At 40.3% G+C, this 57,671-nt stretch carries 57 protein-coding genes, 5 tRNA genes, 4 pseudogenes and 2 riboswitches (1 of these 68 running past the window's edge); of the genes and pseudogenes, 16 read left to right on the top strand and 50 right to left on the bottom strand.

Features of this window, described 5'->3' with window-relative positions; translation table 11 throughout:
* The 6 genes from NDM98_RS22650 to NDM98_RS22625 all read right to left on the bottom strand — a co-directional run.
* Positions 1-1,229, bottom strand: partial view of a hypothetical protein gene (locus NDM98_RS22650; protein WP_251611728.1) — the 5' portion only. Its footprint begins 28 nt before the window's first position; 1,229 of the gene's 1,257 nt are visible here — the first part of the coding sequence; its start codon is at positions 1,227-1,229; the stop codon falls past the left edge of the window.
* Between the two features lie 325 nt (positions 1,230-1,554).
* Positions 1,555-1,752: a DUF6440 family protein gene (locus tag NDM98_RS22645; RefSeq protein ID WP_251611727.1), complete on the bottom strand. Its 198-nt coding sequence runs from the start codon at positions 1,750-1,752 to the stop codon at positions 1,555-1,557.
* Positions 1,753-1,983: 231 nt separating this feature from the next.
* Complete coding sequence (locus NDM98_RS22640) at positions 1,984-2,931, bottom strand: hypothetical protein (protein WP_251611726.1); 948 nt, start codon at positions 2,929-2,931, stop codon at positions 1,984-1,986.
* A 173-nt stretch (positions 2,932-3,104) separates the two neighbouring features.
* The gene (locus NDM98_RS22635; RefSeq protein ID WP_251611725.1) at positions 3,105-3,809 is read right to left on the bottom strand and encodes a ferredoxin reductase domain-containing protein; all 705 of its coding nucleotides are present in this window, start codon (positions 3,807-3,809) and stop codon (positions 3,105-3,107) included.
* A gap of 133 nt (positions 3,810-3,942) precedes the next feature.
* On the bottom strand, positions 3,943-4,188 hold the full coding sequence (locus NDM98_RS23700; protein ID WP_285804125.1) for a sterol carrier protein domain-containing protein: 246 nt from the start codon (positions 4,186-4,188) through the stop codon (positions 3,943-3,945).
* On the bottom strand, positions 4,157-5,101 hold the full coding sequence (locus tag NDM98_RS22625; protein ID WP_251611723.1) for a GNAT family N-acetyltransferase: 945 nt from the start codon (positions 5,099-5,101) through the stop codon (positions 4,157-4,159). Before NDM98_RS22625 ends, NDM98_RS23700 begins: the two co-directional genes overlap by 32 nt.
* A 271-nt stretch (positions 5,102-5,372) precedes the next feature.
* Here NDM98_RS22625 and NDM98_RS22620 point away from each other — a divergent pair, with 271 nt between their 5' ends.
* The gene (locus NDM98_RS22620; protein WP_251611722.1) at positions 5,373-5,717 is read left to right on the top strand and encodes a DUF3139 domain-containing protein; all 345 of its coding nucleotides are present in this window, start codon (positions 5,373-5,375) and stop codon (positions 5,715-5,717) included.
* Positions 5,718-5,811: 94 nt separating this feature from the next.
* On the opposite strand, the gene NDM98_RS22615 is transcribed toward NDM98_RS22620, so the two are convergent.
* Both NDM98_RS22615 and NDM98_RS22610 read right to left on the bottom strand, forming a co-directional pair.
* On the bottom strand, positions 5,812-6,696 hold the full coding sequence (locus NDM98_RS22615; protein WP_251611721.1) for an oxidoreductase: 885 nt from the start codon (positions 6,694-6,696) through the stop codon (positions 5,812-5,814).
* 193 nt (positions 6,697-6,889) lie between these two features.
* Positions 6,890-7,975 carry a hypothetical protein gene (locus NDM98_RS22610; RefSeq protein ID WP_251611720.1) on the bottom strand — a complete coding sequence of 362 codons (1,086 nt, stop codon included), beginning with the start codon at positions 7,973-7,975 and terminating at the stop codon, positions 6,890-6,892.
* Positions 7,976-8,139: 164 nt separating this feature from the next.
* On the opposite strand from NDM98_RS22610, the gene NDM98_RS22605 reads away from it, so the two are divergent.
* The 5 genes and pseudogenes from NDM98_RS22605 (at position 8,140) to NDM98_RS22585 (ending at position 13,454) form a co-directional block, all read left to right on the top strand.
* Positions 8,140-8,838 (top strand): response regulator transcription factor, encoded by a 699-nt coding sequence (locus NDM98_RS22605; RefSeq protein WP_285804124.1) that lies wholly within the window; start codon positions 8,140-8,142, stop codon positions 8,836-8,838.
* Positions 8,835-9,770, top strand: a complete 936-nt coding sequence (locus tag NDM98_RS22600; protein WP_251611719.1) for a sensor histidine kinase — start codon at positions 8,835-8,837, stop codon at positions 9,768-9,770. Before NDM98_RS22605 ends, NDM98_RS22600 begins: the two co-directional genes overlap by 4 nt.
* A 93-nt stretch (positions 9,771-9,863) precedes the next feature.
* Positions 9,864-10,787, top strand: coding sequence for an ABC transporter ATP-binding protein (locus NDM98_RS22595; protein WP_251611718.1), 924 nt, complete (start codon positions 9,864-9,866; stop codon positions 10,785-10,787).
* Between the two features lie 13 nt (positions 10,788-10,800).
* A complete protein-coding gene (locus NDM98_RS22590; RefSeq protein ID WP_251611717.1) occupies positions 10,801-11,499 on the top strand; it encodes an ABC transporter permease in 699 nt (232 codons plus the stop codon).
* A 503-nt stretch (positions 11,500-12,002) separates the two neighbouring features.
* Positions 12,003-13,454 (top strand): annotated as a pseudogene (locus NDM98_RS22585) (IS1182 family transposase).
* A gap of 745 nt (positions 13,455-14,199) precedes the next feature.
* Here the strand turns inward: NDM98_RS22585 and NDM98_RS22580 are convergent.
* From NDM98_RS22580 to NDM98_RS22570, 3 genes are read right to left on the bottom strand one after another with little or no spacing between them, the layout of a single operon-like run.
* The gene (locus NDM98_RS22580; protein WP_251611716.1) at positions 14,200-15,048 is read right to left on the bottom strand and encodes a hypothetical protein; all 849 of its coding nucleotides are present in this window, start codon (positions 15,046-15,048) and stop codon (positions 14,200-14,202) included.
* Positions 15,020-15,310 carry a serine hydrolase domain-containing protein gene (locus tag NDM98_RS22575; RefSeq protein ID WP_251611715.1) on the bottom strand — a complete coding sequence of 97 codons (291 nt, stop codon included), beginning with the start codon at positions 15,308-15,310 and terminating at the stop codon, positions 15,020-15,022. Before NDM98_RS22575 ends, NDM98_RS22580 begins: the two co-directional genes overlap by 29 nt.
* Before the next feature lies 1 nt (position 15,311).
* Positions 15,312-16,133 (bottom strand): serine hydrolase domain-containing protein, encoded by an 822-nt coding sequence (locus NDM98_RS22570; RefSeq protein WP_251611714.1) that lies wholly within the window; start codon positions 16,131-16,133, stop codon positions 15,312-15,314.
* A 304-nt stretch (positions 16,134-16,437) separates the two neighbouring features.
* Here NDM98_RS22570 and NDM98_RS22565 point away from each other — a divergent pair, with 304 nt between their 5' ends.
* Positions 16,438-16,983: a GNAT family N-acetyltransferase gene (locus NDM98_RS22565; protein WP_251611713.1), complete on the top strand. Its 546-nt coding sequence runs from the start codon at positions 16,438-16,440 to the stop codon at positions 16,981-16,983.
* A gap of 253 nt (positions 16,984-17,236) precedes the next feature.
* Here the strand turns inward: NDM98_RS22565 and NDM98_RS22560 are convergent, their stop codons facing one another.
* The 4 genes and pseudogenes from NDM98_RS22560 to glmS all read right to left on the bottom strand — a co-directional run bounded on the left by NDM98_RS22560 (position 17,237) and on the right by glmS (position 22,523).
* Positions 17,237-18,253: a 2,3-butanediol dehydrogenase gene (locus tag NDM98_RS22560; protein WP_251611712.1), complete on the bottom strand. Its 1,017-nt coding sequence runs from the start codon at positions 18,251-18,253 to the stop codon at positions 17,237-17,239.
* A gap of 646 nt (positions 18,254-18,899) precedes the next feature.
* Positions 18,900-19,226, bottom strand: a complete 327-nt coding sequence (locus tag NDM98_RS22555; RefSeq protein WP_251611711.1) for a hypothetical protein — start codon at positions 19,224-19,226, stop codon at positions 18,900-18,902.
* A 278-nt stretch (positions 19,227-19,504) separates the two neighbouring features.
* On the bottom strand, positions 19,505-20,272 hold the full coding sequence (locus NDM98_RS22550) for a nucleotidyltransferase domain-containing protein (RefSeq protein ID WP_251611710.1): 768 nt from the start codon (positions 20,270-20,272) through the stop codon (positions 19,505-19,507).
* 447 nt (positions 20,273-20,719) lie between these two features.
* Positions 20,720-22,523, bottom strand: a pseudogene (gene glmS / locus NDM98_RS22545) (glutamine--fructose-6-phosphate transaminase (isomerizing)).
* Between the two features lie 529 nt (positions 22,524-23,052).
* On the opposite strand from glmS, the gene NDM98_RS22540 reads away from it, so the two are divergent.
* Positions 23,053-23,604, top strand: a complete 552-nt coding sequence (locus tag NDM98_RS22540) for a sugar O-acetyltransferase (RefSeq protein WP_251611709.1) — start codon at positions 23,053-23,055, stop codon at positions 23,602-23,604.
* Positions 23,605-23,664: 60 nt separating this feature from the next.
* Here NDM98_RS22540 and NDM98_RS22535 read toward each other — a convergent pair whose 3' ends face one another.
* Positions 23,665-24,705, bottom strand: a complete 1,041-nt coding sequence (locus NDM98_RS22535) for an NAD(P)-dependent alcohol dehydrogenase (RefSeq protein ID WP_251611708.1) — start codon at positions 24,703-24,705, stop codon at positions 23,665-23,667.
* 186 nt (positions 24,706-24,891) lie between these two features.
* Here NDM98_RS22535 and NDM98_RS22530 point away from each other — a divergent pair, with 186 nt between their 5' ends.
* Positions 24,892-25,281 (top strand): MerR family transcriptional regulator, encoded by a 390-nt coding sequence (locus NDM98_RS22530; protein WP_251611707.1) that lies wholly within the window; start codon positions 24,892-24,894, stop codon positions 25,279-25,281.
* Between the two features lie 142 nt (positions 25,282-25,423).
* On the opposite strand, the gene NDM98_RS22525 is transcribed toward NDM98_RS22530, so the two are convergent.
* From NDM98_RS22525 to sigW, 14 genes are all read right to left on the bottom strand, one after another.
* Complete coding sequence (locus tag NDM98_RS22525) at positions 25,424-26,107, bottom strand: response regulator transcription factor (protein WP_251611706.1); 684 nt, start codon at positions 26,105-26,107, stop codon at positions 25,424-25,426.
* Positions 26,100-27,245, bottom strand: a complete 1,146-nt coding sequence (alr, locus tag NDM98_RS22520) for an alanine racemase (RefSeq protein WP_251611705.1) — start codon at positions 27,243-27,245, stop codon at positions 26,100-26,102. The genes NDM98_RS22525 and alr overlap by 8 nt, the downstream gene beginning before the upstream one ends.
* Positions 27,242-28,309, bottom strand: coding sequence for a D-alanine--D-alanine ligase family protein (locus NDM98_RS22515; protein WP_251611704.1), 1,068 nt, complete (start codon positions 28,307-28,309; stop codon positions 27,242-27,244). The genes alr and NDM98_RS22515 overlap by 4 nt, the downstream gene beginning before the upstream one ends.
* A 128-nt stretch (positions 28,310-28,437) precedes the next feature.
* Positions 28,438-29,577, bottom strand: coding sequence for a sensor histidine kinase (locus NDM98_RS22510; RefSeq protein ID WP_251611703.1), 1,140 nt, complete (start codon positions 29,575-29,577; stop codon positions 28,438-28,440).
* Between the two features lie 228 nt (positions 29,578-29,805).
* Entirely contained in the window at positions 29,806-30,735 is a 930-nt protein-coding gene (locus NDM98_RS22505; RefSeq protein ID WP_251611702.1) for a D-alanyl-D-alanine carboxypeptidase family protein, read from the bottom strand.
* Positions 30,736-31,348: 613 nt separating this feature from the next.
* Positions 31,349-31,588, bottom strand: a complete 240-nt coding sequence (locus NDM98_RS22500) for a hypothetical protein (RefSeq protein ID WP_251611701.1) — start codon at positions 31,586-31,588, stop codon at positions 31,349-31,351.
* A gap of 25 nt (positions 31,589-31,613) precedes the next feature.
* The gene (locus NDM98_RS22495; RefSeq protein ID WP_251611700.1) at positions 31,614-32,114 is read right to left on the bottom strand and encodes a DinB family protein; all 501 of its coding nucleotides are present in this window, start codon (positions 32,112-32,114) and stop codon (positions 31,614-31,616) included.
* 13 nt (positions 32,115-32,127) lie between these two features.
* Entirely contained in the window at positions 32,128-32,577 is a 450-nt protein-coding gene (locus tag NDM98_RS22490; protein WP_251611699.1) for a hypothetical protein, read from the bottom strand.
* Positions 32,578-32,688: 111 nt separating this feature from the next.
* Positions 32,689-33,018, bottom strand: coding sequence for a DUF3139 domain-containing protein (locus tag NDM98_RS22485; RefSeq protein ID WP_251611698.1), 330 nt, complete (start codon positions 33,016-33,018; stop codon positions 32,689-32,691).
* A gap of 121 nt (positions 33,019-33,139) precedes the next feature.
* Complete coding sequence (gene glmM, locus NDM98_RS22480; protein ID WP_251611697.1) at positions 33,140-34,492, bottom strand: phosphoglucosamine mutase; 1,353 nt, start codon at positions 34,490-34,492, stop codon at positions 33,140-33,142.
* A 22-nt stretch (positions 34,493-34,514) separates the two neighbouring features.
* Positions 34,515-35,753 carry a CdaR family protein gene (locus tag NDM98_RS22475; RefSeq protein WP_251611696.1) on the bottom strand — a complete coding sequence of 413 codons (1,239 nt, stop codon included), beginning with the start codon at positions 35,751-35,753 and terminating at the stop codon, positions 34,515-34,517.
* Positions 35,746-36,591: a diadenylate cyclase CdaA gene (gene cdaA / locus NDM98_RS22470; protein WP_373370441.1), complete on the bottom strand. Its 846-nt coding sequence runs from the start codon at positions 36,589-36,591 to the stop codon at positions 35,746-35,748. Before cdaA ends, NDM98_RS22475 begins: the two co-directional genes overlap by 8 nt.
* A 226-nt stretch (positions 36,592-36,817) precedes the next feature.
* Complete coding sequence (locus NDM98_RS22465; RefSeq protein ID WP_251611695.1) at positions 36,818-37,447, bottom strand: anti-sigma factor family protein; 630 nt, start codon at positions 37,445-37,447, stop codon at positions 36,818-36,820.
* Positions 37,448-37,465: 18 nt separating this feature from the next.
* The gene (gene sigW / locus NDM98_RS22460) at positions 37,466-38,029 is read right to left on the bottom strand and encodes an RNA polymerase sigma factor SigW (RefSeq protein ID WP_251611694.1); all 564 of its coding nucleotides are present in this window, start codon (positions 38,027-38,029) and stop codon (positions 37,466-37,468) included.
* Between the two features lie 180 nt (positions 38,030-38,209).
* Here sigW and NDM98_RS22455 point away from each other — a divergent pair, with 180 nt between their 5' ends.
* Complete coding sequence (locus tag NDM98_RS22455; RefSeq protein ID WP_251611693.1) at positions 38,210-38,371, top strand: aspartyl-phosphate phosphatase Spo0E family protein; 162 nt, start codon at positions 38,210-38,212, stop codon at positions 38,369-38,371.
* Positions 38,372-38,489: 118 nt separating this feature from the next.
* On the opposite strand, the gene NDM98_RS22450 is transcribed toward NDM98_RS22455, so the two are convergent.
* The 6 genes from NDM98_RS22450 to NDM98_RS22425 form a co-directional block, all read right to left on the bottom strand.
* Positions 38,490-38,562: transfer RNA gene (locus NDM98_RS22450), tRNA-Lys, on the bottom strand.
* 21 nt (positions 38,563-38,583) lie between these two features.
* Positions 38,584-38,658, bottom strand: a tRNA-Gln gene (locus NDM98_RS22445).
* Positions 38,659-38,673: 15 nt separating this feature from the next.
* Positions 38,674-38,758, bottom strand: a tRNA-Tyr gene (locus tag NDM98_RS22440).
* A gap of 25 nt (positions 38,759-38,783) precedes the next feature.
* Positions 38,784-38,859 (bottom strand) — tRNA-Val (locus NDM98_RS22435).
* 56 nt (positions 38,860-38,915) lie between these two features.
* On the bottom strand, positions 38,916-39,074 hold the full coding sequence (locus NDM98_RS22430) for a hypothetical protein (protein WP_251611692.1): 159 nt from the start codon (positions 39,072-39,074) through the stop codon (positions 38,916-38,918).
* A 165-nt stretch (positions 39,075-39,239) separates the two neighbouring features.
* A tRNA-Glu gene (locus NDM98_RS22425) sits at positions 39,240-39,314 on the bottom strand.
* Between the two features lie 163 nt (positions 39,315-39,477).
* Between NDM98_RS22425 and NDM98_RS22420 the strand changes: the two genes are divergently transcribed.
* The 3 genes from NDM98_RS22420 to NDM98_RS22410 all read left to right on the top strand — a co-directional run bounded on the left by NDM98_RS22420 (position 39,478) and on the right by NDM98_RS22410 (position 40,486).
* Positions 39,478-39,660: a hypothetical protein gene (locus NDM98_RS22420; RefSeq protein WP_251611691.1), complete on the top strand. Its 183-nt coding sequence runs from the start codon at positions 39,478-39,480 to the stop codon at positions 39,658-39,660.
* A 103-nt stretch (positions 39,661-39,763) separates the two neighbouring features.
* Positions 39,764-39,943, top strand: coding sequence for a YjcZ family sporulation protein (locus NDM98_RS22415; RefSeq protein ID WP_251611690.1), 180 nt, complete (start codon positions 39,764-39,766; stop codon positions 39,941-39,943).
* A 195-nt stretch (positions 39,944-40,138) separates the two neighbouring features.
* Entirely contained in the window at positions 40,139-40,486 is a 348-nt protein-coding gene (locus NDM98_RS22410; protein ID WP_251611689.1) for a hypothetical protein, read from the top strand.
* Here the strand turns inward: NDM98_RS22410 and NDM98_RS22405 are convergent.
* Both NDM98_RS22405 and NDM98_RS22400 read right to left on the bottom strand, forming a co-directional pair.
* On the bottom strand, positions 40,464-41,114 hold the full coding sequence (locus NDM98_RS22405) for a DUF421 domain-containing protein (protein WP_251611688.1): 651 nt from the start codon (positions 41,112-41,114) through the stop codon (positions 40,464-40,466). The genes NDM98_RS22410 and NDM98_RS22405 overlap by 23 nt on opposite strands.
* A gap of 673 nt (positions 41,115-41,787) precedes the next feature.
* Positions 41,788-43,126, bottom strand: a pseudogene (locus tag NDM98_RS22400) (5'-deoxyadenosine deaminase).
* A 58-nt stretch (positions 43,127-43,184) separates the two neighbouring features.
* Positions 43,185-43,285: riboswitch (purine riboswitch) on the bottom strand.
* Positions 43,286-43,398: 113 nt separating this feature from the next.
* Here NDM98_RS22400 and NDM98_RS22395 point away from each other — a divergent pair.
* Positions 43,399-43,620 (top strand): hypothetical protein, encoded by a 222-nt coding sequence (locus NDM98_RS22395; protein ID WP_251611687.1) that lies wholly within the window; start codon positions 43,399-43,401, stop codon positions 43,618-43,620.
* A gap of 29 nt (positions 43,621-43,649) precedes the next feature.
* On the opposite strand, the gene NDM98_RS22390 is transcribed toward NDM98_RS22395, so the two are convergent.
* Complete coding sequence (locus tag NDM98_RS22390) at positions 43,650-44,231, bottom strand: copper resistance CopC family protein (RefSeq protein WP_251611686.1); 582 nt, start codon at positions 44,229-44,231, stop codon at positions 43,650-43,652.
* A 241-nt stretch (positions 44,232-44,472) separates the two neighbouring features.
* On the opposite strand from NDM98_RS22390, the gene NDM98_RS22385 reads away from it, so the two are divergent.
* Together NDM98_RS22385 and NDM98_RS22380 are read left to right on the top strand one after the other, a co-directional pair.
* Positions 44,473-44,928 carry a hypothetical protein gene (locus tag NDM98_RS22385; protein ID WP_251611685.1) on the top strand — a complete coding sequence of 152 codons (456 nt, stop codon included), beginning with the start codon at positions 44,473-44,475 and terminating at the stop codon, positions 44,926-44,928.
* Between the two features lie 26 nt (positions 44,929-44,954).
* Positions 44,955-46,094, top strand: a complete 1,140-nt coding sequence (locus NDM98_RS22380) for a CopD family protein (protein ID WP_251611684.1) — start codon at positions 44,955-44,957, stop codon at positions 46,092-46,094.
* Here NDM98_RS22380 and NDM98_RS22375 read toward each other — a convergent pair.
* The 11 genes and pseudogenes from NDM98_RS22375 to NDM98_RS22325 form a co-directional block, all read right to left on the bottom strand.
* A complete protein-coding gene (locus tag NDM98_RS22375) occupies positions 46,091-47,089 on the bottom strand; it encodes a LacI family DNA-binding transcriptional regulator (protein ID WP_251611683.1) in 999 nt (332 codons plus the stop codon). The two genes, NDM98_RS22380 and NDM98_RS22375, sit on opposite strands and share 4 nt — an antisense overlap.
* A gap of 66 nt (positions 47,090-47,155) precedes the next feature.
* A complete protein-coding gene (locus tag NDM98_RS22370) occupies positions 47,156-48,172 on the bottom strand; it encodes a Gfo/Idh/MocA family oxidoreductase (RefSeq protein WP_251611682.1) in 1,017 nt (338 codons plus the stop codon).
* 30 nt (positions 48,173-48,202) lie between these two features.
* Positions 48,203-49,069, bottom strand: coding sequence for a myo-inosose-2 dehydratase (gene iolE / locus NDM98_RS22365; RefSeq protein ID WP_251611760.1), 867 nt, complete (start codon positions 49,067-49,069; stop codon positions 48,203-48,205).
* A gap of 55 nt (positions 49,070-49,124) precedes the next feature.
* Positions 49,125-51,497: a 3D-(3,5/4)-trihydroxycyclohexane-1,2-dione acylhydrolase (decyclizing) gene (gene iolD, locus NDM98_RS22360; RefSeq protein ID WP_251611757.1), complete on the bottom strand. Its 2,373-nt coding sequence runs from the start codon at positions 51,495-51,497 to the stop codon at positions 49,125-49,127.
* Between the two features lie 4 nt (positions 51,498-51,501).
* Positions 51,502-52,518, bottom strand: a complete 1,017-nt coding sequence (locus tag NDM98_RS22355; protein WP_251611681.1) for an aldehyde dehydrogenase family protein — start codon at positions 52,516-52,518, stop codon at positions 51,502-51,504.
* A gap of 15 nt (positions 52,519-52,533) precedes the next feature.
* Positions 52,534-53,533 (bottom strand): annotated as a pseudogene (gene iolC, locus NDM98_RS22350) (5-dehydro-2-deoxygluconokinase).
* 14 nt (positions 53,534-53,547) lie between these two features.
* Positions 53,548-54,351 carry a 5-deoxy-glucuronate isomerase gene (gene iolB, locus NDM98_RS22345; protein ID WP_251611680.1) on the bottom strand — a complete coding sequence of 268 codons (804 nt, stop codon included), beginning with the start codon at positions 54,349-54,351 and terminating at the stop codon, positions 53,548-53,550.
* Positions 54,352-54,574: 223 nt separating this feature from the next.
* On the bottom strand, positions 54,575-55,519 hold the full coding sequence (locus NDM98_RS22340) for an ATP-grasp domain-containing protein (protein WP_251611679.1): 945 nt from the start codon (positions 55,517-55,519) through the stop codon (positions 54,575-54,577).
* Positions 55,519-56,574: an LLM class flavin-dependent oxidoreductase gene (locus NDM98_RS22335; protein WP_251611678.1), complete on the bottom strand. Its 1,056-nt coding sequence runs from the start codon at positions 56,572-56,574 to the stop codon at positions 55,519-55,521. Before NDM98_RS22335 ends, NDM98_RS22340 begins: the two co-directional genes overlap by 1 nt.
* A gap of 64 nt (positions 56,575-56,638) precedes the next feature.
* Positions 56,639-56,744, bottom strand: a riboswitch (SAM riboswitch).
* 72 nt (positions 56,745-56,816) lie between these two features.
* The gene (locus NDM98_RS22330; protein ID WP_251611677.1) at positions 56,817-57,422 is read right to left on the bottom strand and encodes an SdpI family protein; all 606 of its coding nucleotides are present in this window, start codon (positions 57,420-57,422) and stop codon (positions 56,817-56,819) included.
* Positions 57,419-57,634 (bottom strand): hypothetical protein, encoded by a 216-nt coding sequence (locus tag NDM98_RS22325; protein WP_251611676.1) that lies wholly within the window; start codon positions 57,632-57,634, stop codon positions 57,419-57,421. The genes NDM98_RS22330 and NDM98_RS22325 overlap by 4 nt, the downstream gene beginning before the upstream one ends.
* Positions 57,635-57,671: the final 37 nt, after the last annotated feature.

Genomic DNA, 57,671 nt, shown 5'->3' with positions numbered 1-57,671 from the left:
AAATGTCCTTCTTCATCGACAATTTGATAGAGGATCGTATCACTGGTAATATTCTCTACGTTGTCTTGCGAATTAGCTTCAAATTGCCCATTTTCGTCAGCATCGAGTCGGATATTAAAATTTCTCGGATTTAAATTAATGATCGAAACTTCGGCATTAGGAACTGTTTTTCCGGCAAATACTAGTGTGTCCTTACTAATTTCCTCCAGTTCCGTTTCTTCTTTTATTTCATCAATTCGCGCCCACTCTTCGTCAGACCAAGATTGTACTTCTTTTTCTATGACTGTTGTCACTCCACCTGCCACGATATAAAAAGTAAGGATATCTTCAGCTTCAAGATCTGCTTCATCAAATGTAGTAGTAATCAAACTTTTAAGCTCTTCATCCGCGGAGGGAGCAATCATGTCATGACTAAATCCTAGGTTTGTATGTTCAAAATGCACAGCTTCCACATCATCAAGCACATTTAGCACACGGTAAAAACGCATATTCTCGTAGATATCATCTAGTTGAACGTTCGGGCGGATACTCTCTTCAATCTCTTCTGTGTTTGCATCACTTTGTATATATTCCATGCCTTCTTCTGCGGAATGGATAGGTAAATCAAATGCTTGTTCTTGAGGCAGACTACCTGTAACGATAAACCGAATTTCACTCATTTCATCTAAGTCATATCCGCCGAATGACACAGAAAAATGTCCCTCGTCTGACACCTCAGCATCTAATGGATCTGAGTAATCAAAGTCTTGCTCACTATCATCATCTGGAAACACAAAAGACACAGTCTGATCTGGACTAACTGTTCCATTATAGATTATTGTGTTTTCATGAATTCCAGGTAATTCTAAGTTTTCAAGAGCATTTGAATGTACTTCCCTACTCTCACTTGTTACTGCTAATGATTCATAGTACGCTCGAAGATCAGCCATATCCTCTGATTCATTGCCATCGTCTTCGTTGGTATCTGAATCAGCCTGAACTTCCTCTTCCTGTACCTCTTCAGCATCATCAATGTCCTCGTCGCCACCTGAATCAGTCTGATCTTCCTGTACTTCTTCATCATCGTTGTTAGAAGTGTCTTCTAGGTCTATTGACGGTTCAGATTCGTTCAACCCACTCACATCTTGTTGCTCTTCACCAGTGTCATTTGAATCACCGTTACTACACGCCGTTGTGGCCATCAGTAAGGCTACGCTACTTAAACCGGTCATTAGGTGAACTTTTCTCATTGTATGAGACCCTCACTTTTAAATTTAACTTATGTATGGAGTAACCGTTTTCGTATGGAAATAAACTTAATATTTATCCAATTTTAGGTTCATCTGTGTTGATTTGCGATATGTTATAAGAAAATTATGGTAAGTGAAATTATAATAGTGGCTAGAAAAATACTTCGTTAATCTTTTTTGCTATACATGGTTTATAACTGCGATAGCAGCTGTAATAGCTATACGTTACCTGAGGAATAAATAATAGTAACCTGCGTTCAGCTTGTTGTGAACGCAGATTAGATATAGCCAAGTAGCATTTTCTCATTCCCTACCTCACACAAGCTCATGAGGATACATCCACCACTACTTGACCTTTCTCGTCTAATAAAGGTGTAATGCCACTCCCTGATCCAATCCATGTTTGAAGATAGTTAACTCCAGTGAATTGATCGACTAAGATAGTTATTGTACCTAATGTAGGGATATTTTCAGTGGTTTTTATTCTAAATCGGTTATCTTCTATCTTTTTCTTCTTAAACATATCGCTCATCCTTTGAGTAAATAAATTTTTGCAACAGTTGAGTTTTCTAATACGAACTCAGATATCTTCCTTAAACAAAGAAGAAAAGCTTCTTTAAGGTATACGAACTATCAAACCTTTAGTTTCATGATTACGTAGCTGTACATTCCCCTTCACTAATCTACTCTTTGATTTAATTCCTTTCCCTAAGGAAATGAGCGCTTTGAAGATACCTCTGTTTTTAACTAGTACTTATTTAATATATTTAGGAATGTCATGCGTACCGCGTTCTTCGATGTGTAAATCAAAATCAATACCATCGTTCTCCAACTCTATTTTTCTCTCTTCCGCTTCTTCCAAACTACTATAGTAACCCTCTTCTACAAATACCGAATTGTCCTCTGAGTGCAAGGTTCTTACTTGGTCTGCATCCCTTTCTCTAAATTCCGAATCCGCGCTTTGAATAGCATCAACAGTATCCCCCTGCGAGGTAGATGCTGTTCTAACAGAAAATACGGGAGCATACTCATTTTCGTCACTAATCGATCTAATATCTGTCACAATTTTGGCGGGATTGTGCATTTCAAACACTTCAAACTCAACAGGTTCCTGCAGATACACGGCTAACTGAATCGTGGCATCACTAAAATACGGAACGACGCTCATATGTGAAAAGAGCTCCATATTTGATAACTCGGGAATCTCTTCTGGCAGACCTCGAATACCTGCTAATGTATAAATCAGACGAGAAGGATAGGCTTCTTTTGTGATTTCAAAGTAATTAGGTATGTCTGCTGGATCACCAAGCTCTTGATATGACCCTTCATAAATATCGAGAACAAGCCTCTCATAACCATCATGCGCACCCTGATTGATATCCCCTACACTTCTGCCATCTGTTATTTCACCACCAACAAATGTACCATTCTGCATATAATAATCTTCTTTTGTTGTGCTAGCCTCTCGTTCTTCTCCTTCTTCTACAAGCTCAAGTTCTCTCTCCTCAGTATCTTCATCGACCATTTCATCATCTTCAACTTTGTTTAGATCTTCTTCTGTTTCAGTTGGTTCAGAGTCGCTCACTTCACTCACATTTTGCTGCTCTTCACTCGTTACATTTGAATCGTCGTTACTACACGCCGTTGCTGCCATTAAAAAGGTAAAGCTAGTAAGACCAATTAAAAAGTGATCGTTTCTCATTTGGATGAAACCCCCAATTTTAAGATAATCTTATATATGGAGTAACCTCTTTTATATTGAAATAAACTAATATACCCTTATTACTTTTATCTATATTCTTAAATGACAATAAATAAATCCCAATCTCTCTTCTAATAAAGAAAGATTAGGATTTAGATGTCTGTTAATAGTACCTATTCCGATAAAAACTCAGGCAGTTGTTGCTCATGCTTGTCGAGTACAATTTGTTCCGGCTTAATGCCCTGCCCACGTAGTAGTTCTATGTTCTGTACGAGAAATTCATTGCTACCGACCACATAAAAGAGTCCATCTTTATCTGCAGAAAGAGTTTTCACTTCTTCATAGTAGTCTTTACGAGTAGAGACAAACTGTGAAGTGAACTTCTTATCAGGTGCAGATTCAAAAATAGTCGTAAATAAGAAATTCTTAGATGAATCGATATTTAGGGAATGGATCTGATTAACGTTATCAGCACGCTCGATATATTCAAGCACAAGTGGTCTAAACGTTGCTAGCCCGACACCTGATGACAGTAGGTACACATTTTTATTTTCTCTTTTTAGCGGAACATTCGAATGAGTTTTGAAAATGGCTACCTCGTCTCCAATAGTAAGGCTTCTCAAAATGGATTTAAACTCAGAGCACTGCTCTCTAATACGTGTTGTGATCCCAATTGAATGTTCGTTCGGTAAAGTGGAGATTGACATGTGGCGAATCAGGCTACGGTTTGGTTTCTCACCGGCATTAAATCCTTCTAATGCAAAATGGGTGTGGGAACCCTCTTCCCATGTAAATCCTTCCGGGCAGTCGAGCAAGTATGTTTTTACCTCAGGCGTTTCTTCAATAATTTTATTGATTTTAGTCCAGTATATTTGCATGGTCTTGTCCCCTCCTATTCATTTTATGTAACGTTACTTTTAGTCTACATCAATTGATAATAATTCTCAATGATAGATTGAGTTATACTCATTTACCCAAAACAAAAACCCAGCCAAAGGCTAGGTCTTCATCCTAAAAGAAATCAACAAGGGCAGGAGCTTCGTCAGGAATATGACGAACAAAAAATTCTATCTCTTTAGTATCTCCCTTTATAAGTCCTTGTTTGATATAAAAAGAAGGACGCCGATAACCGAGCATTAATCCAGTCAGTGTTTGGATACTCATTTTTATAGATGGCGCTTCCATATTGGTTATGACTTCACAGCTTACATTCCCGCTATTTAAATTAAGAAAAGATCTTGTTGTTCCACTCAGCAAAAGAGTCTTCAATTTGCAGGGTATAATTTCCGCCTTCTGAATTAAGGAAAGGAAACTCTACTAAAAAAGCTTGTACATCTACAATTCTGGTCATAAAATAAGGCACGATTTCAGCTTTGGTTTTAGGGTCAGGCAGGAAATAATTCAAGCTATCTGATGATGGTGTTGTGATTTCAGCTGAGTCAATCATTGAATCATGCTGACCAATAAATGAAAGAAGGGCAGCTAGTCCGGCGGGTTCTGTATAAAGTAGCTCATCTGTTTCAAATTGACGATTTTTAACTTGGTACACAATATAAGCAATCGCTGTACCAGACTGGTCTGTGTAGATAGCAGTGTAGTGTTTGCTATACTTTCGTTCAAGGCTCTTCCACCACCATTCTTCGCGAATGAGCATTCCGTGCCTTTGCTGGTTTTTATATATAGTACGAATTCGTTTGTCAGAAAAAGGAACACGTTCGATTTGTCCTTCTAAGAGTGGATTAGGTTTTGGAAGTTGTATTGGCTCAAGTGTAAAAGTTGTTTCATCAAAAGCCATTTCCCAACCGAATTTCCGATAGAAACCAACCTCAAAAGGAGCAAGGTATGAAAGAAGTTGTCCTTTAACTCGCATCTCTTTGAGTGTATGGACTATTAGTTGTTTGACAAGCCCTTTTCTGCGCTGCTCTGGGTAGGATGCTACTCCAACGATTCCTCCCATTTGCATTGATTTCCCGTGGATATCAACATGAAAAGGCAACAGATCCAATTTAGCAAGAACCTCTCCATTAGATACATCCCCGTAACAAGTGGCTTCATTCCATGAAAGATGCGCAGAAGGTCGTAACTCTTCTGGGTCATTCACCTGGAAAGCGTAGCAGCTTAATTGAAAAGCTTGTTCAAATTCATCATCAGTCAACTGCCGAATAGTCAAATCAACGCCCCCTTTATGTAGAGAATATCTTTAGTTTAGCATACGTTCGTGTGGTCTAGAGAGTCGTATTTTTGAGCACGGACCATATTCTTTCTATCTATGAAGGTTATATTTTTAGTTTTATTCATGACATATTCAGGGTATAAATTCTTAAATGAACATGTTAACTAATAATCTAGCAAATGATTTTCATCTTTTTATTTTCGTTCCACTAATTTTGTAGTTAACGTGTTTGATATGTATAGATAACTATTAAATGAGGTGAAGAATAATGAAAAAAAGAGTAGGTTTAATTACTATTGTAGCTGTCATGTCTTTAATTGGAGGAGGAATTTTGTTATTTAATTTCTTTAACGGCAGTCAGGAACAGCTAGAACAAACGGAAACTATGGTCTATGACTACTTAACTGAAGAGAGAAATTATACAGATGAGGAGATTGATTCTATCCGGACAGAATACAATTGGAGAAACGATAGGGATGATGAAAGAGGCGCTTACCAGGCCTATGTTACTTTTTCTGATGAAGCAGACTATGAATATGAATATATCTATAACGATCTTGATGGAGTTATACAAATTGGACGAAATGAAGGTGAAGGGAATCATACTGAGTAGAATTAATAATTGCTAACCTTTTGTTTGGTAACAAGCCTGGAGTATCAATTTGATAAAATAGACCACTGACTTGAGGTGTCAGTGGTCTTATTAGTTATTTATTAAAATGATACTTCACTTCCGTAAGATCCTCTGAGATAGTCCATAACTCTTCCATTGTAGAATCTGTGTAGGTTACTTTCTTTGGTTCTTCGATAGTAGGGTTTCCTTTTCTTCCACCTTTGCCATCTGGACCAATTAATTCTCCTCCCTGAAGAGATTGGTCTGTGGCTGCCATAATAATTGGTAGCGCCCCTTTTTCAGCTGGCTGACTAACTACCTTCAGTAAAGGTTTAACAAACCAAGGTGTTTCTTTTCTACCTAAGGTGAAAAGGTTCGTCGATGAGATACCTGGATGCGCGGCTAAACTTTTTGTTTTATAGTGATTCGCTTTTAAACGCTTATCTAACTCTTTGGCAAACATTAAATTCGCTAGTTTACTCTGACCATAAAATAGATAGCTCTTGTACCCCTTACTTCCATGCAGGTTTTCAAACTGGATGACTGCATTTCGATAGGCAATGGACGTTAGTGTCACGATTCGTGATGCTTCCCCATTCTCTAATAACGGGAGCAGTAAACCAGTTAGAGCAAAGTGACCAAGGTGATTACTGGCAAATTGCAATTCAAATCCATCCTCCGTCTTGGAGTATGGTGGCATCATAACGCCTGCATTATTAATGAGTAAATCAATGACATGTACTTGGCTTGATAACGTCTTAACAAATTCTCGCACGCTTTGAAGCTTGGATAGGTCGAGTTGATAAACTTGAACATTCGCTTGTGGATATAAGCGTAGTATGTCTTCTTTCGCCTTTCTTCCTTTTTCAGTATTTCTCACTGCTAAAATAACTTGATGCCCCTCTCCTGAGAAGTGCTTAGCCGTTTCTAGGCCAAGTCCACTATTTGCTCCGGTGACGACAACTACTTTATCGTTCATATGTACGCTCCTATTAAGAAAATGCTGGTATTCATATACACCAACAAACCTTATGTATTTATGCCTCTATTATAGTTTACTTAAAGCGTTTGGGAAAAATGTTAGGCTAGTGAATGACGGATTTCCCTACACAAATCGCCACAAAAAAACAAATAGCACCCTCCGTTAAGAAGACTATTTGTCTTTACTTGAGTTATTGACCTACTAATGGATACGTGACGACTTCTTGCATAGTATCATTGATCAATCGAACTTCCCACGCATGAAAATCAAGTGCTGCAAGCTGTATGGCGTTCTCAAACACTGTTCGATCTGCTTCTGTATTAATCTCTTCGTCCATCGTATATTCAACAGTAGCAACACTATTCTCAATTGATGCGTTAACGATCTCTATGCCTTCAACTACTGCAGAAGAATAAAAAGCATCTTCATGATCTATTGTGCCCATTGCTTCAACGGTTTCTGAGAAAGTTAGAGGATCACCATTATCATTTGCAACTTCCTCTTCTAACTCTGCTCCAGATAGAAACAAGGTTTGCTCTAATTCTTCATCGTAGATTGTATAATAGCCTCTTGATAGACCTCTTTCGTCTTTAACTATAATAGAATCATCTATTAATCTTTCAGCCACTTCTATATCTTTTTCCCCATCTTGATTTAAAAATACAATCTCTTCTACCCCATATAGATCACTAATTCCAAACAATGAGTTGAAAAATAGATTGCTTTGTGCGGAGGTTGTTGCTAATTCATTTTCTTCTGAATGTATATTTACATTAAATTGAATATAAAGGTCAGGCCAATCTAGCGATATATCAGCAAATGAGCTAAGAATATCCTGTTCAGATGGATCATTATCGATTAGTGACCTCTCTAAGCGATCCTCATTTGAGTAATCACCCTCTCCATTACGTTTAATGAAAAATGTTGTTATAAAATTAGTACCGTCATCGAAATAACCTGTATCGATAAAGTAATTTCCACTTGCTAGAGTTCCTCCATAAACGTTTGTGTCATCCTCTTCATCATCATTTGAAGAAACTTCTTCTGTATCCTCGTTGTCATCATTCTCATCATTTGTATGCTCGCTACTGTTTTCTTCATCATGATCTTCCGCTTCTGATTCTACGCCTTGATTCTCATCCTGATCACTCTCATCTGACGCGCTTTCTTCAACCGGCTCAACATTCGTGGTCTGTGTCTCATCCTCTGTATTCTGGCATCCTACGAGTAGAAAAGCTACAGAAACCATTCCAGCTGTTTTAGTCACTTTTTTCATTCGTAACGCCTCCTTTTCATTTCCATACCCTTCCATACACATAGTTAAAAGCACAATTTGTATAGAAATGTTAAAGAAAATAACAAAAACTAGCTTCCTTCATTAATCTTTAATATGATCTAATAGGAATTACTTATAATTTATAACGAGAGACGGTGCTACTTTTGGAGAGAATATTACTTGTGGAAGATGATGTGGCCATTAGTGATATGGTACGAAGCTACTTAACAAATGAAGGCTTTAAAGTTGATCCGGTTTTTACGGGAAAGGAAGCGATCAATCGTTTCATTAGCAATAGCTATGATTTGGTATTACTTGATTTGATGCTACCTGAGATTAATGGCATGGATTTTCTTCAGACACTAAGGCAAAATAGCTTTGTTCCAGTCATTATCACCTCAGCAAAAGATGGCGAGGCTGATAAAGCTTTGGGATTAGGGTTTGGGGCAGATGATTATATAACGAAGCCGTTCTCAATGATAGAGCTTTTAGCTAGAGTAAAAGCCGCTATACGAAGATCTACACAATATAAAGAGTCCACTCAGCCGGAAGTTCCAGCTATCCTTACCATCCATGAGATTGAGATGGATATACACAATTTCATCGTAAAAAAGAATGGACAAGAAATGAGTCTAACCTCAAAAGAGTGGAACATTTTAAAGCTATTTTTTGAGAATCCTAAAAAGGTGATGACAAAAGAACAGATTTATCACTCTGTATGGGACGATCATTATTATGGTGACGATCATGTGATTAATGTACATATAAGTCGATTACGCGAGAAAATTGAAGATGATCCAACCAAACCAGAATATGTTAAAACCGTATGGGGCATCGGTTACAAGCTAGGTGAATTCAAATGATCACTCTTCTACTTCTCCTCCTGATTTTTCTTCTTTGTGTGATTGCCTTTCAGATACAAACAAAACGAACGCTCCGTAAGCAAATCGTTTCTGTAAAAAATCAGTTGACTGAGATCGTCGATGAACATGCGAGTAACCCGGTACTCATTATGACGGAAAATAAGGAATTGGCGGATCTTCTCATCTTGTTAAATAAGCTAATTGAACAAAACAGAGAGCATTCGAGTCAGTTCATCCGAACCGAACAATCAATGAAGCGAATGCTTTCAAATATCTCACACGATCTAAAAACTCCCCTAACCGTTATAGCAGGGTACACCGAGATGCTTAAAGAACAAACAAAAATGTCTGAGATAGAACGCAATCGAATGATCGATCAAGTTAATGAAAAAACGGATGAAATCACGACCTTAATTCATTCTTTTTTTGATTTAGCTAAGCTTGAAGCAGGAGATCAGAATATACCATTAGATAGAGTCAATCTAACCGAAATTTGTAAACGGAATATCCTAATGTTTTATGAAATGATTGAGGCAAAGGGATTGGAAGTAGACATTGATTTGCCTCCTACACCTATCTATGCCCTTGCGAATGAAGAAGCCTTAAACCGGATTCTCTCTAACTTATTATCAAACGCACTGCGTTATGGAACCGATGGCAAAATTGTAGGACTGCGCGTCACCTATGACGACACAACTGTATCCTTTGAAATCTTTGATCAAGGTGCCGGCATCAGTGAAATCGATCAGCAAAAGATATTTGAACGGATGTATACGCTTGAGGAATCAAGAAATAAAGACTTTCAAGGAAGCGGATTGGGTTTAACCATCACCAAAAAGCTAATGGAAGAGATGCAAGGAAGGATCGCCGTCTATTCAAAGGCTTTTGATAAAACCTCCTTTATTTGCACACTAAAGCGTGAACAAGATTAGGTCTTTTTTCTTGAGGTTCTTGTGAGATTTACGATAGGGAAAAGAAATGTTCACTTATTACACTAGAAGCAGATATGAAAAAGGAGGAAAGTCATGAGTTATATCGTGCAAACCAGGAATCTAACCAAAACCTACAATGGACAAGATGTCGTATCGAATGTATCCATGAATATTAAAAAGGGTGAAATCTACGGCTTCCTCGGATCAAATGGGGCAGGTAAGTCAACCATCATGAAGATGCTCTTGAACTTAATTAAACCATCCCATGGGGAAATCGAAATGTTTGGTGAACCCTTAAAGGAACATTCTTTTACTTACTTAAAACGAATAGGAAGTATGATTGAATACCCGATTTTTTATGAGAAAATGACTGCGTGGGAAAACCTGGAGCTGCATTGTGCATATATGGGATATCACAACAAACAAGCCATCTCTGATGCTTTGGAGTCGGTTGGACTTACACATGTATCACATAAATTCCCCCAAGACTTCTCACTAGGAATGAGACAGCGTCTCTGTGTCGCACGGGCTATCATAACAAAACCTGAATTCGTTATATTAGATGAGCCTATTAATGGGCTCGATCCTGAAGGCATTCAATCCATGAGAAGATTGTTCAAAAAGCTGAATAAAGAATATGGAATAACGCTTTTCATCTCAAGCCATATTATTGGTGAAATTGAACAAATTGCAGACACGATCAGTATGATTAAACAAGGCAAGCTTATTGAAGAAACGTCCATGGATTCGCTTAAGGAACAGAATACGGAATACATTGAGCTTGTGACAAACGATCCTAAGAAAGCATCTGTTCTTTTACATGATCAGTTAAACATAACGAACTTTAAACTTGTTGAAGGTCAGGCGATTCGAATCTTTTCAACAGATGTACCTCATGCCAGCATAACAAAAGCATTAATACTTAGGGATATAGACATTCATTCCATTAATACAAAACAAACCACATTAGAGGATTATTTCATTCGGAAAATAGGATTAAATAAAATCGATAAGTAAAGGAGGGGTTGGATTGTACTATTTAATGAAATTGGAACTTAAAAAACACAAAATTGGTTGGTATATAAAAGGTGCCGTTCTCGCTAATCTTATTATTGTAGGCATGCTCGCACTACTTACATTGATAGAGAAACTTGAAGGCGAAACGATCTTTAGAACAGCTAACGATTTTTTTATGTTTAGTGGGTTACTTATTAGAGGAACGTTCATTGTATTTGCAGCTGTTCTTATATCAAAAATTATCATTGATGAATTTAAGAATCGAACAAGCTTTGTTATGTTTTCCTATCCAATTGATCGAAAAAAAATAATGGCTACAAAACTGATCCTTATCTTTTCTTTAACGCTAATCACAATGATTCTATCCACATGTTTTGTCGTGTTCAGTTTTATCGGATTAAATGAGGTGTTTCAATTAACACCTAACCTAGAGTTTAGTGAACAGCTCATCAGACCTGAATTGATGAGGATGATGGCATTTAACCTTGCTGGTCCTGGTGCGTCTCTTGTCCCTCTTTACTTTGGCATGCGAAAGTTCTCAACACCCGCTACGATTGTATCAGGTGTGCTGATCACCATCTTTACAAACTCTTCCTTTGGCTCAGACTTTTCATTAGTCAATCTATTCTATACGCCTATCGGATTATCGTTTATCGCTATTGGGATTATCTTTTTCACTATACGTAATATGAACCGGTTAGAATTGAATTAAGAAAATTAGTTGAGTAGGTCGTGGAGTTTAGTCCATGGCCTTTTTTTATTAGCTTTTGAGTTTTAATGAGGAAATGCAGTTTGGATGATGGCGACTACTTAGGCGCTTCGATGACGCTCCCGGGATTGGGGCACGCTTTCCGGGGGCGGGCGCTGAACTAATCTTGGCTTATCGCCAATCTTATTTCACCCCTGCCCGTACTTCGAGGCCACTGAAAAAGTCAGTTAGAAAAAAGCTCACGGGCACCGCTCCAGGAGAAACCTTCGCTTTCCGCGGGAACGGCCTCAGCCATTGAAGTGGAAGGGCACCCCTTCAATGTCTTCAGACTCGTTCTGTTCCGCAGGAGTCTTCGGTTTCTCCTTCCGCTATTCTTCTGATCAACTAAATGGCAACGTTCTTTTTTAGGTATAGTCGTCATTTTAGTCTGCCTCTCTCTTTTTACCTCAGATTCTTCTTCATTTTTGATAAGATAAGTGTATCTAACATGAAAGTGGTGGCTGACTATGATTCGAAAACAACAATCTCTCCAACTCAGTGCGTATGCTGATCTATATGATCTCATCGTTCCTAAAGATCATACATTACGGAAACTGAATGATCTTATTGATTTTTCCTTTATTTATGATGAGTTGGTACAGAATTATAACGTGGATCACGGTCGCTCAGCCATAGACCCTATTCGAATGTTTAAATATTTATTGTTAAAAAGCATGTTTCCATTATCAGATGTGGATCTGGTGGAGCGTTCTAGATATGATATGTCGTATAAATACTTCTTAGGCATGGCACCTGAGGAAGAGGTCATTGATTCAAGCTCCTTAACGAAGTTCCGTAAATTGCGTTTAAAGGATCTGAATGTACTTGATTTATTAATCGGAAAGACAGTCGAACTAGCGGTTGAACAAGGCGTCATTAAAAGTAAAACGATCATCGTGATTCTACTCATACCCAGGCACGTTATAACCAGAAAAAGCCGATCGATATTCTGCGAGAACGATCAAAAAACTTGAGGAAAGCAGTCTATTCTGTCGATGAGTCCATCAAGTCAAACTTCCAGCTAAGCCAACTCAGAATGATTTAGATGAAGAACTCGTGTACACACAAACCCTCTTGAGTGTGATCAAACAACATCCGACCCTGCATGCCTATCCAAAGGTGACGGAGCCGTTGAATCTAGTAGAAGAAACCGTCAACGATGATATCGAACGCCTCCAATCCATGAAAGATCAAGACGCCCGAAGGGGTCACAAAAGTGCCGATACGTCTTTCTTTGGCTATAAAACTCATCTAGCGATGAGTGATGAACGCGTGATTACCGCTGCGGTTATCACAACAGGAGAAAAATCGGACGCAAAGCAACTTCGAACACTCATTGAAAAAAGTGTAGACGCTGGGATGACAGTGGAATCCGTCATCGGAGATGCGGCGTATTCAGGAAAAGATCATCTCCTGTACGCGAAAGCAAATCAGATTGAATTAATTTCTAAAACCAATCCATCCATTGCCCATGGGACACGGACAAAGGAAGAAGAGTTTGAGTTTAATAAAGATGCGGGGATGTATGTAAAGCGGGCCATTTAGCTATTTTGACACACAGACAAGGAACGACGAAGCAAGGCAAAAACCAAAGACAGAAGTATTATTTTGATATCGAGAAATGCAAGACGTGTCCCTTCCAAGAAGGGTGTTATAAACAGGGAGCCAAAAGCAAACCATATTCTGTCACCATCCATTCTCCTGAACATGAAGAACATCTCGCTTTTGAGCAAAGTGAAACGTTTAAAGAAAAAGCCAAAACGCGATACAAAATTGAAGCGAAAAATAGTGAACTAAAGCATAGACACGGGTATAAAACGGCGAATTCCTCGGGTCTATTAGCGATGGAAATTCAAGGAGCGATGGCCATCTTCTCAGCCAATCTCAAACGAATACTGAAAGTCATGGAGCAAAAATAACCCCAAAAGGGTCGGTATGATAAATAAAAACAGCTTGCCATTTCCAAAATAAAGGGAATGGTAGGCTGTTTTTATATTTTTAAAGGAACCCTTAACTACATATCAACCCTTTTTCAGTGGCCTCCCGTACTTCCCCCAGGAGTCGGCCCCATCCCGTCCGCTTGTTACATGGATGGCAATAAAAATAGATTCATTTAATTTAGTTAAGATCAATACTTAAAATGATAGCAGTTGCATACAGCAGGGTGAGTGGCCACACCTCCCATCGCAATAAGGGAGGCGTGGCCCATGATTACTACTGATGTCTTTAATGTCATTCTTCAATTTGGAAAGTTCACACTGACACTGGTCGTCGTGACATTATGATCATTGATGCAAAAAAGTAACCACCCATAGCTGTCCCTAGCTTTTCATCGGGTGGTTATTTCTTCTTAATATCCTTGATGGATTGGTCGCTCTTCTTGCGGGCAACGTGCAAGGCGTAGGTGTTAGAGCACTCTACGTCTTGTTTTTATTATATGCTTAGTCGTGCAAGATGAGAGCTCACCATGGCAGGAGCTCTCTTTGGGCTCTATATGTGACTTATCCAATACAGTTAATGCAACAAAATCTAGAGATATTGGTTATGATGCTTCAACATCAACAATACTAGTAGCTCCTCCATCTCGGGGCATTTTAATGCTAATATATCTCGAACAACATAAAATCCCGTGCCTTAGATTGGCACGGGATTTTCGTTCTTTAGCTAGCCTATGAACAGGAAATTAATAAAGAAGAGAATGTAAAACAGCCCTATTAGTGATAAACCTACTAGTATAATAAAGACTTTTATAACATATGACCCTTGTTGTACACGCCATCCTTTACCAATAGGATAAAGGGATACTATAGCAGCTAGGATTAGGACCCAAAAAACTATGACATGAACGGTAAAGTTCGACCATTCTTGAAATGGGTTACTTGCTAATTGAAGTAAGATCATTACGAAATTAACCACAGTCAAGACCCCTACTAGAGACCATAAAGTCGCTCCACGATATAAAAGGGACTTTATGAGAGGTTGATTTCGTTTAGCACGTCTATAGTTTCTGATAGATCGAATGACACCCCACACTAGACCCCCGATTGATAGAATAGCTGCACTTCCAATTAATACATAGAAAAATAAAAGTGATTCCGTAAACGGCACAGGTAGCTCATCAGCAATGTTTCCTCTTGTTAGCATGACAACATCGCCATTCTCGTTGGTTTTAAAGAACAACTTATTTGTATTCATTCCTGCGTTATCCAGCAATGTATTCTCTGAACTAACCCTCTCAAACAGATAAGGTGAAGTTTCAATATAGTCTACGTCTACACCCATTGCTGCAACAGTTAAATTGATACTTCCATCTGAATTAGCAGAAATGACAGAATCTGAATCAGATAAAAAAGGCATGATCTTCATTGGGCCCGTTTCAACCGCACGAGCAGATCGATAACGTCCCTGTACATCTTCACTATGATTAAACTCATCCGAGACCTCAGACACCTCTTCAGATTTACCAATGAGAGCATCAGCTAATTCACGCCTGATACCAAGCCATTTCTCCATCCATGTTGGTCAGTACCGCAATCCCAAATTGTTCATCTGGAACAATAGACAACATCGCACTGAATGCATCCGTATTACCAACGTGTTCAAGTAAGCGATGAGATCCCGCTTGACGTTCCCAAAAACCATGAGCATTCCCTGAAAGTTCAGAGTGAGGTGCATATAATGTTTGGTGCATCGTCTCTAATGTTTCTTGATCCTTGAACAACGAGTAAGGACCTGTGCCTTCTGTATTTAAGTGGGCAATCATAAAATGAGCCAAATCATTGGCTGTTGTTGTTAACGCACCAAGCTGGGACATCATTAATATATGAGGTTGGCTTTGCTGACCATTGATCACCTGCACGAGTATAACCAATCGCCTTGTCTTCCATTAGACCAGGAATTAAATCATAACGTAAATCAAACGTGGAGTGTTCCATCTCCAACGGGTCTAAAATAAATTGTTGAATATAATCCTTAAAGGGCATCCCTGTTATTTGCTCAACGATGTACCCTGCAAGACTTGTACTATAATTCGAGTACGCGATGACTTCACCTGGTGGATAGATTTGTTTCGGTTGCTTATCGGCAAAAAGATAATCCTCCAGTTCATAAATATTGTCTGTATCATAAACAGTTAAGTTTTCCACACGCTCTTCAAAACCTGCTGTGTGAGTCATTAGATGATTAAATGTGATAGGTTCATCATAGGTTAGGTTTAATTTGCCTTCACCAAGATACTCCCGAATATCCGTATCTAACGTGATTTGACCCTCTTCAACCAATTGCATGATGGCCGTCCAAGTAAATAATTTAGAAACTGATCCGGCTTCCATATAGGTGGTTTCAGAATCAACAGGTACACCCTCTTCTAGGTTGGCTGAACCGTATCCCTTTTGTAAAACGATTTCCCCATTTTGGACAATGGAAACGGATGCTCCAGGCACCTCTTCTCCAATATGAGTATTCATAATGTGATCAACCGTTTCTTCCATATCCGAGATAGGAATTCCGGATGGTGTCGTTGTTCCTTCTGCGTATCCATTAGGTGAATGCATAGCTAAAATCATCCACACTAACAATGTTAGTACTATTTTTTTCATGATATGTTGTTCTCCTCTACGATAGATATGACTCTTATAAGACTTAGTATAGTGAGTCAATCTTGCGTTTCTCTATCGTAAATCTCACGTTTTTGTCACGTTCTTTTTCCCTAGATATTAGAAACTCTTAAACTCCTTCCATCACTTAGAGTGAACGACCTCATTCCAAAAAGAGTTTATTCTAAATAAAGGAAATCATGATACAATTAGGATGATTGAGTTTTCGTAATAAACTAATTTCTCTGTTGGCTGATAGAATCGTATTCAGTGAACTGTGATGAAAAACTGAGAGGGAGAACATCTAATGGAATTTCCTGTATTTGAGACGGATCGACTGAGATTAGTTCAAGTAAATGAGGAGCACACACGTAGCTTTTTCGACATTATGTCAAAAGATGAAGTGATGCAATATTATGGAATGGATCCTTTAAAAAATATCGACGACGCCTCAAAAATCGTACACTACTTTCAAAAATCATTTGAAGGCAAAAGAGCCATCAGATGGGCAATACTACTCAAGGAGACAGGCGATTTTGTTGGTACATTGGGATTAAACAACCTGAGCATACATACTAAAAAGGCTGAAATTGGTTTTGAATTACATCCAACACATTGGAACAAAGGGATCATGGCAGAAGCAGCAAAAGAGGTATTACGTTATTCATTTGAAGAATTTGCTTTGTATAGAATCGGAGCTGTAACATTCCCTCAAAATGAACCGTCGATACAACTATTAAAGCGATTAGGTTTTGCTGAGGAAGGATTATTGAGGGGGTATCTCTTTCAAGGTAATCAGACTCATGATGCGTTGATATTTTCGTTGGTGAGGACTGAGTGGGAACATAAATGAACTGGTAGCTTCGATTAAAAAGCCTCAAGAAAGGACTCCTAAATTAGGGAGTCCTTCTTGCACGTTTAAGCGAATAGCTTTTTTTCGTTTCCCTATCCAATTGCATATTTTGGTCTCAAATACAATACACTGATGAATTAATTGAGGAATTTTCACTTTAAATGGTTCAAACTCTAACGGCTCAAGTCTTCATCATAAAAACAAGTACCCCGTTAGATAACGAGGTACTTGTTTTTCAAGCGGTTTTACCATTTCAATTCGGACGAACCAAGATTTTGCATTCTGTTTTATCATTTAGTAGTTTTTCAAAGCCATCTTCTACTATGTTGTCTAACTTGATTGTACTTGTGATAATCGGTTCAACATTTAATGATCCCTTAGATAACAGATTAATCGCTTGAGCAAAAATGTTGTTGTAACCAAGTGAAGAGTTAATTTTTTTCTCGCCAATTACTTGCATTGTAGGATGATATTTAATTGGCTCCGCGAATATACTCACAATCATAAATTCACCGTTTGGTTTAATAACATCTACTGATTGCACAAATGTCGCTTCTACTCCAGCAACATCAAAAGATACATCCACCCCACCATTGGTATGTTCTTTAATGATCTGCACGACATCATCTTCTATAGGGTTTAACACAACATCTGCACCCATTTTCAAGGCTAACTCTCTGCGCTCTTCACTGACTTCGGCTACAAAGATTTTACTTGCTCCTGCTGCTCTTAAACATTCTGATAAAAGCAATCCAATTGGACCAGCACCAAAAAGGGCTACACTATCTCCAATTTTAAATGTGCTTTTTCTAATTGCCTGCAACACAACAGCAATAGGTTCTATCAATGCTGCAAGTTCATAGCTTAGTGTATCAGGAAGCGCAAATACATTTGCTTCTTTTACTACGACATATTCTGCAAATCCGCCATTCTCATGGATTCCGTATGATTTCATATTAGCGCATATATTATAATTTCCTGTTTTACAGGTATCACACTCGCCACATCCCCAAATGGGTTCAACAGCCACTCTGTCGCCTGCTTTATATTTAGTCACAAGGTCGCCTACTTCGACAATTTCTCCTGTAAACTCATGGCCTAGAATCATTTTGTCTTCCGTCACAAAGCTCTTATGCTGATACTCGTGTAAATCCGTACCGCATATACCAGCGTATTTAACTTTTATTTTTACAGTATCATGGGTAACCACTGGTTCTGTAATACTCTCAACCTTTACATTTTTTGATCCGTAGTACATTAAAGCATTCATATTGTTCTTATCCCCTCAGGCTGCAGTGTATGTTTAAATAACTCTGAAATACAAAATTATTATACGTAATTAAGTTACTTATTACAATTAACACAATTACTAATTTTGCGTATTTGACCTCGGTAAGTCGTTTTGGTCATATTAATCGTATGTTACTCACGGTTATGGATCTACAGGGGAGATGTACAAAATAAAAAGCACCCCTTCAGATACTTATCCAAAGAGGTGCTGTTAACTGACAATAAAGTTGGTAACTAGAAAGCTTCGTAACTCTCGTTGCTAATTGGTTTGAGTGCAAGATAATGAGTTAGAAAAGGGGAAATGTGAGTTTTATACCTTGTATTATTATGTGTTAAGATTGGAACTGATCTTTACTTTTGGAGGTTTTATCTATGCTTTTCCTTAAGAAATACTCTTTAAGATTTTTTTAGCTTTCATTTTATGTTTTTCTTTTGGATTAATTAGAAATTTCTTCATTGAAACACCCACACCTTTTGGTCTCATATTAACGTACTCATTTTATTTCTCAATTCTACTGGTTTTCTTTAATTCACTCTTCAATTCATTTAACTTGAAAAGTAAAAGTTAATATAAAAACTGTAAAAGAGCGCAACCTCTACTAGGTTTGCGCTCTTAATTAGTTTAATTATATTTTTTGATTAGGATTAGCAATACAAGAAGCGTATATTAGTGTTAACGACGCAGCTATTCCAGCAAGCGCCTTTGCTCCCTTCATCCACTGTTTATCCAATATAGCATTATAATCCGTTGATAAAGCTGCTCCAATCACTACAAATTCTTTTGAAATTCTTGCTCCTATACATTCGTCTAGGGCATCTCCATTATCAGTACGAACCTTACATCTAAAATCATTTTTAGGACAATTTCTATTGTTTTCGATAGAAAAAGTCGCTTCATCTTCTAGATTTTGCTCTTCTAAAGATATTTCTTGCATAGCATCTTTTAATGCCATAAATTCTTCCTTAACCTCATCTGTTCCCATACACTTACGTTAAATTGAAGAACCCGTTTTGAAAAAAGATTGATCAAAACGGGTTCTTCAATTGTTAAACATTGCACATTGTATGAAAGAAAGTTTAATCATTTTCTCTGAACGTTCTTCAACTAAAGCACCCGTTAGCTGAAGAAGCGTATATATTTATTTGACTTGATGTGATCATAATTTTGTTGGCCTTCATTTTTACATTTGAAGGTCCTTTTTTCGGGCAATTGCGCAAACGATCCGAAGTGTTAGTCGAAGGAAGTTCTGGAAGCAGCCATTGCATTTAAGGCGTTCTCAAAATAGCTATATACTTCATCTGCAATTCCCAGAAACTCTTCAACAAGTACATTACTATCCAAGTAACAAGCATACAGATAATCAACTAAAGCGGAGTCAATCTCACAATAGTTTAAGATGGCATTCTTCATCTTAATAATGTCATCTTCCCATACACCTGTATCTTCTAAAATCAAAGAGTACAATGCACGAATTAATCTCTTAGAGTAACCTTTAATATATCTAGTTTTCATTGTGTTATCACTAGCACTACAAAGTAAACTATGTATACGATCTACTTCCTCCTTGGTCTCTGTATTTAAGTCTAAAATGAACTCTGGAGAAATAATTATCGGTGGTACTTTTTCACCAATGTCCTGACCATATATGCAAACACAAATGATCTTAACCCAAAAACCCCACTCATTCGGTTTACTTAATACATCGTCAATCGAACAAATTATCGTATCAATCTTAGTTACTACTGGATATTCTTCCAAAAGCCTGTCTTTAATATTTGACAACCTTTCGTAATCGATATCTTTGGGGTTTACACATACAATAGTAAAGTCTGCATCTGACTTAAAAGGTTTAGCAGTTCCTTTTGGAATCGAGCCACACATATAAATGCTATGAATCTTACCTTTAAATTCGGTAAGTATATTATCTATATACTTATCAACAAAATCCTTATATTCACTTTGTATTACAATTCTATTTATGACTTTTTCTAATATCATATAGACTCCTCCTAAACTAAACTTCTTTCAGCTAACGTCTTAATTTAATTTAAGAACTTCGTAAATAATCCATAGATGAGTTATTCGGGAAGGTATTCAACTATCCTGCCCCGTTAGTTGAATAACTTCGACTACTCCACCACATAATTCTAACATTAATTTCCTTAGTCCTAAGGAGTAAAAGAAAAAACGTTCCTATGTAAGGAACGCCAATTAAAAGGGAAACCGATTTAATTCCTTTAAATAACATCGCGACTTTCTTCAAACCATCGCAACTTTTTTATAAACATCGCAACTTTATTTCAAAGCTACACTTAAAAGATCCCTCACACTTAAAAGTATGAGGGATCTTTGATGTGAAAATACAATTTGAAATATTTTTGATTTTCACTATTTAGTTACCATCTTTTTTGTAACTCAATAGGTGCTTTTGTGTTATTTTATCCCCTACTCAACCGTCACACTCTTCGCAAGGTTACGTGGCTTATCAACGTCACACTCTCTGTGCAATGCTGCATAATAAGAGATCAACTGCATTGGAATAACTGCGGCTAGAGCAGATAAGTGCTCGTGCACGCGTGGAAGTACGATTTGGTCGTCGGCTTCGTTGATACCTTCCATGCTGATGGTGCAGACGTGGGCGCCGCGTGCTTCTACTTCTTGGGCGTTTCCGCGAATGCTTAAGTTAACGTGTTCTTGTGTTGCTAATGCAAACACTGGTGTGCCTTCTTCAATTAAGGCAATTGTTCCGTGCTTCAGCTCTCCTCCAGCGAATCCTTCTGCTTGGATGTATGAGATTTCTTTTAGCTTCAGGGCACCTTCAACCACTACATAGTAGTCTGATGCGCGTCCGATAAAGAAGGCGTTACGTGTAACGGATAGGAAGTCACGTGCGACTTTCTCCATTTCTTCCTTCTGTGCTGTTAGGACTTCCATCGCGTTTGCGACGATACCTAGTTCTTGCAATGGATCGAAGTCTAGCTCGATACCAGCAGAACGGGCTACGTCTACAGCAAGAATCGCGAATACAGCGATTTGTGCTGTGTATGCTTTTGTAGAAGCAACAGCGATTTCAGGTCCAACGTATGTGTGAAGGGTGAAATCTGCTTCACGAGAAAGCGTGGATCCTGGTACATTTGTGATTGTTAGGGCTTTGTAGCCTTTTTTCTTCACGTCGACTAATACACCTCTTGAGTCGGCAGTTTCACCACTTTGAGAGATGAAGATAAAGAGTGGGTTCTCTGATAATAACGGCATATTGTACAGGAATTCGCTGGCAATATGCACTTCAACTGGGCGGTTAGCTAGCTTTTCAATTAGCTGCTTTCCAACAAGACCTGCGTGGTAGCTTGTTCCAGCTGCAATGATATAGATGCGGTCGCTTGTTTTGACAGCTTCACGGATGTCCGCGTCGATACGAAGGCCACCGTCTTCATTTTGATACTTTTGGATGATGTTACGCATAACAAACGGCTGCTCATCAATTTCCTTCAGCATAAAGTGAGGGTAGGTTCCTTTTTCGATATCACTCATATCAAGCTCAGCTGTATAAGGCTCGCGTTCTACTTTTACACCGGCAAGGGTTTCGATTGTGATAGAATCACGTTTTACGATGACGATCTCCTGATCCATGATCTCAACAAACTGATCCGTCACAGCAAGCATCGCCATTGCATCAGATGCAATAACATTCACATTTTCACCTACGCCAATAAGAAGCGGGCTTTTATTTTTACCGACAAATACGGTTTCTTTGTTTTCTTTATCAAGTAAGGCTAGAGCGTATGATCCTTTTAGTAGAGATAACGTCTCACGGAAGGCTTGTTCCGTGTTGTGGCCTTGTTCTACAAAATGCTCGATGATCTGAACAATGACCTCTGTGTCTGTATCACTTGCTAGCTCTTTGTTACTTAGGTAGTTCGCTTTTAGTTCTTTGTAGTTCTCAATGACACCATTGTGTACGAGGGTGAAACGGGCACTTGTGCTCTGATGCGGGTGTGCATTCAACTGACTTGGTACGCCATGCGTTGCCCAAGCGAGTGTGTCCAATTCCAACTGTTGCGCTGGTATCATTGTCCACAACTTCACGTAAGGAAGCGATACGTCCTTTTTCCTTGAATACGTGTACACCCTCTCCGTTAGTCAGGGCAATACCGGCTGAGTCATAGCCACGGTACTCAAGCTTTTCAAGTCCTTGAAGCAAGATTTCCTTTGCATCTTCCGTTCCTACATAACCTACAATTCCACACATAAATGGTTACCTCCCATAGTCGGGGGCAAGCAACCTGAGGGCATACTTGCCCCCACTCTTATCAATTTTAGTTTCTATATGGGCATGGCACTTCTGGCTTTGTCCATCAGGTCACCCTGATGTTTTTTACAGAAGCTTGGCGGCTGTCATGCGTCAGCCGGAGGGCATCCGCCGATAAAATCGATAAACCCTCTCCTCGTCAACTGACCCAAATTCCGATCGTGGGGCAGTTCAGGCGCTTTATGTTGCTGTAATACTTACGGTCCTCCTCTCATGTAATCCAGAATAATCATACCCGATTGACTAAGTGCCGTCAATGCAGGTTGTGAAGCTCTGAGTGGGGTGTACCGTGTAGTGTATGCGGGAAACTCGCGGGTGGTGTGGGATTCGGGGAATTGTCTAATTTTGTGGCATTCGGAAGGCGGTTTGTGGTGGTTAGCGCTTTACCTAGAGTTAACTCTAGGTGATAGGATTATTTTGTAGTGGAACGCTAGTAAAAAGGAGTGACTGTTAATGAAAAAAGATATTTTTGAACGGGACCTTGCTTGGAGAAGTAGTCTCCCTTCAAGATCCTGAATTCTCTAAAATGGCTCAAGCTATCGATCGCGCCCAACAGATAATCGCTAAACTGAATACTGGTTATCATAATGCTGATGAGGTGAGACTTTTATTTGGAGAATTAACAGGGAACGACATAGATGAGTCATTCGAGTTATTACCTCCCTTTTATACAGACTTTGGTCAAAATATAAAAGTAGGTCAAGATGTCTTCATCAATTCAGGCTGCACGATTATGGATCGAGGTGGGATTACGCTTGAGGACCATGTACTAATTGCTCCAAAAGTAAACCTGGTTACTACTAATCATCCCATTTCTCCTTCCAATCGTCGATCAACTATATCAAAGCCAATTTATATCAAAAAAAGAGCGTGGATTGGAATCGCTGCAACCATTATGCCTGGTGTGACTGTTGGTGAAAATTCCATTGTTTCTGCAGGCGCTGTCGTAACAAAGGATGTTCCTGACAATGTGATTGTTGCCGGAGTTCCAGCTAAAGTGATTAAGTCCATTGAGGAGTAAAATGCGCAACAAAAAAAGATGCCCTTAACTGAATATTAAGGACATCTTTTTTCTATACACTTACATCGTACTCGTATCAATAACAAAGCGGTATTTTACATCTGATCCCAGGACACGTTTGTAGGCTGCATCAATCTCATCAGCAGAAATCACTTCGATATCTGGTGTGATATTATGCTCCGCACAGAAATTCAACATTTCCTGTGTTTCACGAATACCACCAATCATCGATCCTGCAAATGAACGGCGACGTCCTATTAATGACATCACATGAACAGATAATGGTTCTGCAGGAGCACCCACGTTAACCATTGTTCCATCAAGAGCTAGCAAGTTAATATATGCACCCACGTCGATTTTCGCACTAACCGTATTGATGATTAGATCAAACGTACCAGCAAGTTTCTCAAAGGTTTCTGGTTCACTTGTTGCATAATACTCTTTTGCTCCAAATTTTAACCCGTCTTCTTTTTTGTTTAATGTTTGTGAAAGAACAGTTACCTCGGCTCCCATAGCATGTGCAATCTTAACCGCTACGTGGCCAAGTCCTCCCATACCAACGACTGCTACTTTTTTACCTGGTCCTGCTTCCCAACGATTTAATGGTGAGAAGGTAGTAATTCCTGCGCAAAGTAGTGGTGCTGCTGCATCTAACTCAATATTATCAGGAATCTGAACAACAAATCCTTCCGTTACAACGATATGAGTAGAATATCCTCCTTGTGTAGGCTCACCATATTTATCAACACCAACGTAAGTAGGGATGTTCCCTTTGTTACAGTATTGTTCTTCCCCTTTTTGGCAGTTCTCACATTCTCCACAAGAATCAACCATACAACCGACACCTACACGGTCACCAACTTTATACTTGGTTACCTCAGGACCGACCTCTGTTACAATCCCAGCAATCTCATGTCCTGGAACTAACGGATAGTTGACCTCTCCCCACTCACCATGAGCCGTGTGGATATCCGAATGACAAATACCTGCGAATTTAATCTCAATTAAAACGTCATGTAGATCGAGGTCACGCCTAGTAATCTCCGCTTCCCGGAAACCTTTATCTGGACCATCTACTGCACGAGCCTTTGCTTTTACCATATGATCGAACCTCCAACGTTTTTGTATGATAGAGAGTCCTGCCCTCTAACAACACTAGCGTAAGCCCTAAAGTTAACTCTAGGTCAAGTAAAAAGATCTGGTTTGGATCGTTGAAGGTGAATATGCTAAGATACAGTAAAGCTAAAGTTAACTCGAACTCTATAGTTTAGGAATAGGAGAGATATAATGATGACTTACTCAATTGGCGAAGTTGCAGAAGAAATGAATTTAACCGTCCATACATTACGCTACTATGATAAGGAAGGGCTCATGCCTTTTGTGGAACGTTCTCCGAGTGGAACTCGTCTATTCAAAGAATCTGACCTAGAATCGCTAAAAATTATTCAGTGCCTTAAATCTAGTGGAATGCCAATAAAAGAAATCAAAGGATTTATCGGTTGGTGTGCTGAGGGAGATTCTACCTTAAAGCAGAGATATGAGATGTTTTTGGAACGAAAAGCGACAGTAGAAGCTCAGATGGAAGAACTAAAACAAACGATGGAGATCATTAATCATAAATGCCATTATTATATGACGGCATTGGATGCGGGGACAGAGGCGATTCATAAAAAATGACAAAATAGAAGCTACTTATTATCTTGTATGCAGATAATGAGTAGCTTCTGGCATGTTAGTGCTCATGATAAAAATACTTATGTGAAATTATAGGTTGTGAAGGCTCTAATGCGTGTATAGGAGTTTCCTTACTTCTTCATAGTTATTCAACCTTATAACCAACCCCCCAAACTGTTTGTATGACTTTGTAACCTAATGCTTTCTCCAACTTATCTCGTAAATTACTGATATGAACCATTACCGTATTATTTGAATCGTAATACTTCTCCTTCCATACGTGTTGGAATATTGTTTCTGAGTCAAACACTTGTCCTGTGTTACTTGCTAGTAGATATAAGATCTCGAATTCTTTTGAGGTTAACTTGATCTCAAGTTCTCCAACGATCGCCTGATATTTCTTTTTATTTATGGTAAGCTCCCCTAATTCGAGCAGCGTGTTATCTTTTGGTGTATCTCGGTAATAGTAGGCTCTTCTTAATAAGGCTTTGATTCTCACAATGAGCTCAAGTGTATTAAAAGGTTTGATTAAGTAGTCATCAGCCCCGGTCATAATCCCAGTAATTTTATCCATATCTTCTGATTTGGCGCTAATCATCAGAATAGGTAGGTCCTGACTTTGTCTAACTGTTTGGCAAAACTCTAACCCATTCATTTCAGGCATCATAACATCTAATACAATTAAGTCAGTATGGTGTTTTTCCATTTGTTTAAGTGCTTCTAATCCATTACTTGCTGTCATTGTTGTGAATCCTTCATTTTTGAGAGAAATACTTACTAGATGAGCAATCTCATGGTCATCGTCTACAATCAATATATGCTTAGACAAGTGTTTCCACATCCTTCTCGTTGCTTGATGTATAAAGTCTAACCGTACGGAGCGAGAATTGACATGCGAGGTCATTGGTAATAGTGTGAGCTTTTTCTGCTATCGTAGACATCATAATTTTCTTAGTTTGACTTGTACCTATTAATACTACTTGATCTTCTTCGCTTACTCCAACTATATTCGTTACATCAATCATTAATTGATCCATACACACACTTCCAATTATTCTTGCATACTGCCCATTCACTAAAACGGGCACAGCCTTTCCCGATAGACTTCTCGGATAGCCATCTGCATATCCAATAGAGACGGTTGCAATTTTCCTTGGTTCGTTGAAATTAACGATACGACCATATCCAACATATTCTTCAGCCTTAACTATTTTAATCATAGAGATGCTAGCTTTAAGCTCTAGAATTGGCTTTAAATCTACTTCTTTTACTTCACCAGATGGAATCCCAAAAAGCATAATTCCAGGCCTCACATAATCAAATTGTAGATGTGATTGATTAATAATTCCTGCACTATTTTGCAAATGAGTTCGACCATACGAAAACCCATCCAGTTCTTTTAAGCATAGTTCATACCTATTAATCTGGACCTGAGTATAAGCGAGGTCTTCCGGCTTGAAACTATCTGCTACAGACAAATGACTATAAATTCCATTCACTCTCAGATCTTTATAGGAAAATAGCTCTTTAATGACATTTGTCTGATCGTAAGCAAAACCAATTCGATTCATTCCTGTGTCCACTTTAATCTCAACCTTAATCATAACCCTAGCTGAGCAAGCAGCAGAAGCCAATAATTTTACATACCATTCCGAAAAGACCGTTTGAATCAATCTGTGGCGAGCTAACTGATAAACATTTTGAACAGGCGTAAAACCTAGAATCAAAATGTCTGCAAAAGGAAGCAAGCCCCTTACCTCAATTGCTTCTTCAAGCGTTGCTACAGCAAAGGATGTTACTCCTGCTTGGTGTAAGCTTAAGGTGATTTGCTCTAAGCCATGACCATATGCATCCGCTTTGACAACAGCCATAATCTTAGTTTTCTTAGAAATTAAGGCATTAATTTGTTGAACATTATGATTGAGGCGATCAAGATGTATATCTACCCACGCTCTTGGCCGGTTCAAGATGCTTCACCCCTGCGAATAGCAAGCTCTATTAATTCATCAAGTAATTCAGAATATGAGATGCCAGATGCTTCTATCATTTTTGGATATCTGCTAGAAGTCGTAAAACCAGGCATCGTATTAATTTCATTAAAAATGATTGCCCCATCGCCTTGAACAAAGAAATCAACTCTCGCTAATCCTTTACAACCTAATAATTGATAGATTTGAATGCCTAGTTCTTGCACCTTATTCAGCACATGTTGCTCTTGTCTTGCAGGTACATATTGTTTTATCTCACCTAAAAGATATTTATCGTCAAAATCAAGAAACTCCTTACTAGGCTCAATTTCTCCAATCAGTCCAGTTTCAGGAGACTCGTTACCATATACTGCGCACCCGACTTCCATTCCTTTTATGGCTCCCTCACAAAGAACCTTCTCATCAAAGATAAAAGCTCGTTCTATTGCAGCACGTAACTCCAAGTCATTCGATGCTTTTGTAATTCCATACGATGACCCTGAATTCGCTGGTTTAACAAATATCGGGTACCCAACCTTTTCCTTTGCCCATGCCTCTACATCTAGAGAACAGTATTGATGCTGATGAAAGAAAATAAATTCAGTAGTGCGCAAACCTACGCTTTTCACTATTTGCTGAGCAAATACCTTGTCCATGCAAAGAGCAGAGCTTAGAGTTCCGCAGCCAACGTATGGAACATTTGATATATCAAATAAACCTTGTATGGTTCCATCCTCACCATTTTTCCCATGAAGAACAGGAAAGTAACAATCAATGTGCAGATAGGTATGTTCCGCCTCATCTAAGACTATTAATCCTGGCTTTTGATGATCTGGACTAATCACAACTCTTCTTAAAAACGGGCTTTTCTCCCAAGATTTATCTTTAATTTGTTGGCTAATCCCGTCAAATTTATACCACCTACCATTTTTAGTGATACCAATTTTTATTACATGATATTTTGCTGCAGGGATCGATTCAATTACGGCTGCCGCAGACTGCAGAGACACCTCGTGCTCCGTTGATACTCCACCAAAAAGGATGGCTATTGTTCTTCTTTCCATTTTATATATCTCCCCTAACTTCTTATAATGTCCTCATCATAAGAAAAGCTGTTAAAGAAACCAGAAAGAAAATCTTAAGAAACATAAAGAAATATATCTTTGTAGAAAAAAAGAAAAAGCCCTAGGAATTAATCCTTAAGAGCCTTCTCATATGTTTTTTCTACGATATTAGGGAGTGTTACAGTAAAAGCTGTTCCTGCCTGATCACTTGTCACTCGAATGGATCCCCCATGTAATTCAATAATATTCTTTGCAATAGCCAGGCCTAAACCGGAACCACCTGTGTCTTTAGAGCGTGATTGATCAACTCGATAGAACCTTTCAAATATAAACGGAAGCTCAGATTGTGAAATAGGCTCTCCATAATTTCGAACTTCAATTATGGATCCCTTAGGTTCACGACTTAAAGTAAGATCAATAAATGGAGCGTCTGATCCATACTTGATCGCATTACTAATGATATTCTCGAAGACTCTTGAAAGCTTTTCTCCATCTACAAGCTGCTTCACTTCTTCATCCGGAAGGTGCAACCTGAGATTTAATTTTGCATCCTTCATTTGAAGGTAAAAATGTGATGCTAACTGGTTAATGACTTCCTTCAGGTCTATATGCGCTTTATTCAGAATCAATTTTGGGTTTTTAGTACGAATATATTCAAATAAATCATTCACCATTGTGTTCATTTGTTTTGTTTTTTCATATGCAATTTCCGTATAATAGCGTAACGTGACTTCGTCTTTATATTGATCCCTTTCAATCAAATTGAGGTATCCCATAATTGAAGTGAGCGGTGTTCGTAGATCATGAGAGACATTTGTAATGAGTTCTGTTTTCGATTGTTCAGCAACTCTCTCTTCATAAACTGTTTTCTCAAGCTTTTCAACTAACTGATTCACCTGCCTAGCCAATTGACCAAACTCATGATTGTCTTTAACTTCTACTCGTTGAGTAAGTTGTCCACTGACCATTTGATCTAAATCTTTCTCAATCTTAACAAAATAACGGATATACCTATGGCTGATCATCAGAAAACTGATTAGAATACCTAGTAAAAATAAAATAAAGACCAGATCAAAGAATTGATCTACATAAAAGGATATTGTTTCGCCGGAAGCCACAGCAATTCGATCAAATAGATTTACATATCCTAAAGAAGAAGTCATCCGATAACTAAAGTAAAGACCAGCAATGGCCAAGCTAGTTAGAAAAACACTTATCAGCAAAAACATTGCTAATTTAAAGACAAAACTCATGTAGCGCTTATCCAATAATCTCTTCCTTTCCTTAAAGGTAGTTTACTGACTTTGCCTGGTACACCAGCATAAAGATAATGTAACTGACAGTTTGCCTGGAGAACTAAGCCTTCAAAGATTGTACAACTATCCCATCGTGTTACTCCAAGTAAACTTACTGAACCCGCTCCGAATCTCAACACGATCAAGCGTCAGACTAGCAAAACAACAGACCATATTTATGACTTACACGTCTACAATAGCTCAATCCGTTTCATACACCCCTATCATATCATTTTTGGATTCATTCCATAGCGCTATTCCAACGTCTCTCCACTTTACAATAGAAGCCTCTAATGAAGGAACGTACCGCTGATTAAACGCGTGTGAAAACAACTTCTGAGTTTTCATAAAACGCGAGTCGTAATGTGAAGTCCCTAACACAACAGATATATACCGTTTTCCATCCCTTTCTGCCGTTCCCACAAAACAATACCCGGCTTCATCTGTGTAACCTGTCTTTAATCCATCAAGTCCATCAAAAGCCAGTGTAGGTTTCGTTAACATATTATTAGTTGTATGAACACGTTCATTTGAATAAGCAAGCGTATACGAAGATCTAGATGTATCCTGAAGAACTTTAGGAAAATCATTTATTAAGGCTTTTGCTAACAGCGCAACATCCTGTGCGCTCATTTGATTACTTCCTTTATCTATCTCTGTAAGCCCGGTTGGATTTACAAAGCTTGTATTTGTTAAGCCAAGTGCCTGTGCCTTTTTGTTCATTCGATCAGTAAAAGCTATTTCACTACCAGCAATATACTCAGCTAACGCAGTTGTTGCGTTATTTGCAGAGGGTAAGAGCATAGCCATATACAAATCACGGACTGAAACAACATCCCCTTCCGAAATATCAATTCTTGCACCCTCTTTGCTACTTGCTGCCTCACTTATATGAACGGTATCTTCCCATGCAATCGTGCCAGCTTCTAGCTCTTCCAGAACAAGATACTCTGTCATCATTTTCGAAATACTCGCAACAGGTACAGCCTTGTTAATCTCTGATTCAATAAGATTCTTATCCTTATTCAGATCGAACAGTAATGTCGGTCCATTATCAGCTTGAAGATTAGGTGTTAAAAATAGTAATAGCCCTAACCCAAAACAACCTATCGTCATCAATCTTTTAATCATGCCCATCAGCTCCTTATGAACAGAGCTTAACGATTAAAACATAAGAAATCGCAAAGAAATCCTTAAGATTTCTAAAGTAGCTAGATAGGTCTGTGTAAAAGCATATAAAACCGTCATCGAGTTATATACTCAATAACGGTCTAATTTAAAACTCAGTCTATGATCCAACGGGTTTCCTTTTTCAAATCAATCATTGGACGATATTATTCCCCCTAAAAGATGAGGTACCTTCTCATTTTCTGACTAACCAAAGCTGAATTAACCGGGCTAGGAAACTTAATATCCTGCGAATTAGAGGCGAACTTGGAATGTTAGATTTCAATTTAGGCTCGTCACCTTTGCAATTTGGCCTATCGCTCTAACTTTGGCCTATTATCACGACTCTTTGGCCTGCCAGCGTCACCTATACCTCCCCTTCTATCACCTAAGTCCCTCTATCTTCTTATTATCAACCGAAAAAACACCTTGATGAGATCCTTCTATCCAATAGTCTGCTTTTGGGAGATCCACTGTTTCATTTAAAAAGAGGACCCATTCCTCTCCCTCTTCAAATGGATCAAATCTACACTGTTTCTCTTGCAAAATCTTTATTTTTTCTTTGTCTGTTTCACCTTTAATAACTTCTATCAAATCGGCTTCGAATATGGCAGCTTGGTGGTTCGCTCTTTTGTATGCCAACAATCTCGTTTATTTTCACATGAGCAATTAGGTCAACGTCTTCTACCGCCTCATCAAATATAAACTCATCAATCTCGAATTCTGCACATGCAGAGTTATTAAATATTGCCTTATCGGAACAGCCAGTCAAAATTACAATTGATACTAATGATAGAAAATAGGTTAGATTTTTCATCTAGTTCCCCACTTCCACTGAATGATTACTTATACTGCTTCTTCAGCATATTGATATGCGCTTGGTGGTATCTGCTGTGGTCGGCGAGATGCCAGAGCCCCAAGCGGATAGTTACTTGTTCCCCATCATAATCAACTATTCTTTCTAATTCTGAATCTGATAATCTCAGACAGAAGTCCTTTAGTTCGATAATAACCTGATCATACTCTTCTAATAAAACATGAAGCGACACTTCTGAAATAAGTGGTATTTCTCCAGTAAGATCTAACATTGGACCATACTTTATTTCGAGATGTTCGGGTAGTCTCTCATCTTTAAATCGATATAGCCAAAGAATATCAACATAGGATAGATGTTTAATTAGTTGAGCTATACTATTCTCTGTTCCAGTGCTTCCTTTAAAATCTAGTAGCTGTTGGTTCATTCCCTCAACAATTAATCGAAGCCTTTGATAATTTTCTTCAATAGCCGCAAACAGAATATCCGTTACTGGTTGCATTTTGTGCAATGTTTTTAGATCCCTCATCTTCTCGTAACCCCTATCTTAATCCTTCAATCACACTATCATCAATTCGAAAAACCCCATATTTTGACCCTTTAATCCCATAGTCCGCCTCAATGTCGCCATCCATTTCATTTAAGAAGAGAACCCATTCTTCTCCCTCTTCAAAAAGGGCGAAATCACATTCTTTTTCCTGATAAACCGTGATCGTTCCCTCTACCGGTTCTCCTTTTAAAACGTCTAAAATCTCTACTTGAAAAATCGGTGCAACAATACCATAGTCATCAACTACCGCGTGGAGTTCGCCGATTTTTACATGTGCAAGTAAGTCCACACTTTCAACCGCCTTAACAAAAACAAAAGGTTCTCGATCAAATTCAGAACATGCGGTGGAATTTAATTCTGACTTTACAGAGCTAGAGTCGTTAAAACAACCGGATAAGAGCAAAAGTGATAGGAGGAGCAAGCATCTAATTGGATTATTCATCAAATTCTCCTTAGGTTTTCCTTTTATTATAGTTCCTAATGATTTTGGTACCAAGCTTTTTAGTAGAGATATGTTTTATGCTCCGAAAGCTCATAGTCCCTCCTTTCCCGCTCATTGCGTAAACCGTTTGGGCTCTGGACTATATGCTTCAAGTGTTTCATATGGACCTGAATTAATGATCTCTTCACCTCTTTTTATGTAGTTATAATTGACGTGTGGTTCGTCTTTAAAATAGACCTCTGCAGTGAAACCTAACCCATACTTAAATGTTCCTTCTACTGCCATCATTTCTTCATCAAAATAGCCTTCATGAAGCAGTTGATCTATTGTTTGGTTTTCTATTGAGTTGAGTTGATACGACACATAACCCCAAATACTTACCGGTATAAGTATGACGAATAAAAATAACAAGATCGCTCCCCATTTTAAGAGTCTAATCATTGTTATCCACCTCCATTATGTTTAGGGTATTCTTGAATCCCCTCTCTCTTTCCTGCCAAACACAAAAAAACCGTCCTCTCACCCAAAATGGGCAAGAGGACGGTTCTCTATTTATAATGGCTTATTCTGCTAATCCCATCTCAGCACGTACTACGGCTGCGATGTCTTCTACAAATTGGTTACATTTTTCTTCGGTTTCCGCTTCGACCATCACGCGTACAAGTGGTTCGGTTCCGGATGGGCGCACGAGTACACGTCCGTTGCCGTTCATTTCTTCTTCTACTTTTTCGATCGCTGCTTTTACTAATGCATTGTCTTCTACAGCATGCTTATCGGTTACACGAATGTTAACCAGTTGCTGTGGGAATACTTGCATTGGTTCTGCTAGCTCGGATAGTTTTTTGCCGGTCATTTTCATGATGTTTACCAATTGCAGGGCAGATAAAATTCCGTCTCCTGTTGTGATGTAATCAAGGAAAATGATGTGTCCAGATTGCTCTCCACCTAGGTTAAAGCTACCTTTGCGCATTTCTTCCATAACGTATCGGTCACCGACACTTGTTTGTTTGGTATCAATGCCTGCTTCTTCAAGGGCTTTGTAAAAGCCTAGGTTACTCATGACTGTGGTGACAACGGTGCTGTTATTTAAGCGTCCGTGTTCTTTGAAATACTTCGCACAGATATACATGATTTTATCGCCATCAACGATTTGTCCGTTTTCATCCACTGCGATTAAACGGTCTGCATCACCATCAAAGGCTAAGCCGATATCTGCTTCTTTTTCTTGTAAAAATGCAGCCAGCTTTTCTGGATGAGTGGATCCACAGTCCTCGTTGATGTTGACTCCGTTTGGTGTGCTTCCCATGGCTGAGATATCTGCATCTAAGTCAGCAAATATATGGCGCGCCAAAGTAGATGCCGCTCCATTTGCACAATCAAGCGCCACATGAATTCCTGTGAAGTCTTCCTCTACTGTCTGCTTAAGGAATTGAATGTATTTATGTCCACCCTCAAAATAGTCATTCGTTTGACCAAGTGCTCCACCTGTTGGGCGAGGAAGAGTATCCTCTTCTGCATCAAGTAAAGCTTCAATCTCGGCTTCTTGCTCATCCTTTAACTTAAATCCGTCCGGTCCAAAGAATTTGATTCCGTTGTCTGGTACTGGATTATGTGAAGCGGAAATCATAACGCCTGCGTCCGCACTAATATTTTTTGTTAAATAAGCTACTCCTGGCGTCGAAATTACACCGAGTCGCATAACTTCTGCTCCGATAGAAAGAAGTCCGGCCACTAAGGCACTTTCGAGCATTTCCCCTGAGATTCTTGTATCTCTACCAATCAATACACGTGGTTGCCCTTCGCTGTGTTGCGTTAAGACATGCCCGCCTATTCTTCCTAATTTAAAGGCCAGTTCGGGAGTAAGCTCTGTATTGGCTACTCCCCTGACACCGTCCGTTCCAAAATATGTTCCCATTGTCATCGCTCCTTCGACTCTGCTACTCCGACTCATCCGTTATTGTCAGTAATGCATCTGAGTCTTCTGTTTCAAATCGAATATTTTGTGGTCCATTAAATTCAATTGGCAATTCCTTATTCCCTGCAGATGCCTCACTAATATCAACATATGCCTGAAAGTCAGAGGTGCTCATACGGTTTAATTGATCCTCTGTTCCAAAAGCAGTCACGTTAATTAAAGCGGGCTGTTCCGTCTGAAAAACAGCTGTTTTATCATCAGATGTTCCCATGATGGTTAACGGAACACTTGAAAGTTCACGTTCTTCCTCTTCGCCAACTGTCACATCTACTGAGATGGATTCCGGTTCCACACGCTCTGCCCCTTCTGGAACCGGGATTTCAAGCTCTACAGTGGTAGATTCGTCAATTTTGCTAAGATCAATTTCAACCCCACCTAATGATTCCAGATTCTCAATATAATCACTAGGCCCATAAACGGTAACATCACCTGGTTCAAGCTCAATATTTTCAATGCTCAATCCAGCTTTAAGTTTACCTGTGCGTTTTATGTTAACGGGAACCATTTTATTCGGGCTTGTAACTGGAACTCTTACCGAAACAAAATTCGGATTTGAATCCATCTCAAGCTCTAAACCATCAGAGTTATAAATATGTACAGGATATTCGTCTTCCACTGTACCATCTGCACCATCCATATCTACAAATACTTTTGCAGATTCGACATACGAGAGCCACTCTCTGGCATTTGTAACATCAACATTAATTGGCGTTACAATGGGGGTTCCAACTGTATAGCCTTCTTCCACATTATCCGTATTAATTAGATCAACCTGAACCGGGAAAGAAGAGGTCTGGATTTCCTGAAGCTCAATGTTTGCGGTAGTTGGTGTGACCGAAACCGATAGTTCACTCGGAAATCCACGGTATTGAATCTGGGCACGATGTGTACCTTCTTCAAGCTCGGTTGCATCGACAAACACTTCATAAGCTGGTCTCATCATCTGAAAGTACGCAAGTGCACTTCTTGACCCACTTAGGTTAATTTGAACCGTAGACGGGGCATCTGTTAAGACAAACTCATCCTCATTATAATTGACCTGTAATTCAACTTCTTCAAGTGTATAAGAGCTGTTGCTAATGGTCGGCAGCACACTCGGCTGATTGCCAAGGTTGTCCTGGTTGACCATGGCAAATAGCATTAACGCTACAAAAAAAGCGATGACGCGTACAAACCAATGGCTATTGAACAACCTATCCATTTTTCTTACCTCCCCACTTAAAGCGTGATTGAGTTGATGCCTTGTCATCAGAGAGCATTTCTTTTTCTAAAATTTCACGTAGCTGCTCCTCCGACAAATCACGGTGAAGATCCGCATTTTTTGTCACAGAAATATTCCCTGTTTCCTCAGAGACAATAATGGTAATACAGTCTGTCACTTCACTTACCCCAAGGGCAGCACGGTGCCTTGTCCCTAATTCCTTTGAAATGAATGGATTTTCAGACAAAGGCAAGTAACAGCCAGAAGCCAGAATCGTTTGGTCCTTTAAGATAACAGCTCCGTCGTGAAGTGGTGTATTGGGTATAAAAATATTGATGAGAAGCTCAGACGTAAGATCTGCATTCATCGAAATTCCCGTTTCTGCATAATCACTTAAACCGGTTTCCCTCTCAATGGAGATCAGAGCGCCGATCCGTCTTTTACCCATGTATGTACATGATTTAATGATGGCATCTATTGATTTCTGTACTGGCTCATTTTTAGGCGTTGTTCGACTAGCAAAAAAACGACCTCTACCAAGCTGCTCAAGTCCTCTTCTCAACTCTGGCTGGAAGATGATAATAATCGCGAGCAGTCCATAGGTGAGCGTTTGCGACATAATAAACTCAAGTGTCCTTAGCCCAAAGAACCCACTAATAAACCATACAATCAAAATAACCGTAATTCCTTTTACTAACTGAACCGCTCGGGTCCCTCTTATAATCATAATCAGCTTGTAGATCACATACGTCACAAGCAATATATCAATAATTTGGCCGAAGTAACTCAGCCATCCGACATTTTCAAATGGCAAATCAAACGGAAGCATAGCCTGCATTGCCTTTCCTCCAAACAAATCAATCTACTCAAAACATACGAACATGACAAAAAGATAGCCTGTCCTCTTTTCTATATGCTTACCATACGACAATTGCTGCCTCATTATACCATATAATCTCACTATTTGAGACAGAAGTGGCATGAGAAGATGTGGAAAACTGTGGTATAACAGGCTCGCAACAAAAAATCTCCACCATCTAGGTGAAGATTTTTTAACTACTTAGTTATTCATCTTTATCAAAAACCGATACTACTTCGCTGAAGAAATGTTTTGTATTATACCAAACCCATTCTAGCGCTTGGTTCACTTCCTCAATTTCACCAGCTACTTCCCCGGTAGATGCATAATAAGGTTTGCTATTCACAAGAAGAACATCCCCTCTAATATTACCTTCTACCACAAGCTGACCATTACGAACGGTCAAATCTCCTTCAATTGTTTCACCCTCTGGTATCGTCACAACACCGGTCTCTTTGTTAATTTGAATATTCCCTGATCCAGAAACGGTTACTTTTTCTGAGTTACCTGACCAAGATGTGAAAAAAGATGCTGACATTAATAAAAAGAATATAGCAGCAGCAACCAGAATAGGATGCTTTTTTATATGACTTTTCCATTTGAATGATTGCTTTTTAGCTGGCAGTTTTGCCATAACCTGATCTGTAAAGTTAGCAGGAGCTTCTATATGAGATGCGCTTTGTGTGAACGCAATAACTTTCTTTAGCTCACGAAGATGCAAATCACATTCTTCACAGGTCTCAACATGCAGATAGAGTTCTTTCTTCTCTGCTTCCGTTGCGTCTCCATCTAAATATTTATGAATTAAGCCTTGTACATGTGACTCGCACGACATAAAAATATGCCTCCTTCTTTATACATTCCTCATTCGTTTTCTAAGTGCCTCTCGCCCACGATGAATTCTCGTTTTTACGGTTGAGATGGGCATATCAAGGATTTCACTAATTTCTTTAAGTGAGAGATCCTCCATGTATTTAAGAATAATGGCCGACCGATACTTAAGCGGCAGCTGATTAATCTCTGATTGTATCCATTCCTGCATCTCCAAGGTTACCACCTGATCCTCAGGCAGCTCTTGATCAGCTGCAAGCTGCGACTCATAGGTTAAACCTTCCGTTCCTTTCACCTTATCCTCAAGATGAAAGTCTGGCTTCTTCTTTCTGAGACGATCAATCGCTACATTTGTTGCGATCCGAAACAGCCAAGTTGAAAACTTGCGATTCATATCAAATTTATCAAGATTCGTATAGGCACGTAAAAAAGCCTCTTGGGCCACGTCCTGCGCCTCCTGGGGATGACCAACCATCCGGTAAGCTACCTGATAAACTTTGTCTTTAAATAACTCAACAAGTTCACTAAAGGATTCTGTATCCCCTTTTTTCACTTCTATTATCAATTTCCTGATTAATGTGTCCATAGCAATACCCCTGACTGCTTCAATCTGTACCGTTTACGTACCGGCTAATAAAAAGTTTCACATTTTTTATGTACTTTTTTATTTTATCAGAAAAAAGACGTTTAGATGAACAAAAAGAGGGTACTTAAGAAGTGTCCACACTAAAATCGGACTATTTTCCCAGAAAAGGGGTGATGTGATATGACTTCCAAGACAACACACACGCTCTTAAAAAATATAGAAAGAGTTCGCCATGACCTAAATGTAATGGCACTCACAATAGACCTCAGCTCTCCTGATATTATTAGCAGAAGCCAAGAGCTAGATCATTTACTTAATGAATACAAATCCATCGCAGGTTGATCACATAGACATCTCTACTTCGAGATGTTTTTTTATTGTGCACAAAAAAAGAAGCCATACTCCAAATAGAAGATGGCTTCTCGTTATATACGTATCTAAATGTAAAGTAAAAAAAGAGTGAGCCATGAAGGATTCGAACCTTCGACCCTCTGATTAAAAGTCAGATGCTCTACCAACTGAGCTAATGGCTCATGTTAATGAGAAAGAAAAAATGGTTGGGCTACCTGGGATCGAACCAGGGAATGACGGAATCAAAATCCGTTGCCTTACCGCTTGGCTATAGCCCAACAAAAACAAAAAAATGGTGGAGGGGGGCAGATTCGAACTGCCGAACCCGTAGGGAGCGGATTTACAGTCCGCCGCGTTTAGCCACTTCGCTACCCCTCCAAGCTAAAAGAATTAAAAAAGTAAATGGTGGAGGATGACGGGCTCGAACCGCCGACCCTCTGCTTGTAAGGCAGATGCTCTCCAAGCTGAGCTAATCCTCCAGTTTGACTGCAGATAAGCTTCAGATTTCTTCGTCCATTTCGTTATTCTCGCTCAGTCACGTACGGTCGTACGCTCCTTCTCTCGAAAACTCATGTCCTCGAACTCTTCGCTTCTCTTTGTCAATGGCTGCAGATAAACTGCGAATTTCTTCGTCCACTGCGTTATTCTCAGGTCGGTCACGTACGGTTGTACGCTTCCTCTTTTGAAAACTCATGTCCTCGAACTCTTCGCTTCTCTTTGTCAATGGCTGCAAATAAACTGCGGATTTCTTCGTCCATTTCGTTATTCTAAGGTCGGTCACGTACGGTTGTACGCTTCCTCTTTTGAAAACTCATGTCCTCGAACTCTTGGCCTATTGCTCATATATCTATTAAGATAATGGTGACCCGTACGGGAATCGAACCCGTGATACCGCCGTGAAAGGGCGGTGTCTTAACCGCTTGACCAACGGGCCAGATCGTGTGTCTGAAACACTGACAAAAAGTATTATACCCAATCGACAGGAATAAGACAAGTGTTTTTAAAAACTTTTTCGAAAAAAATTTTCTATTATTTTCTTCTATCAATACGAACATACATTCGTTATAATAAAAAGAAACGCAAAAGGATGATGATTTATGAAAAAAGAATCCGAGCTTCCGCACGCCGATTTCCTCGCCATCTTAGAGAGAGTCCGCTATTCAACAAGAGAAGAAACGAAGATTGAAGTGGCTGAATGTATGCTCGATTATGGCATAGATATCAAGCTTGTTGGTGCTGTTACAGGACTGAAGAAAAGTCAGCTAACCGGGGTTAAATAACTTCTAGTCACAACGCCCTTTCATTGAAAAATCAGCCCACATCCGTCGCCAATTTCAAATGATTGCATAAAGTAAAGTATTCCCTTTGAAAGGCGGTGTACGCATGGGCTTCTTCGGTGGTGGTAACTACGGTGGTGCTGACTACGGTTGTGGCGGTGGCTACGGTTACGGTCAACAACAAGGACCAGTAGGAGGTTATAGCGGCGGTTGTGGCAATGGTTTTGCTTTAATCGTTGTTCTATTCATTCTACTTGTAATCATTGGTGCTTCTTACTGCAAATAAGTATTGAAGCAAAGATTTTTATCGTCAATTCTTTAATAAGTAGGTATTGGCGATATTCTGTATGCCATTAAATAATAAGAGCTGTCTCATTTCAAGGCCATTCCTACAAGAATGCACCCAAATTGAGATAGCTCTTTTTTACTTGGTTGTCAAATCATTTATACTTAAGCTATAACTAGCTTAAGGAGTGAGGTAATGAAGGTTTATTATGAAGAACTTGATGGAGAGCTTTTCCCCCATTGGCTGCTGGTTCCGGCAACAAAAAACAGTGGCACTCTTTCCTTTAACCTGACATCACCATTTGAACGAATAGAAGCCGAAGATTTTCATGATGAACTCACAATTGTTACAGTCACTCAAGCCGCGCTTGCCATTAGACCTTTAGATGATACACATTTTGTTCTTTATACAGATCAGATTACAAGCGATCTTGACGTACATATTCCTGATGCCGTCGATTATTATCTTATTCGTTTAGAAGATTTAGAGGAAATTTTGCAAATGAGTGTGAGACCATATTTTATTTCTCCAAATGGGTCTTAGGTTCAATATACAAATGCTTCTCTGTAGTAAAGCCACAATAAAACACCTGATCAAAATGCGAATATCCTCTGTTCTCTAGTTCTTTTTTTAACCAATCGGAGGTTTTACCCAAAATACTTAGATGCTCCTCCTGAACCGCACCATCTAAGATAAATGGCAGTGTAAAGGGGTATTGATCCCCTTTTTTGTATACGGATAATGCCCCCGAAGTCTCTAACAAGGCGTATTCTACTTCACGAATATCAAAAACATCTTTTGTTCGCAACTGAAGTAAAACATCATCAAGATTGTAAGATTGCTTCTTCATATTCTCTTGCTGCAGCTTACCCTCCCGTATAATAAGTACAGGCCGTCCATCCACCACATCTCGGAACTTCTGATTTTTTAAAGAAATTCGGGAAAATGTATATTGAATAGCAAATAACAAAAGTACCGGAGCAAGACCTTTCATGACAGGCATGTTTGTATCTTCAATCATGATAACGGCAATATCGACAATTAAAAGAGTGATAACAATATCAAGGACACTGATCTCTCCAATATCTTTTTTCCCGGTTAAACGAAAGAAAAACAGAATCATGATAAAAACAAGCCCCGTGCGAAGTAATGCGAGAAAAATATCTTCCATGTTCCGGTCCCCACTTCCGACAAAATGATTTGCTTTTAGTATTTGTCGGAGTTGGCGGAGTATTCATGGAGGCAGTAAATTCAGGAAAGAGGAATCAATAAAAAAAACACGAAAAGGATCTCGTTTGCCTCCTTTTCGTGTTCTTACGTAAATATATTGAGAATTCTTCTTTGTAACAGCTTTGCGGTCTTGGTAAAGTGGCTCTTACCTTGCTATGTTGATCCAAGCTCTTGGTATGCGACCCTGGCTCTTGGTAAGCTGGACTTCTCTCTTGGTTTTCGGCCTCGGCTCTTGGTAAGTTGGGCTTCTCTCTTGGTTTTCGGCCTCGGCTCTTGGTAAGCTTGGACTTCTCTCTTGGTACTCGACCTTGGCTCTTGCTCAGTTGGACTTCTCTCTTGGTTTTCGGCCTTGGATCTTAGTAACCTGAACTTCTCTCTTGGTACTCATCCTCGGCTCTTGGTAAGCTTGGGCTTCTCTCTTGGTTTTCGGCCTCGGCTCTTGCTCAGTTGGACTTCTCTCTTCGCAAACGACCTTAGCTCTTAGAAAACTGTGAATCGGTCTTGATCAACCCGAGCTTTCTCTTGGCAACAACGGCAGTCTCTTGCTAAAACCTCTTCCAAGCTTGCCAAAACAACGATTCATCTTGGTAAAACTCCATCCTCCTCGCAAGTTACTATGAAATCTTCGGTAGACGCTTAACTAACCTCTGCATCACTCGATTCGATTCACTGAGGACTAGTTGTTTATCTAGTGTTTTCATGATTCGATTTTCCATGACGATTTTTCCGTTGATAATAGTGGTTACTACATCTGCCCGTGTTGCTGAGTAGACTATACGGGAGATGATGTCCACATCAAAGGATGGGTATGTGTGAAAATCATTTAGATCAAGAATGGCAATATCTGCTTTTTTGCCGACTTCAAGACTTCCGATCTCATGTTCAAGTCCAATGGCTTTGGCTCCTCCACGTGTAGCCATCCGAAAAACCGTGCGTGCATTCATGGCAGTTGGGCCGTGCTCTGGTTTCTGGATCAGTGCGGCCATTCGCATTTCATTAAACATATCGAGGTTATTATTGCACGGTGCTCCGTCTGCGCCAAGACTGACGGCAATATCCTGGCTAAGCAAATCTGGAATTTCTGCTATACCGGATGCTAGCTTGAGGTTCGATCCTGGACAATGAGTCACCTTCACGCCTCGATCTTTTAGGATTTTCTTCTCCTGGGCATCAAGCCATACACAATGAGCCAAGATAAGGCGTTCATTTGCCAAGCCCTAAATGGTCTAGGTACACGATATTTCTCATACCTGTCTCTGCTTGCACAATCTCGATTTCCCCACGATTTTCAGACGCATGTGTGTGTACCTTTACTTGATAATGATCCGATAGTTTTTGAACTTCCTTTAGAAGTGGCTCTGTACACGAGACAACAAATCGCGGGGTAAAAGCATATTGAATTCGCCCTTGGTCGTGATTATGCCATTTCTCCAACAAATCCACGCTCTCTTGAATCGATTGCTGCGTATTTTCCTGTAATGCCTTTGGTACCTCGGTTCCTTTATCCATCATTACCTTTCCAGCTAGTGCTCTAATTCCGGTTGAAGCAATGGCTTGAAAAGCCGAATCCGTGTGGTGAACGGTCTCCATATCAACAATGGATGTTGTACCACTTTGTATCAATTCACCAATGCCAAGCATTGCAGAATAATAAATCGACTCTTCATCGTGAGCCGCTTCAAGTGGCCAAATTCGTTTCTGCAGCCAATCCATTAATTCGAGATCATCACCTTTACCTCGAAAGGCAGTCTGGCAAAGATGGATATGGGTCTGCACAAATCCAGGAATAACGGTTTTTCCGCGTCCATCAATGATTTTATCTGCTTTTGTATCCTCTAAGTTTTTTCCAATTGCTTTGATAACTGTGTCTTCAATCAATAGGTCTCCAACAAAAATTTCCTCGTCCTTGTTCATCGTAACAATCTCAGCCTGCTTAATTAAGATGCTTCCCACTTCAATCACTCCTTTTTTAAAATGAAAGAAGATTTGCCCACAAAAAATAGCCACAAAAATAGGGCAAACCTATTCTCGTAGCTAGGAAGTTTAAGGCTCCTAATAGAAACCCCCAATCCATATTATTGGGGTTATACGATTGACGATCCATATGCAACTACAGATATAGTTTATTGCATAATAAAAGTCACAGCAATACAATCGTCATATTATGTTACTGACTTTTACGTTAAACAAACGTTTCATTAAAAATACATATGAGGAGATTATAAATGGACTTTGAAGCATCTGAACTCATCGAAGCAAAACGACAAATCGATTCAACGATACACAAACTAAAAGAAACAGTGAAAACACTAGAAACGAAAGAAAACCCCAACCGATACAAATCCCAAATCACCTTAGCAAAAAGGCGGATCGACGCATTTTCAATCTCAGTAGCTCTCATCGAAAAAGAAATAAACGACCTTAACAAAAAGCTGCTAAATCAATGATTCAGCAGCTTTTTTTAATGCAACAATATTTATTTTCTATTTCTAGTACGACTAACGGCACCTGCAACTAAGCCGATGACGACAATAATGACGGCAATCCAGATAAAACTAAATCCGGATGACTCTTGTTCTGTATCAACCTGATTGTCTGGCGCTTCGACTGGCTCTTCTTGGTTTTCTTCATCCGCAGGCTCTTCTGTTTCTGGTTCAGCTTCAGCTTCTGGTTCCTCTGCTTCTTCTGCATTCACAGTAAAAGAAAATGTGCCTTCAACTGGATGTGTGTCTTCACTGAGAATATTATAAGCCACTTCGTAGACCCCATTTGCAAGCGGCTCTTCTGTTTTAGCCTCTAGGGAAGATCCGTTTGTGTTAACCTCAACAGGGAGTTCTTCTCCGGCCTCGTTTGTTAGCGTTAGTGTACTAGCAGATTCGATGCCTGCACTAAATTGCAATTCAATCGTGTCTGTTTGTTCTTGTATTGTTTGACCGTCCTCTGGTGTTGAGCTCTCTAACTGCGAATGGGCAAAGGCGTTTGTTGGAACAAATCCTATGAGTAGGCCTGCCATCACCATGACCAGGGCCACTTTTAGTTTTACTTCTTTTATCAACATACTTATCGACTCCTCTATTCACTTCTATGTAAGGTATACGTACATAACTCTTTAAAAGATAACTCGTTCGTTCCTTAATGTCACTTTATTCTTTCATTAATCATCTTAGAAAATGTGTGCTTATGTGAACATGACTGTCACATTGCCCTTTTCCGTTCATCAAACACTTAGCCAACCCTTGTCTCATTTTAGATTTGATGGTTACAATGTAGATGAGATTCTACACTTTTGGAGGCACTCCATGATTATTGTACAACTATCTAATATTTTTCTATACATCGCATTTGCTATCGTAACTGGTTATTTTATTCTTAAGATCGTTCCACCTAAATTCAGTGCATCCATGACTCTTCAGAAACAGACGGTTGAGAGTATGCTTATTTCCATCCCTATTTTACTTGCTGTTCCGTCAATGAATGTCGTAACAACACTTACCAGTTCATTTGGTTTGAGTTGGTCTGATGCCCTAAGTACGGTTTTACTGACGTATGCAACTGGTCAGGCTTTGTTATTTTCTATCGTCATTACTATTTGTTTGATTTTAATTCATCGCGCGGAAAAAAAGGCATCATCTATCACGAATTATCTATTACTCACAGGGATGATCCTTCTCATGCTGTCGGCGAGTTGGGCAAGTCATGGAGCATCGATTGCTTGCTTGGATGGGGGTTGTCTCTACCTTTATTCATTTTATTAGTGTTGCTGCTTGGATTGGTCCACTGATTGTTTTGGGTTGGTTTGCTAAGGAACTTCCGAACAGTCAGTCCCTTCATAAATGGTTTTCTCCCGTTGCGGCTTGGTTCTGTTTTGTTGCTGTCCCTTAGTGGGTTATTTTTAGTCACACGGGTTACCGAGGATTATTTTAATGGTTGGCTATTAAGCTATGGTCAGTTGTTATTAGTGAAACACTTGCTGTATCTGCCGTTATTGTTTTTTGGATTAAGACATCTTGTTATGCTTAGTCTAAAAAAACCAAGACTATCCGAGCCACAGCTTAGACGTTCGTTTCGTGCAGAATCAACAATCGCCTTCTTTATTTTTATCGTAACAGGTTTCATGTCTGAGATGGAGCCTCCACACGAAGTACTGCGTACACTTCAGTCGGAGCCTGTCAGTTGGATTACTCAACTATTTATTCAAGAGCCATTAGCTCAGTTTCAACTGCTTTCCTTTTCACCTGGTCCCATTGGATTTGTGCTTTTGTATCTTTCTATTATCTTTTTACTGGTTGGATTAGCCGTATTACTCTTAACTAAAGGGACGCTGCTCTCGACCATTTTGATGTCATGCCTATTCATCTGTTCTTACGGCGGGCTCATGACTTCTCTGACTCCTGGTGAAATTTATATTGATAACACCTCTTATTCAGAAATAGAGGATGCCATTGCGGCTAGTCATCCTGAGCAATCCACTATTGAAGTGCTTTGGGAGAATGTTGATTCAGACGAGGCCTATGCGATTTACAATGTAAACGAAACAGACCTTGGTCTAGAGAAATTAACCGTCAATCAAGATAAATTCACGCGCATCCCTTTAAGCGGACTGGTTCTAGAGGGGGGCTTCAGTCGAGCCGGCACAAATGGTACTCAGACACAGCGTTTTGAGTCAGGAACGTGGCACAACCGTGACTTTGACTATACGGTTGTAACATTTGGCTATACTCCACTCCCAGAAGCTAACGAAGCGCGAATCATTTATTCTGGAGAAACAGTTACTGTCCCAATCGAAAATCAGACGTTTTTATCGATTACATCAAGTGATGATAACTGGTACGACTCTCACACGGTTGAAATTCTTGATGAAACTGAAGAAGTTATCCATTCCTTTGAACTCGATTCGATGAGTGGTGGTTTCCATCATTAATTGAGTTTTGCTGTGGACTGACGATTGACCAATTGAGGCTCAAATACAAATTGCTGATTCCCACGCTTTTCATTTGAACTTGTTAAAAGCGTAGTAATCATTTGTCGACTCATCTCTCGTAATGGCTGAGCAACCGTGGTTAACGGAGGACTCGTAACGGATGCTAAGATCGTATTATCAAATCCAATAATAGATAGCTCATCGGGTATGTGAATACTAGCTCGATGGGCTTCTTGGCATACCCCGATCGCCAATACATCATTACATGCAAAAATGGCCGTTGGTGGCTGTTCCATGTCTACAAAAAGACGGAACGCATCTGCGCCTCCCGTGAGTGTTGCGTCTGCTGTCATAACTAAATTCTCATCATAGATTAATCCTGCTTCTTTTAATGCTTTTTTGTACCCCTTTAACCGTTCCAAGCTACTGAATGCCTTTGGTTCCATAATAATCGCAATACGCTGATGTCCCAATGCTGTTAAATGCGTTGTAGCTATGTACCCTCCTTGTTGATCATGAACGGATACGGCCGGAAGATCTTTTTCAAGAATAGCCTGTCCAGCTAATACAACAGGCATATATTGAATAGCAAGTTCCGTCACAAGCTGAGGATTGGATAACGTTGATGCTAAAATACAGCCATCCACTTTTTTGCGGATAAAGAGATTTATATACGTCTCTTCTTTCTCAGAGTTATTGTCTGTGCTACAAATCATCAAACTGAATCCCATTTTATGAGCCTCATCCTCTAAGCACTTAGCTAGCTCTGCAAAATAAGGGTTTGCTAAATCAGGGATAATGACGCCTATTGTTTGAGTCGATTTTCCGGTTAAGGCCGCAGCGAAAGCATTAGGCTGATAATTTAATTCCTTCATAATCGCGATGACTTTTTTCTTTGTCTGCTCACCAATACGTCCTTTGTTGTTCACAACTTTTGAAACGGTTGCGATTGATACCCCGGCTTGTTTGGCGACATCATATATCGTTGGCTGCATGGATGCGCCACTCTCCTCTGTATATAAAAAAGCACCAGTTCCAGGCACCGGTGCCTTTAGTGATTATCAAAACGGTACGTGTGATTCTATCCTAACAGATTGCTGCTGTTTGAACGAGTGTGTAGCGGCATACGCAATTTCCAATGCTTTTAATCCATCCTCCACTGTAACTGGGGAGGGCTGTTTGTTTTGAACTGCCTCAGTAAACGCTGCGAGCTCTCGTTGATAGGCTGAGCCAAATCGTTCGGGGAAGCCCGGAACAAGATCGTATGTGGCACCTTTTTTCGTATACAGTTTCACATCGTGATGAGCGAGTTCGCCGATCATTAACGTGCCTTCTGTACCAACGATTTCACCTCGAATATCATAGCCGTAAAACGCATTTCGGCTCGCTTCAATGTCAGCACAAGCACCATTGTCAAATGTCAGGAAGGTCATTGACTGATCAATATCACCGTACTCAGTCATGAAGTCATGAATAATTGTCTGTCCGCAGCTTGTGACTTGATTCACTTCAGCACCTAATAAAAACCGCGCAGCATCATAATCATGAATGGCGAGATCGAGAAAGATCCCCCCACTGTTTTTAATAAACTCAGCCGGTGGCGATCCAGGATCTCTTGTAATGCCCTTATAATACTTCGGCTCTCCTATAGCCCCTTTGGCAATATGCTGTTTCGCAACCTCATAGGCCGGATCAAACCTGCGCATGAAACCAACTTGAAGAAAGCTCTGCGGCAGAGTAGCCATTGTCGCCTTAATGCTGGCTGCTTCTTCTAAGGTTGTGGCTAGTGGTTTCTCTACAAAAACCGCTTTATCATATCGAAGCGCCTCTTGAATCAACGCATAATGAGCACCAGTTGAAGCAGCAATAATCACTGCATCAATATCCTCTCTTTGCATCACTCTACTTGCATTTGTCTCGTGATAAGGAACTTGAAGCTCGCGCGCCATTTCTTTTGCACGATCGGCAAACGGATCACAGACAACAACGACTTCAGCATCCTTCATCTGGATAAGATGTTCTGCGTGCCACTTCCCAAGTCTACCTAATCCCACTACTGCGCAGCGTAATGGACGCATAGTGTGCACCACCTTTCTCTAATCTCGCCCCTATAAATTCGCACATTCCTGGATATATTTGCGTGCTTTTAACGCATATTCAAATGGGTTGGCTATCGCAGGGTCCTGTTCTGCCTCCACAACTAACCAGCCACTATACGAGATCTTAGCAAGTTCCTCAAATAATGGAGCGAAGTTGATTTCTCCATCTCCAGGAACGGTGAACACACCCTTTTTTACTGCATCTAGAAAGCTTAATTGGTTGGGTCGAACCTGCTGCTCCAATACATCAAAGCGAACATCCTTTAAATGTACATGTCGTATACGATGGGCATGATCGTGCAGGACTTGGATTGGATCATCACCTGAGAAAACAAGATGGCCCGTATCCAAAAGCAAGGAGACCGTATCAGGGTTTGTCTCAGCCATTAATCGATGAATATCAGCAGCCGTTTGTACACCAGTCCCCATATGGTGGTGGTACACAATCGCCATTTGTTTTTCCTGAGCTAATTGGCCTAGCCTCTCCAATCCTTCAGTTAAGCGCTTCCATTCTCTTGTTGAAAAAATAGGCTGCCCCGTTAAAACCGGCTCATTCCTTTTTTGAATGCTCCTCCCTTGCTCAGAAACAACAATAACTTTTGCTCCTAGTTCATTAAGGAAATCACGATGTGCCAAAAAATCTTTTTCTGTCTCTTCATATGGAGCGGTCGTTAGAAAGGTACTAAACCACGCACTGGCAATCTCCATTTTACGAAGGGTCAAAGCATGACCTAGAAGCTTCGGATCACGCGGATACTTGTTTCCAATCTCGCAGCCACTAAAACCAGCAAGTGCCATTTCACTAATACATTGTTCAAAGGTATTCTGCGCTCCAAGCTCCGGTAAGTCATCATTGGTCCAGCCAATCGGAGCAATTCCAGCTTAATCATTATCTTCTCCCCAAACAAGAGGGTGTGGGACCCTCTCTGTTTTAGTACCGCCGCGCCTTCTGCAGCTGGTTTTCTTTATCTTGATAAGCCTCTTTTATCTCTTCTTTAGAAGAAACCTCTGCTACCCCAACATGCCACCACGACTCACCGTAACCATCAGTCATCGTTTTTGGCAGAACCTTTATATCAAGTAAGGTTGAACGTGTTTCATTTTTGGCTGATTCTAGTGCTGACTCTAGTTCTTCCATACTTCTTACTTCATACACAGCGGCACCATAACCTGCTGCCACTTGTGCATAGTTGATTGGCATAATCTCCCGTGTTGATTTGTTGCGAAATTCCGTTTGATAGCTGCCCATTCCATGACCCATCTGCAAGTTATTAATACAACCAAAACCAGCATTATCAAAGAGTAAAATCGTGATTTTCTGATTTTCCTGAAGGCTTGTGACAAGCTCCGAATGTAACATTAAAAAGCTGCCATCCCCCGTCATTGCATAAATCTCTTTGTCAGGCTCTGCAAGCTTTGCTCCAAAAGCCCCCGCAATCTCATATCCCATACACGAATACCCGTATTCCATATGGTACGTGTTCTCACCACGTGCTTCCCATAAACGTTGCATGTCTCCAGGAAGACTGCCAGCAGCACCTACGACAATGGAATCTGGTGCAATGGCTTGATTGATATAAGTTAAAACGGATGTTTGAGTCAGCGTTGACCCTAGTGTTTCTGCATAACCTTTTAGTTCCTGATCAAGATGACCTTTTATTTCTGGTTCAAAACGTTCATTCTTAAAGGAAATGTTGGAAAGTCGTTCTCTTTCTATTTGCCATTCATTTTTAATCTCTCCTACACTATCACCATAGCTACTCTGATACCCGACATCCTGAAGTAATGGAAGCATTGCACTGAGAGCTGCCTTTGCATCAGCTTCTACCTCCACTGCCCCCAGCTTACTCGCATCAAAAGAGGACGGATTAATAGATAGCATACGAGCATCTTTTGAAAATAGTGACTTTGAGGCCGTTGTAAAATCTGTGTACCTTGTGCCAATGCCAATAACTAGATCTGCCTGACGTGCCACTTGATTTGCTTGTAAATTCCCCGTCACACCAACCCCACCAAGATTTAGTTCACACTCGCTTGAAACCGCACTTTTTCCCGCCTGCGTTTCGACAATCGGAATATAAAGAGCTTCCGCAAATTGGCGCAGTGTATCACCAGCTTCCGAGTAACGAACTCCACCACCACAAACGATTAGTGGTCGCTCACTAGAAGCAATTAAGGTCACCGCACTCTGCAGCTCTTCCGCTGAAGGAGCACGACGCTTAAATGTATGAATTCGTTTAGAGAAAAATTCTAGTGGATAATCCCATGCCTCTGTTTGCACGTCTTGAGGCAAACAAATCGAAACCGCACCCGTACTACTCGTATCTGTTAATACCCGCATCGCCTGAAGCATCGCAGACATTAATTGTTCTGGTCGCATGACTCGATCCCAGTACCGGCTGACAGGACGCAGGGCATCATTAGTCGAGATCGACAAATCATGTGTCTGCTCAATTTGTTGAAGCACAGGGTCCGGCTGTCTTGTCGCAAAGACATCTCCCGGTAACAGCAAAACAGGGATTTGGTTGGCTGTCGCCGTAGCTGCAGCTGTCACCAAGTTAGCCGATCCTGGGCCGACTGAGGTTGTGCAAGCCATTATCTGTTTACGTCTTTTTTGCTTAGCAAACGCAACTGCAGCCTGAGCCATACCCTGTTCATTTCGTCCTTGATACACGTCTAGGTGGCCAGCATTTTCTTCCAACGCCTGTCCAACACCCAACACATTACCATGACCAAAGATCGTAAAGACCCCTTTGATAAACGGTTGAACATCTCCATCAACGTCCAGATATTGCGCATTCAAAAACCGAACTAACGCTTGAGCCATTGTTAACCGAACCGTTTCCATGTGAGAACCTCCTCTCTCTACCAAGCGCGTTGTCACCATTTTTTTACGTGTATAAAATTCCACGCCATCTCCTCCATTTGCATGCAAATCTCCATAGAAAGAATCCTTCCAGCCTGAAAAAGGGAAAAAGGCCATTGGTGCTGGGACTCCCACGTTAATGCCTAACATTCCCGCATCAATTGATTCTCTAAATTGCCTCATCGCCGCACCACTTGTTGTAAATAAGCATGCTCCATTTGCAAAAGGGGATTTGTTTGCCAACTCCACAGCATCCTGTAAATTCGGCACACGTACAACGGAAAGAATAGGTGCAAACAATTCATCCTGCCAGATCGTCATATCAGGTGTGACTCGGTCGAATATGGTTGGACCGGCAAAGTAACCTGCTCCTTTTACAGCTTCATCTTCTCTACCATCTCGAACTAATTCCGCGCCTTGGTCTACTCCAGATTGAATGTAGTCAAATGTCCGTTGCTTGGTGCTCCTTACGAATGACCGGTCCTAAAAATACACCTTCATCTAACCCATTTCCAATGGTAATTTCATCTGCAGCTTGCTTTAACTTGGCCATAAAGTCATCCGCTACGCTATCTTCAACTGCCACAACAGAAGCTGCCATACATCGTTCACCGGCCGAACCAAATGCCGCAGCTGTGATTTGAGTGACCGCTCCATCAATGTCCGCATCTGCAAGCACAATTGAGTGGTTTTTGGCCCCAGCTAATGCCTGCACACGTTTTAGATGTTCGGTTCCTTTTTGATACACATATTTAGCCACTGGCTGAGAACCTACAAATGAAATCGCGCTAACATTTTTATGTGTCAATAACCCGTTCACAACATCATGTGCTCCATGAACAATATTTAAGACACCATTTGGTAGACCTGCTTCCTGAAAAAGCTCTGCCAAGCGATTTGCCAAAAGCGGCGTTCGCTCTGATGGCTTTAAGACAAAGGTATTTCCGCAGGCGATCGCAAGCGGGAACATCCAACAAGGAACCATCATTGGAAAGTTAAATGGAGTAATTCCACCGATCACACCGATTGGATAGCGATACATACCTGATTCAATGCCGGTTGCAATGTCTGGCAGTTGCTTGCCCATCATTAATGTTGGCGCCCCAGCTGCGAATTCCACACACTCAATGCCACGCTGAACCTCACCATATGCCTCCGTGTAGCTTTTGCCATTTTCCGTAGTAATCAATTGTGCGAGCTCTTCCCAATGCTCAACCAATAGCTGTTGATATTTAAACAAAACACGCGCCCTTTTTGGAACAGCTGTTTGAGACCAGTCTGAAAAAGCGTTACGTGCCGTTTCAACTGCTTGATTCACATCTTCCACTGTTGAGAGAGGAACTTGAGCCAATTCCTGCCCTGTCGCGGGATTCATTACCTGCACATGTTCACTCGCACGAGACTCAACCCACTCTCCTCCTACAAAGTTTTTTAACGTTTCTACTGTCGTTTGTGCCATCACAATCTCTCCTTTTTATACGTTCTCAACTGCTGTTTTCATAAACTCCTCAAGTTCATCACGTGTTGGCATCGCATCGGAACAGCTGTGGCGTGAAATGACGATGGAGGCTGATGCAGCTCCGTATCTCATCGCTTCTTGAATTGTGGCGCCTTGGTGTAAGGCAAAGAGTAACGCTGACGCATAAGAATCACCTGCACCAAAGGTTTTTAACACTTTTGTTTGGAATGTACCTCCTCGGTGAACTGTCCCGTCTTTTAAAAAGGCATACGAGCCTTCTCCCCCATGCTTAATCAACACAATTTCCGCATGATGTGAGAACCACTTTTCTGCTGTTAGCTGATCGCTTGGTTCCCGCTTCATTTAAAAGACCCTCCATCATATCGAACTCTTCCCTGGTACCAATGATGACGTCCGCCTTTTCAGCAGCGAGATTATAATAGACCGCTGTTTCCTGCGTCGACTTCCATGTGTATGGTCGATAATCTAAGTCTAAGAGAACCACTACATTATGTTTTCGGGCAAAATCAAGTGCTACAAACACCGCTTCTCGTGATGGGCTACTTGCAAGCGCAGTACCCGATATGACAATCGATTTTGCCTGCTTAATATACGATTCAGATACATCATCCGGAGAGAGCGTCAGATCAACCGCGTTATCTCGATACATTAAGATGCTACAGTCTTGTGGGCTTTTAATTTCCGTAAATGCTAGCCCCGTCACGGCTCCCATATCATCCTTAACAATATTACTTGTATCGATGTGATTGTTCTCTAAATACTGACGAATAAATCGCCCCATCTGATCATCTGACACACGTCCAATAAAACCGGTCTCAAGTCCTAAGCGCGCACTTCCAATCGCAATATTGGCAGGAGAACCACCTACATATTTGGTGAAAGTCATCGTTTCTTCCATGGGTCTCATTGTTTCATTGGCATTTAAATCAATGGCTAGTCGTCCTAGAGCCAATACGTCAAACACTCGATTATTAGGAAACGTTAGTGGATTCATAAGAACCTCCTATTCTATTTAACAGGCTGAAATAACCATTCATGCTCTGGATCATTATGAAACTTCCATACTCTTGTTGGACCCGCCATTACATTTAAATAATATGACTCATACCCTGCTGGCACACCTACCGGATGATATCCCTCAGGCACAAGCACCACATGATCATTCGGAACAGCAATTGCCTCATCTATTGTGCGGCTGTCATTATACACACGCTGCATTACATAACCCTGACTTGGATTGACTTTATGATAATAGGTTTCCTCCAAGTAAGATTCTGCCGGAAGATTATCGCGATCATGCTTATGAGGAGGATAGCTCGACCAATTCCCTCCATCTGTATACACTTCAACCACTAGCAAGCTATCAGCTGGCTCTGTTTCTGGTAATATATTATGAACACGCCTAGACATCGCCCCTGACCCACGATCCTCCGTACCAACCTGATCCGGTGTGATCACACGGGCTTTATGACTTCCTTTTCCGGGTGCTTTGCAAATGGCTATCTCAAGATCGGTCTCGGCTGTTACAACAAACTCATCCTCATTTGGCACATAGACAGAAAAAGGAGGTATTTTCTCAAACACAGACATCCGTGAGCCCAGTTGTTCAAATACCTCCTGACTTGTACGTATTGTTGCTTTTCCAGTTAATAAAACCAAACAACATTCCTGATCAGCTGTCTTTTCTGAGATCGTCTCACCTACTTTAAGCTTATGAACAGCAAAGCCGACATAGTGCCAATCCGCAGACTGCGGCGTGACAGCATGTAACTCGCCTGATTCTCCATGAGGTTTTACTAATAAACGTGACATACACGAACCCTCCTATTATGGTTAAGCGCTTAACCAACTGCTAGATTCATTCCTTTGATCACTACATGTACAGACTCTCTTTAAAATGAAAACGCTTTCTATATCATGAATGTAAAGCACTACGTATACTTTGTCAACGGATTTTTCTAAAAGTTTCGGAAACAAGCTTCAAACAAAAAAACTGCCCCACAGCCTGTTAAAGGCATGTAGGACAGTTTTTCGATCAAACCAAAGCCGCCTGCTCTTCTTTTAAACGGCTACCGAGATATTTTGCTACTTCAAGCATACCGAAAACGCCTGCTTTTTCCTCTGCTTCAGAGTTATAGTTGGTATTTGTATTAATATCATACGTGTAGAGATTGCCCTCTTTATCACGAATACATTCAATACCAGCAATCTGGACGCCATTTGCCTTAAGCACTTCTGCATACTGGTTTAGTTCCGGTTCGTCAAAGCTGTTATCCACCTGGAATTTCGCTTTCGGTTCCTCACGAGCCGGGCAGAATAAGTCCTCAATTGAGCATGCATCCGCCGGACATAATTCAAAGCCTTCTGATGTATCAACTCGAACCGCATAGACAAACTTGCCGCCAACAAATTCACAGCGAGTAATATAAGGTTCAGGTGCTTCAATATACTGCTGCAAAAGGGTTATACCATCAACTGGCTCCTCAAATTCGTCACTTTTCAGGTAGGTTTCGAGTGTCTGCTTATCCTGAAACAATCTCACTCCAAGACCTTTTCCAGCACGGTTATGCTTCGTAATAAAAGCCTGTCCTGCAAAGGCATCTGCTGCCTCAAGAATCTGATCCTGCCCAACGGCTGCTACTGTTCTTGGTGTACGCACACCAAATTTTTCAAGCTCCATGTATTGAACCACCTTGCTGACCTCAAGCTGCAAGGCACGACTATTATTAATGACCGTCCGTCCATGACGCTCAAGCCACGCTAGCACAGCTGCTGCGAGCTCCGGTGCATACCGGTGATTTCTTGTGTGAGCAGAAGCACTCATACGAGAGTAAAATATACCCTCAGGCGGAGCTTCGTTCAGGTTAATCGAGCCAGATCCTAAGTGCCAGTCCTCATAAGGCAACTCTAATTCTTCTAATCTCTTAAACAAGTGAACCGTCCACTCTTGATTTTCATGTATGACATATATCTTTTTCATTAAATCGTCTCCTTCGCTTGATTTCTTAATTGTTCCACCACCGGCATCACATCGCGAGCAAAACGCTCCATCTCCTCGTATTGCGGCGAGCATTGCAGTAGCACAAGATCAAGACCTGCCTCTTCAAATTCAAGAATACGTTTCGCAATTGTCTCAGGTGTGCCTATTAGTTCCGGTCTCAGCCCGCGATTGGACACGGAATAATCTTGAAGCTTAATCTGCTGCTCAAGCTGAGATTTACTTGTAAAATCATCATAGCCCGCATAGGCATCCGATTCCTTTACATCCGTGATTCGTTCCAGCTCAGCATGTGCCTCTTCCTCTGTATCACGGCAAATGACATAGGCAGCCATGCCAAAACTAGAAAATGGTGCGTGGTCTGTTTCTGCACGACGCGCTTTCATATCCGCAATCTTTGTGCGAATCTCATCCACCGTGCCCCCATGCATCACGTAAGCATCACATTTTTCTGAGATGGTTGTTTTGCCTTGCTCACTTTCACCACCCGCATATAAAATCGGATTCGGACGTTGCACTGGCTTAGGAGAAAGCCTCGTTTCCTTTAGCTGATAGTAGCTACCATCATAGGAGAAGGACTCTTCTGTCCATAAACCTTTTAACACATCAATGAACTCCTCTGTTCGCGCATACCGTTCATCATGCTCCGTAAACACTCCGCCATACTGGCGTGCTTCCTCCGCCCACCATGCAGACACAACATTTAATGTAAAACGGCCATTGCTAATCTGATCGATGTTTGCGGCCATTTTTGCCGTTGTCGCAGGATTATGAAACCCAGGGCGAATGGCCGTCATCAGTTCTATTTTATTCGTAACCGACGCCAATGCTGCGGCTGTTGTCCATGCCTCCAGCACATCCTCGCCCGGTCCTTTTATATCATTTAAATATAGCTCAGCAAGAAGCGTCGTATCATAGCCCCATTCCTCCGCTGCTTGAACCACTTTTTTTGCATAGTCAAAGGTAGATGGCATGTGTTCATCCTCAACATTACGTAGCCACCCACCAAAAATCGGTAGCCAAAACCCGTATCTCATAACGCTCCCCCAATTCCTATAGAAAATAAAAAAACACCTCTTCGATTAGAAGACGCGTACGTTCTCCTTATCTATCAGAACAATTAATGTTCTGCTGGATTTGGCACCTTTTCATACGTGTCGGTTGCCGGGCTTCATAGGGCCAGTCCCTCTGCCTCTCTTGATAAGAGCTTTATAATTAGACTAATTTTATCAATTTACTCTGAATAAATCAATGGGTATCCGTTGGGGTCGGTGTAGAATTATTTGCTATGTAAATTCTTATATGTTTTAAATGAAAAGACCTCGATGATGATTGTTACACTAATTAAAATGAACAGAAGTGCCGTTATCATGAGAAAAAATGAGTTCGCTAATATAAGCGTGCAAACAATTAATACGACACCAAAATAAACAAAAAGTTTACCAGCAAATTTATTGGTTAGACGCCAAACCTCATCATCCTTTAATGCCCAAATTGTACGAGCGCCAAATAAAACATTTGGCTTAGTTTTTGGCAGGGCATATCCCGCTATAATCATAAGTGCACCTAACAAGACACCTATAACCAAACCCACGTTTACATTGATGCCTAATGTATAAAGAGAGATAGCTAGATGAATAACAAATAAAAGCGCAGAAACAACAATCTGTGCTAATGATTCAAACTCAAATCGACTATCTGTTAATGAATGATAAGCTTTAAAAAGCAAATAGTTCACCGGATACACAATGATCATTAGAACAGGGAATACTAAAAGAGAGATCCACATCGAAGCAACCAGAGGTTCACCTATGTTAGATATAGATAACGTAATACCACTAACCAAAACAGCTATGATTAGCAGTAATAACGGGATAACCCTCAATTAAAACCACCTGCTCTTTTTATGGATCTATAGATTAAATAACAGAACAACCCTAAGGAAATTATGACGAGCGCGGATGTAACGAGAGTAGGCTCTCCAAACACATTTGTTAAAAGCGGAGCTAACGAAACAGGAATCCCTAAATACCCAGCAACACCAAGTAACACAAAGGATGAAATGATTCCAATGACGAAAAGATGCTTTCCATTCATAAGAGTTTACCTCCCTCTTTTAGATTTCTGAAAATAC

The sequence above is a fragment of the Alkalicoccobacillus plakortidis genome, assembly GCF_023703085.1.
GTDB lineage: Bacteria > Bacillota > Bacilli > Bacillales > Bacillaceae_D > Alkalicoccobacillus > Alkalicoccobacillus plakortidis.
This window is presented reverse-complemented; position numbering and strand designations above follow the sequence as displayed.

Coding starts and splice junctions, on each gene's coding strand:
- NDM98_RS22410 (WP_251611689.1), top strand. CDS start 40,139: ATGAAGGTTTATTATGAAGAACTTGATGGAGAGCTTTTCCCCCATTGG.
- glmM (WP_251611697.1), bottom strand. CDS start 34,492: ATGGGAACATATTTTGGAACGGACGGTGTCAGGGGAGTAGCCAATACA.
- NDM98_RS22645 (WP_251611727.1), bottom strand. CDS start 1,752: ATGTTTAAGAAGAAAAAGATAGAAGATAACCGATTTAGAATAAAAACC.
- NDM98_RS22420 (WP_251611691.1), top strand. CDS start 39,478: ATGAAAAAAGAATCCGAGCTTCCGCACGCCGATTTCCTCGCCATCTTA.
- NDM98_RS22595 (WP_251611718.1), top strand. CDS start 9,864: ATGAGTTATATCGTGCAAACCAGGAATCTAACCAAAACCTACAATGGA.
- NDM98_RS22385 (WP_251611685.1), top strand. CDS start 44,473: ATGATTATTGTACAACTATCTAATATTTTTCTATACATCGCATTTGCT.
- NDM98_RS22490 (WP_251611699.1), bottom strand. CDS start 32,577: ATGAATAATCCAATTAGATGCTTGCTCCTCCTATCACTTTTGCTCTTA.
- NDM98_RS22535 (WP_251611708.1), bottom strand. CDS start 24,705: ATGGTAAAAGCAAAGGCTCGTGCAGTAGATGGTCCAGATAAAGGTTTC.
- NDM98_RS22560 (WP_251611712.1), bottom strand. CDS start 18,253: ATGAATGCTTTAATGTACTACGGATCAAAAAATGTAAAGGTTGAGAGT.
- NDM98_RS22475 (WP_251611696.1), bottom strand. CDS start 35,753: ATGGATAGGTTGTTCAATAGCCATTGGTTTGTACGCGTCATCGCTTTT.
- NDM98_RS22325 (WP_251611676.1), bottom strand. CDS start 57,634: ATGAATGGAAAGCATCTTTTCGTCATTGGAATCATTTCATCCTTTGTG.
- NDM98_RS22555 (WP_251611711.1), bottom strand. CDS start 19,226: ATGGCATTAAAAGATGCTATGCAAGAAATATCTTTAGAAGAGCAAAAT.
- NDM98_RS22515 (WP_251611704.1), bottom strand. CDS start 28,309: ATGGAAAGAAGAACAATAGCCATCCTTTTTGGTGGAGTATCAACGGAG.
- cdaA (WP_373370441.1), bottom strand. CDS start 36,591: ATGCAGGCTATGCTTCCGTTTGATTTGCCATTTGAAAATGTCGGATGG.
- NDM98_RS22395 (WP_251611687.1), top strand. CDS start 43,399: ATGGACTTTGAAGCATCTGAACTCATCGAAGCAAAACGACAAATCGAT.
- NDM98_RS22485 (WP_251611698.1), bottom strand. CDS start 33,018: ATGATTAGACTCTTAAAATGGGGAGCGATCTTGTTATTTTTATTCGTC.
- NDM98_RS22615 (WP_251611721.1), bottom strand. CDS start 6,696: ATGAACGATAAAGTAGTTGTCGTCACCGGAGCAAATAGTGGACTTGGC.
- NDM98_RS22370 (WP_251611682.1), bottom strand. CDS start 48,172: ATGCGTCCATTACGCTGCGCAGTAGTGGGATTAGGTAGACTTGGGAAG.
- NDM98_RS22430 (WP_251611692.1), bottom strand. CDS start 39,074: ATGAGTTTTCAAAAGAGGAAGCGTACAACCGTACGTGACCGACCTGAG.
- NDM98_RS22455 (WP_251611693.1), top strand. CDS start 38,210: ATGACTTCCAAGACAACACACACGCTCTTAAAAAATATAGAAAGAGTT.
- NDM98_RS22415 (WP_251611690.1), top strand. CDS start 39,764: ATGGGCTTCTTCGGTGGTGGTAACTACGGTGGTGCTGACTACGGTTGT.
- NDM98_RS22355 (WP_251611681.1), bottom strand. CDS start 52,518: ATGGCACAAACGACAGTAGAAACGTTAAAAAACTTTGTAGGAGGAGAG.
- NDM98_RS22635 (WP_251611725.1), bottom strand. CDS start 3,809: ATGCAAATATACTGGACTAAAATCAATAAAATTATTGAAGAAACGCCT.
- iolB (WP_251611680.1), bottom strand. CDS start 54,351: ATGTCACGTTTATTAGTAAAACCTCATGGAGAATCAGGCGAGTTACAT.
- NDM98_RS22580 (WP_251611716.1), bottom strand. CDS start 15,048: ATGGAGAAATGGCTTGGTATCAGGCGTGAATTAGCTGATGCTCTCATT.
- NDM98_RS22390 (WP_251611686.1), bottom strand. CDS start 44,231: ATGTTGATAAAAGAAGTAAAACTAAAAGTGGCCCTGGTCATGGTGATG.
- NDM98_RS22550 (WP_251611710.1), bottom strand. CDS start 20,272: ATGATATTAGAAAAAGTCATAAATAGAATTGTAATACAAAGTGAATAT.
- NDM98_RS22600 (WP_251611719.1), top strand. CDS start 8,835: ATGATCACTCTTCTACTTCTCCTCCTGATTTTTCTTCTTTGTGTGATT.
- NDM98_RS22405 (WP_251611688.1), bottom strand. CDS start 41,114: ATGGAAGATATTTTTCTCGCATTACTTCGCACGGGGCTTGTTTTTATC.
- NDM98_RS22610 (WP_251611720.1), bottom strand. CDS start 7,975: ATGAAAAAAGTGACTAAAACAGCTGGAATGGTTTCTGTAGCTTTTCTA.
- NDM98_RS22570 (WP_251611714.1), bottom strand. CDS start 16,133: ATGAAAAAAATAGTACTAACATTGTTAGTGTGGATGATTTTAGCTATG.
- NDM98_RS22340 (WP_251611679.1), bottom strand. CDS start 55,519: ATGAAAAAGATATATGTCATACATGAAAATCAAGAGTGGACGGTTCAC.
- NDM98_RS22640 (WP_251611726.1), bottom strand. CDS start 2,931: ATGAGAAACGATCACTTTTTAATTGGTCTTACTAGCTTTACCTTTTTA.
- NDM98_RS22505 (WP_251611702.1), bottom strand. CDS start 30,735: ATGATTAAAAGATTGATGACGATAGGTTGTTTTGGGTTAGGGCTATTA.
- NDM98_RS22565 (WP_251611713.1), top strand. CDS start 16,438: ATGGAATTTCCTGTATTTGAGACGGATCGACTGAGATTAGTTCAAGTA.
- NDM98_RS22465 (WP_251611695.1), bottom strand. CDS start 37,447: ATGTCGTGCGAGTCACATGTACAAGGCTTAATTCATAAATATTTAGAT.
- NDM98_RS22375 (WP_251611683.1), bottom strand. CDS start 47,089: ATGCAGCCAACGATATATGATGTCGCCAAACAAGCCGGGGTATCAATC.
- NDM98_RS22500 (WP_251611701.1), bottom strand. CDS start 31,588: ATGAAAAATCTAACCTATTTTCTATCATTAGTATCAATTGTAATTTTG.
- NDM98_RS22495 (WP_251611700.1), bottom strand. CDS start 32,114: ATGAGGGATCTAAAAACATTGCACAAAATGCAACCAGTAACGGATATT.
- NDM98_RS22335 (WP_251611678.1), bottom strand. CDS start 56,574: ATGAGATACGGGTTTTGGCTACCGATTTTTGGTGGGTGGCTACGTAAT.
- NDM98_RS22530 (WP_251611707.1), top strand. CDS start 24,892: ATGATGACTTACTCAATTGGCGAAGTTGCAGAAGAAATGAATTTAACC.
- sigW (WP_251611694.1), bottom strand. CDS start 38,029: ATGGACACATTAATCAGGAAATTGATAATAGAAGTGAAAAAAGGGGAT.
- NDM98_RS22620 (WP_251611722.1), top strand. CDS start 5,373: ATGAAAAAAAGAGTAGGTTTAATTACTATTGTAGCTGTCATGTCTTTA.